This window comes from Planctomonas sp. JC2975, assembly GCF_012985205.1.
In the GTDB taxonomy this organism is placed as follows: Bacteria; Actinomycetota; Actinomycetes; order Actinomycetales; family Microbacteriaceae; genus Humibacter.
Map to the genome: position 1 here is coordinate 574,583 of NZ_JABEKS010000001.1, position 56,753 is coordinate 631,335.

Consider the following 56,753-nt stretch of genomic DNA (forward strand, 5'->3'; position numbering starts at 1 on the left):
GCGGAGCTTCGTGAGCGTCCCGTTCAGTGACGTCGACGTGACGGTCGAGGTCGATGGCAGCACCCACACGGTCCGTCCGGATCGCGGCGGCGTGGTGGACACGGTGATCCCCGTGACACTGGAGCCCGGCACGCACTGGGTGTCCCTGCGCGCCGGACATTCCGGCCAGGTGGCCACCGCGCCCGTGCAGGTGGTCGCGAGCGACGCATCCTTCGGCGTCATCTCGGATGTCGATGACACCGTCATGGTCACGGCACTCCCCCGCCCGCTCCTGGCCGCCTGGAACACGTTCGTGGTCGACGAGCACGCTCGCGTGCCCACGCCCGGCATGTCCGTTCTGCTGGAGCGTCTGGCCTCATCGCACCCCGGCGCCCCGATGGTCTACCTCTCCACCGGAGCGTGGAACGTGGCGCCAGCTGTCACGCGGTTCCTGTCGCGCAACCTCTTCCCGCCCGGCGCCCTGCTGCTCACGGACTGGGGCCCGACCCACGACAGGTGGTTCCGCAGCGGCCGAGAGCACAAGGAGCGCAGTCTGCGGCGCCTGGTGCGTGAGTTCCCAGGCGTGAAATGGCTGCTCGTCGGCGACGACGGCCAGCACGACGAAGCCATCTATGCGGAGTTCGCGCGGGAGCATCCTGAGAACGTGACGGCCGTCGCCATCCGGCAGCTCTCGAACACGGAGTCCGTGCTCGCGGGTGGCGGCCCCAAAGCGGAGAAGCACACGCAGACCAGCGGGGTCCCCTGGGTGTACGGTGCCGACGGAGCCGACCTGCTCGCTCAGCTCGTGGCGCTCGGCATCCGCGTCTGACGGTGGCAACTGCGACGATCGTCAAGGCACGAACGACGCCGAGCCGAACGGTCGCTCACCCGAGTCACCGGCCGAGACGGAGGACAGATGGCGGAGCGCGCCACGAGACGAGACGCAGCATGGCGATAGGTGAACCGTGGCTCTGACGAACGCGTGGCTGCGCGCCGAGCGTCTGCGCTCGCAGCTCCTCGACGGCCGGCGACGGGCTCCTCTCGACGTGGTCACGAGGCTCGGCGCCGTACAGGCGCAGAACGCCACGGCGTCTCGCTGGGCGATCGGCGTTCGCGCGTCGGGCGCGACCTCGGCCGATGTGGAGCATCTCTTCGAGTCGGGCGTCGCGGTCCGCTCGTGGACGATGCGCGGCACGCTGCATGTCGTGCGCGCCGACGACCTGCACTGGATGCTGTCGCTCACCTCCGGCAGGCAGCGCGCCTCAGCAGCGCGGGAGGCCGTGCAGCGGGGCATCTCGGAGGCCGACTTCGATCGCGCTGCATCGTCCATTGCGGAGCACGTCGCCGAGCACGGACCCGCCACGCGCATCGAAGCCCTCGAAGCGCTCGAACGCGCAGGGATCGACGTCGGGAACGAGCGCGGATACCGCTTCCTCCGCGACGCCGCCTTCCGCGGATTCGTCGCGTGGGGGCCGAATCGGGGCAAGCAGCCGCAACTCGTGGCACTGCGAACGGATCCCGGCATCGACCGCGACGAAGCCCTCGGACGATTCATCACCCGTTACGTCATCGGTCACGGCCCGGCGACTGTGCGGGACTTCGCGTGGTGGTCGGGCCTGACACTCACGGACGCACGGCGGGCGCGCGAGGTCGCTGCCGCCGACGTCGAGGGAGTCGACCTCGACGGCGCAGAGTACCTGGTTGCGCCGGGACGCGCCGAGGCGGACATCCGCTCGCGTGCCTCCGGCGTGCACCTCGCACCGGCGTGGGACGAGTACGTGCTGGGATACGGCGATCGTGCGCCGGTACTTCCACCGGTGCACGCACTCAAGGTCTCGCCGACCGGGAACGGGGTGTTCCTGCCGGTGATCGTCGCGAATGGACGGGTCGCGGGAACCTGGCGGCACGTCGTCGAACGGGGAGTCCTCACCGCGGCGACCGAGCCGTTCGAGGCACTCACCGCCTCTCAGCTGCGCGGGTTCGAGAAGGCAACCGTCGGGTTCGGGCGCTTTCTGGGCACGACAGCCTCATAGCGCGCACCCGCTGGACTCGTGCGCGACCCGGCACGAGTCCAGCGGGCGCAGTTCTTGATCCCCGTCAGCCCTTGACGGCGCCTCCGAGCCCACCGCCACGCAGGAACGTGCGCTGGAAGATGAGGAAGATCACGACCGGGATAAGCGACGCGATCGTGAGCGCCGCGAGATAGACCCCGAGATCGGTCGAGCCTTGGATCTGCGGTAATCGCACGGAGAGCGGCTGGATGCCGATGTCGGTGAGCACGAGGTTCGGCCAGAGGAAGTCGGCCCAGGCGGCGTTGATCGCGAACACCGAGACGACACCGAGGATCGGCTTCGACATGGGCAGAACGATCGACCAGAACAACCTGAAGGTACCCGCACCGTCGGTCTTCGCGGCTTCGAACACCTCGCGCGGCAGGCTGTCGAAGAATCGCATCACCAGCAGCACGTTGAACGCGCTCGCGCCGGCGGGGAGCCAGACCGCCCAGAACGTGTTGATCAGCGAGTGGCCGATCAGCGGCGGATGCAAGATCGTCAGATACAGCGGAACGAGCAGCACGACAGCCGGAACGAAGAGCGTCGCCAGCACCAGAGCGCTGATGATCTTGCCGTAGCGCGGCTTCAGCACGGACAGCGCGAATCCGCCCGTGGTCGCCACGAGAAGCTGCACCGCCCACTCGCCTGCTGCCATCCAGATGGTGTTGAAGAAGTAGTTGCCGACCTGCACGTCGTTCCACGCCCTCGTGACGTTGGACCACGCGAAGCCGTTCGGGAACAGGGCCATCGGATGCGCCAGCGTGTCCGCCGTCGGAGTGACGGCCGACTTCAACAGCCAGAGCAGCGGCAGGAGCCCCACGACGACGAGCGAGACGCCGAGAATCACGTTGAGGATGGTGCCGACGACTCGCACGTGCGGCCGTCGCCGGTCTGCGGTCGAGAGGATGCCGCGGTCCGCGTCGGACTCGGCCGCTGCGCGCGTCCTCTTGCCTCGTGCCTTGGCCTCGATGGGCTCCTGAAGCGGCAATTCAGCGGGAACTGTGGTGGTCAATTGTCACTCCATTTCGCCGTGACACGGAAGTAGACGACGGAGAGGACGGCCAGGAAGACGGCCAGCATGAGACTGAGCGCCGTCGCCTGTCCGTATGCGCCGCCGAGGCTGTTGGTGAACGCGTACTGATAGATGAGCAGCAGGATGGTCGTGGTCGAGTTGACGGGCCCGCCGCCGGTGAAGAGGAACGGCTGAAGGAACACCTGCGCCGTTGCGATGATCTGCAGGATCAGCGTGATGAAGAGGATCCCCCGCAGCTGCGGCAGCGTGACGTGCCAGACCTTGCCCCAGATGGATGCGCCGTCGACCTCGGCCGCATCGTAGAGGTCAGGGGAGACCGAGGTCAGCGCTGCGAGGTAGATGATAATGGTCGCGCCTGCGCCCGCCCACGTGGCTTCGAGCACGAGCGACGGCATGGCAGTCGTCGCATCCTGGATCCACGGCTGCGGCGGGATGCCGACCCATCCCAGGATCGTGTTGAACACCCCGTTCGGACCCGCGTCGTAGAAGATTTTCCACAGCAGGACGGACACGACGGGCGGGATGATCACCGGCAGGTACGCCAGAACGCTGTAGAAGCCCTTCATGCGCTTCACCTCGCTCATCAGCACGGCGGCGACGAGCGGGATCGGATATCCGAAGAGGAGCGCAAGGGCGGCGAAGTATGCGGTGTTGCGCACCGCGATCCAGAACGTCGGATCCCTGAACACGGCGGCGAAGTTGTCCCACCCCACGAAGACTGCGGGCGTGACGAGGTTGGTCTTCTGGAAGCTCATGACGACGGCTTCCACGATCGGCGTCCAGGAGAACACGCCGAAGATGATGAGCAGGGGCAGAAGGAAGAGGAGTGTGGTCAGCCCGCCGCGCCTCACCCAGGTGATCGGATTGCGGCGGCGCGGCGGCCGAGGCGGTCGGACGACGGTGTCCGAGCCTGCTGTGGTCTGGGCTGTCATGGAGATGGGCTCTCGTGTCGGTGGTCGGCGGCGACGGTCGACCGGTGTCGATCGGTGCCATGCCATTGGGCCGCCGATGCGAACCGGCGACCCGAGGCGGTGTGGATATCGGCCGGGAGCCGGCCGTTCGAACGATGCGATTTCGAACGGCCGGACCCTGACACCGTGGTTCGACGATGACTACTTGCTGTCCGCGTCGATCAGGGCTTGCACCTTCGTGTTGACACCCTTCAGCAGGGAATCGACGTCGGCGTTCTTGTCCGTGAGCACGGCCTGGACGACGGAGTCGAGGGCCTGATAGAGGTCCTGGGTGTGCGACGGCGGTTCGGGGACGATCTTCTGATTCCAGATCCCGTCGGTGAACGGCTTCACGTTCGAGGCAGGCACGTTCACGTAAGGCTTGATCCACTCCTGGTTCTGCTCCCACGTGGCCTTGTCGAAGACCGGAAGAGTCGGAGCGCCCACGGCCTGCTTGCCGGCTGCAAGGGTCTTGGCGTTGTTGACCGCTGCCGTCTTGTCCACGTTGGGCTGCGTGCGGTAGAAGTCGATCCACTTCACGGCTGCCGCGATCTGCTTCGCGTTGTCCTTCACGTTGACGACGTCGACGTTTCCGCCGGAGAGGATGCCGGCGCTCGAGCCGGACGCGATCGGGAACGTCGTCACGCCGTACTTGTTCTGGTCGAATCCGTTGGCCTGCATGAGCGAGCCGATGACATCCGAACCGCTCATGTACATGGCGATCTGGTCCGACGCGAACGCCTGGTTGGTGGTGTCCCACTTGAGCAGGAAGTTGTTGCCGAGCGAGTTGTCGGTCCACCGCATCTTCTGCAGCCATTCCAGGCCCTGCTTGGTCTGCGCGTTGTCCGCGGTGACCGTCACCTTGCCGTCCGATGCGACCTTCTCGAGGCGTCCGCCCAGCGACTGGGTGAGCGTCGCGAGTTCCCAACCGCCCGTCGCGTCGGTGGTCATCTGCATGTAGCCGGCGACTCCCGGGACCTTCTGGGAGATGATCTTGGCGTCAGCCGCGATCTCATCGAGCGTTGTCGGCGGCTTGTCGGGGTCGAGGCCTGCCTGCTTGAAGATGTCTCGGTTGTACGACAGCGCCATGGCATACGGACCCCACGGGATCCCGTAGACGTGGCCGTTGCTGCCGGTCGCGACGTCGAGCACGTTCTTGTTCCACTTGTCCGCCGTCGACGTCTTCTTGAAGTCCGTCGTGATGTCGGCCAGCTGGCCGTTGTTCGCCAGCGTCTTGGAGTCCGTGAACGGAACGTTGAACACGTCGGGGAGCGTCCCACCCGCGAGCTCCGCGGCGAACGTGGAGGCGGTCCACTGGTATTCGATCGCCTTGACGTTGATGTCGGGGTTCGCCTTCTCGAATTCCTGAACACGCTTGTGCAACGCGCTCAGAGCATCCGCCGTGGCGCCGGGCAGCACCGGGGCGACGACGAGGTTCACCTTGCCGCCGTCGTCGCTGCCGCTGTTCGACGAGCATCCGCTGAGAATGCCGACGCCGACCAGGGCCGCGGCCGTCAGGACCGCGATCTTTCCTGGTGACTTCATTGTCTGTGTCCTTTCAAGGTGGCTGTTGCCTGTTGTTTCATGTCGTCTCCGCGCCTGGGACGTCAGGCGCGGATCTCCGGCGGCTCGTGCTGTGTTCGTAGCCATGCCGTGGAGTCTGGGGGCAGCTTTCCGCCCTGGAGCGGGCTGCTGGAGAGGAGGATGCCGCCGTTGTCGGGCAGCTCGATGCTGCGATCCGAGAGGTTGGTCACCGAGAGGAACTCCGTGCCGCGGTCGAACGCGAGCACGTCGTCGCCGAGCGATCGCCAGGAGACTTCGTCCTCGGCCGTCGTGTTCAGCACGCGACGCATCCGCAGCGCCTGCCGATACAGCCAGAGCATCGACGACGGGTCGGCCTGCTGCGCCTGCACGGTGAGTGCAGCCCAGGTAGAAGGCTGCGGCAGCCACGGCGACGCGGATGCTTCCGCCGGGCTGAACCCGAACGGCGGCTCCGCCCCGCTCCAGGGCAGCGGGACACGGCATCCGTCGCGCCCTGGATCCACCCCGCCGGATCGGAAGTGCATGGGATCCTCGAGCAGCTCCTCCGGGATGTCCTCCACCTCGGGAAGCCCGAGCTCGTCGCCCTGGTAGATGTACAGTGCACCGGGCAGTGCCGCTGTCAGGAGGGCCGCGGCCCGTGCCCGCCGGGTGCCGCGGACGAGGTCGGTGGGCGTACCCGTGCGCTTCTTGAGGAAGGCGAACGAGCTGTCCTCGCGCCCGTATCGGGTAACGGGGCGGGTCACATCGTGGTTCGACAGCACCCACGTCGACGGAGCGCCGACCGGTGCGTGCGCCGCAAGCGTCGCATCGATGGACTCGCGGAGCTCGCTCGCACTCCACGGCCGCGCGAGGAAGTCGAAATTGAAGGCCGTGTGCAGTTCGTCGTCGCGCAAGTACTTGGCGAACCGGTCGATGTCCGGCAGCCAGATCTCGCCCACCAGTACGCGGGTGCCCGGGTAGGAGTCGGCGATGGCACGCCAGCTGCGGTAGATGTCGTGCAGCTCGTCGCGGTCCTGGTTCGGGTGCGCGCCCGGCCCTGGATTCTCTGGCACCTCCGGCAGCGTGTCGTCCTTGACGAGAAGGGCCGCTGAGTCGATGCGCACGCCGCCGACACCGCGGTCGAACCAGAACTTCAACACGTCCTCGTGCATGCGGCGCACGTCGGGATGGTTCCAGTTGAGGTCCGGCTGCTGCGGGGTGAACAGGTGCAAGTACCACTCCCCCGGCGTTCCGTCCGCGTTCGTCGTTCGCGTCCAGGTCTCCCCGGAGAAGTTCGACTCCCAGTGCGTGGGCATCTCCGACCCATCGGCACCCTTGCCCGGCCGGAACCAGAAGCGTTCGCGCTCCGGTGATCCGGGTTCCGCTGCCAGAGCCGCCTGGAACCAGGGATGCTGATCCGAGATGTGGTTCGGAACGACATCGATGATCGTGCGGATGCCCAGGGCCAGCGCGTCCTGGATCAGTGCCTCGGCCTCGTCGAGCGTCCCGAATCGCGGATCGATCGACGTGTAGTCGGCGACGTCGTATCCGCCGTCGGCCAGTGGGGATGCGTACCACGGCGTGAACCAGATCGCGTCGATCCCGAGGTCCTTGAGGTATCCGAGGTGACGCCGCACTCCCGCCAGATCGCCGATTCCGTCCCCGTTGCCGTCCGCGAAGCTGCGCGGGTAGATCTGGTAGATCGCCGCGCTGCGCCACCACAGCGGGTCTGACGACGAAGGCGCACGACGGGCGTGCGCGGATGCTGGGCTGACGGTGTCGGCGGGGCCGGCGTGGAGCGTGTCGGCGACGGAGGACAGGTCCACTGATGGAGCCTTTCTGGGCGGCGGCAGCCACCCAGAAAGGCGGCGGTGCCGAGGACTCGTTGCAGGTCGTGGCCGGTCGGTTCGGGTTCCGACCGGCGTTGGATCACAACGTAATCAACTCGACAGAATGATGCAAGAACTAAACAAACAGCAATCTGCTTGCGCGAAATTGCGTCCTCTTGCGCCAGCGGTCGCGCGTTTTCTGCCTACCGTGGGCGACGGATCCGGCGCGAGAGAGCCATCGCCGCACGCCGCGCGATCAGCGCGGGGCCGGTCCGGTCGATGCCCGCACGACGAGTTCCGGCTCGAAGAGGAACTCGTCGATCGACGGGCGCTCGCCCGTGATCTGCGCGGTCAGAAGTTCCATCACCATGCGTCCCATAGGCTCTATCGGCTGGCGCACGGTGGTCAGCGGCGGCTCGACGCAGCCCATGAGGGCCGAGTCATCGTAGCCGACGACGGAGACGTCCTCCGGCACGCGCAGTCCGGCACGCCTGACGGCACGGATGACGCCGAGAGCGAGTGGATCGCTGGCGCAGACGATCGCAGTGACCCCGGCGGAGAGCAGTTTGACGGCCGCAGCCTGACCGGCTTCGAGGGAGTACAGCGACCGCACGACGAGGTCGTCGTCGAATGGGATGTCAGCCCTCTGCATCTCAGCCTCAGCCGACTCGTACTTGCGCCTCGACGGCACGTGATCGCGCGGCCCGAGCACGTATCCGATGCGCGTGTGCCCCAGTTGCACCAGATGGCGCACCGCGAGCTGGGTCGCGACCCGGTCGTCGCAGGACACCGTCGGGAACCCGATGCCGTCGATCGGCGCGTTCACGAGCACCGTCGGAAGATTGACGTCGCGCAGCTTCTCGTAGTGCTCGTGCGAGCCGGCCTCCTGCGTGTAGAGCCCACCTGCGAAGACCACGCCGGACACGTGCTGCTCGAGGAGCAGGTCGACGTAGTCCGCCTCTGAGATCCCGCCTGCCGTCTGCGTGCAGAGCACCGGCGTATAGCCGTTCTGCGCGAGGGCGCCGCCTACCACCTCGGCGAAGGCGGGGAAGATCGGATTGGAGAGCTCGGGCAGCACGAGGCCGACGAGACGCGCCCGCTCGCCCCTGAGCTTGGTCGGACGCTCGTAGCCGAGCACGTCGAGCGCGGTGAGCACGGCCTGGCGCGTCGCCTCGCTGACACCGGGTTTCTCGTTCAGCACGCGACTGACGGTGGCTTCGCTGACACCCACCTTGCGGGCGACCTCGGCTAGTCGTTTGGCCATGCCCTGATTCTACGCAAACTCTTGCAACCTAACGCAAGAACTATTGTGCAGGGACTTCAGCCGCACATGCGGGGTCCCCTATCGCGCCGTCGATGGTCGGACTGGAGCCGGAGGAGTGGGGCAATCGTGTCGCGTTCGACCGGCTGCTGACAGCACACAGCGTGCCGAGTGCCGTGCCGGTCACGAACCGTCCGGCACGCCCTAACATGTCCCCATGCCGAAAGCGGTGCGGGCACTGACGCTGGCGAGCCATCCCGGCCCAGCACTCGTGGTCACCGTGGTCGCCGCGGTCCTCGCGATCGCTGTTGCCTACCCGGCCTGGCGCGTTGTGCTGTTGACCGCTGCGATGCTGGCGGATCAGTTGTCCGTCGGCTGGTCCAACGACTGGATCGACGCCGCCCGCGACAGCGCCGTCGCGCGAGCGGACAAGCCGATCGCCGCGCACGCGATCACACGGCGCACCGTGGGGATCGCGGCATTCGTCGCGCTCGGACTCGCGCTGGTGCTGACGGTCCCTTTTGGACCGGTCGCCCTCGTCGCGCACGTCGTAGCGCTCGGCAGCGCGTGGAGCTACAACGCGGGACTGAAACGCACCCTCTTCTCCGTCGTCCCCTACCTCGTCAGCTTCGGAACGCTGCCGGCCATCGTCACACTGGGCGCTCCGACGCCGCAGTGGCCGGCGTGGTGGGTCGTGGCAGCCGGATCCCTGCTCGGCGCGGCCGCGCACGTCACGAACGTCCTCCCCGACCTCGAGCAGGATCGCATCACGGGCGTCCGCGGCTTCGGGCACCTTCTCGGACCGCGGATCGGCGGCCTCGTCTCGTTCGGCCTCCTTGCCGTCGTCGGCGTCCTGATCGCGGTGGGCGCGGTGGCGCTGGCGGGCCTCAGTGGATGGCCGTCCGTGCTCGTCATCGTCGGATCGGTGATCACGGTGGCGATCGCCTGCCTCGGCGTCGTCCTCACTCTGCGCGGCGTGCACTCCAGGTGGCTGATGCGCTTGATCATGACAGCCGCCCTGGTCGACGTCATCGCGTTGGTGGCAGCGGGCCCTGTGCTGTCGGTATAGCCGCCTGCGTGGCAGCCTGCGGACGCCTTCTCTTGTTGGTGATGCCGATCGCCGACACCACGCCCCCGAGCACGAGCAGTACCACGCACACAGCCAGCACCCGTCTCATTCCCCCCTGATCGAGAGGGCCGGCCACGATCAGCCCTGCGCAGGCGACGGCGACCAGACCCGCAATGCGTGCGACGGCGTTGTTGATCGCGGAGCCGATGCCTGCATGCTCCGGCGGCACAGCGCCGAGGATCGCGGCCGTCAAAGGGGCGACCGTGATCGAGAGGCCGAGGCCGAAGACGAGCATGCCGGGAAGTACTTCGAGCCAGTAGTTCACGTCCGTGCCCATGGTGAGCAGCAGGGCGTATCCGCCGGCGGCGACCAGCGGACCTACTGCCATGAAGAGTCGCGGCCCCCATTTGCCGGAGAGTGCACCGAACCGGCCGGACAGCAGAAGCGAGACCACCGTCGCCGGGACGAGCGCGAGCCCGGCCAGCGTCGCTTTGTATCCGGCGACCTCCTGCAGGTAGATGCCCACGATCAGCGTTCCGAGGGACAACGCCGCGTAGATAGCGAGAGTGGCGACGTTGCCGACTCCGAAGTTGCGGATGCGGAACAGGGCGAACGGCAGCATGGGCTGTTTCGTCCGCATCTCCACGACGACGAACGCGACGAGGCACAGACATCCGATCGCACCGACGCCCCACACGAGCGGATCGCCCCAGCCGACCTGGCCCTGCTCGATCAGCGCGAACACCACTCCGCCGAGCCCGACAGCGCCGAGCACGGCGCCCAGGTAGTCGATGTGACCGTGGGCGTGCTCGTGGTCGAGCTGGATTCGCCACAGGATCACGATGGTCACAGCGATCGGGATCGGGTTGATGGCGAACACGAGCCGCCACGACAGGGTGTCGACGAAGAGCCCGCCGAGCAGCGGCCCGACGAGCATGGCCGCCGAGGTCCAGGCCGTCCAGCGCCCGATGGCCTTCGGCTGGTCGTCCTCGCTGAACACCTGGATGATGATCGCGAGCGAACTCGGCACCAGCAGCGCGCCCGCGATGCCCTGGATGGCCCTGAACACGACGAGCGACACACCGTCGGGGGCCACGGCGCACGCGATCGACGCGATCCCGAAGCCGAAGAGGCCGATCATCAGGATTCGCTTGCGCCCGAACGCGTCCGAAAGCGACCCCGCGAGGAGGATGAGCGCGCCGAGCGTGATGAGGTACGCATCCACCACCCACTGCTGCAGCACGAGGCCCCCGCCCAGCTCTCGTTCGATGGCCGGAAGGGCGACATTGACGACGGATCCGTCGAGGAATGCCACGAGGGATGCCAGGATCGCGACGGTCAGCACCGCACGCTGCAAAGTGGTCACCGGGTCAGTCAAGCACCGACGGCCGACGCCTGGACGCCGATTTCGGGCGGCATCCCGCATTCGCCGACGTTCGCGTCGCCGGGCGTTTCGCGTTGACCTTGCCGAATGCCTGCCTATGGTGGAAGACGTGGCCGTGCGCAGAACCCGATCCGCGAACGCAGACAGGAGGCCGGGGGGCCGCCTTCGATTGGTCGTCTTCGGCGTCGCCGCGGCGATGGCGATTCCGTTGCTGACTGCGGTACCGGCGCACGCCGACGACTATCCCAGTTGGGATCAGGTGCAGGCCGCGAAGGCCAACGCCGCTGCGGCACAGGCGGAGTACGACAAGATCCAAGCGCTCATCGGTCAGCTTCAGCAAGCCGCCCAGGCTGCGGCGGCGGACGAACTCAAGAAGGAGTTCGAGTACACGACAGCGAAGAACGCCCTCGACGCGCAGACCACGAAGCTCGACGCGATCAACAACCAGGTCGGCACCGCGCAGAAGGATGCGTCGCAGGCGAAGACCCAATACGGCAAGCTGACGAGCCAGCTGTACATGTCGGGCGGCGGCGACCTCACCGCAAAGCTGTTGTTGAGCAATGGGCACGCGAGCGACCTGCTCGATCAGCTCGGAGCCGTCAGCCAGCTGACTGGACACGTTGCGCAGCTGCAGACGTACGCCAAGCAGAAGCAGAACGTGGTTTCGGTGCTGCAGGCGCAGGCGAAGCAGGCCGAGGACATCCGCGTCGGTCTCGAGCAAGACGCGGACACGAAGTACCAGGCGGCTCAGGCTGCGAAGGCCGCCGCAGATTCAGCGCTGGCGACCCAGCAGACGCAAGGGGCCGTCCTTCAGGCCCAAGCCGCGAGCCTCGAGTCACAAGCGGCGGACATCGAGGCGCAGTACTGGGTCGGATACGACGCTCGCCAGAAGGCTGCAGAGGCGGCCAACGCCATCAGCGGCAGCGACTCGACCATCGATTTCTCGGCACCATGCACCGGCGGGTGCAGCGCCAGTGACGCTCAGTCCTTCGCCCAGGGACGCATGGGTGCTTACGGCTGGGACGGCAGCCAGTTCTCCTGCCTGATCCAGCTGTGGAATCAGGAGTCGGGCTGGCAGTGGAACGCGTACAACTCGTCGAGCGGTGCGTACGGCATTCCGCAGTCCCTCCCCGCCGACAAGCTCGCGTCGGCGGGCGCCGATTGGCAGACGAACGGCGATACGCAGATCAATTGGGGCCTTGCCTACATCTCGACCGTTTACGGCACACCGTGCGGCGCATGGAACCACGAGATCTCCGAGAACCCGCACTGGTACTGATGCCGGATCCGGTTCACCGGGAATACCTGTGCACCGCTCGAGGCTGACACTGCAGTGAAGCGCATCGGTTTCCTGTCCTTCGGGCACTGGTCGCCTGTTCAAGGCTCTGTCGTGCGAAGTGCAGCCGACGCACTGCAGCAGACGATCGAAATCGCGCAGGCTGCAGAAGATGTCGGAGCGGACGGCGCGTTCGTGCGCGTGCACCACTTCGCTCCGCAGCTCGCCTCTCCGTTCCCGTTGCTGGCGGCGATCGGATCCCGCACCTCGCGCATCGAGATCGGCACGGCCGTGATCGACATGCGTTACGAGAATCCGTTGTACGCCGCCGAATCGGCGGCTGCCGCCGACCTCATCGCGGGCGGTCGACTCCAGCTCGGCATCAGCCGCGGCTCACCGGAAACCGCGGACAAGGGATACGAGGCATTCGGATTCCTGCCGGGCGAGGACGAATCCGACGCCGATATGGCCAGGAACCACACCGAGCTGTTCCGTGCGGCGATTGCGGGCGCAGGGCTGGTGTACTCGAATCCGGAGATGACCGGGCAACGCGTGCCGCTCGCGATCGAACCGCGCTCCGAAACGCTTCCCGAGCGCATCTGGTGGGGTGCCGGCAGCCGCGGAACGGCCGTGTGGGCAGCCGAGCAAGGCATGAACCTGATGAGCTCCACGCTTCTCACCGAGGACACTGGAGTTCCGCTGGCGGAGCTGCAGGCCGAGCAGTTGCGGCTCTACCGCGAAGCGTGGACCAAGGCCGGCCACGAACGCGAGCCGCGGGTGTCGGTGAGCCGGAGCATCCTCCCCATCATCGACGACGACACCAGACGCTACTTCGGTCTGCGTGCCCAGGCGGACGCCCACGACCAGGTCGGCTACATCGGCGACGAGCTGGCGCGGTTCGGCCGCAGCTACATCGGCGAGCCCGACGTGATCGCGGAGGAGCTCGCGCGCGATGCTGCAGTGCAGAACGCCGACACCATTCTGGTGGCCGTGCCCAACCAGCTCGGCGTCGACTTCAACGCACGCGTGCTCGAGTCGATCGTGCGGGACATCAAGCCGGCACTCGGCTAGCAGCCCGTCGAGGGTGCGCGCAGCGCGCGTGAAGTGCGTCTGAGAATCCTCGTTCGGTATTGACTCTCACACGGTGTCAGGCGGCATTCTCGTAAGGATCATGCTGACCATCGGAGAGTTCGCGTCGATCGGCCGGGTATCCGTACGGATGCTTCGCCACTACGACCAGATAGGCCTGCTTCGACCCGCGCGGGTGGATCCGCTCACGGGATATCGCGCGTACGCGCCGACTCAGCTCACCGCGCTCACCCGTATCATCGAGCTCAAGGGCCTCGGCCTCACACTCGAACAGGTATCGCGCGTGATCTGGGGAGACGCCGACGACGGCGAGGTCGAGCGGATGCTCACCTCAGCCCATCGCGAGCTGCAAGCTGCCATCGCCGACGCGCAGGCTCGGCTGCGGCGCGTCGATGCGAGCCTCCGACGAATCCAAGGAGAAACCGTCATGCCCACCTCGCAGACCATCACCGCCGACATCCGTTCGATCGAACCGCAGCTCGTCGCGACCCTCACCCGCAAGGCGCCAGGCTTCGGCCCGGTCAACATCTCCCCCGTCGTCGGACCCATGTTCCCGGAATCGGCCGGTCTGCTCGCCGCAGCCGGGGTCGACGACTTCGGGCCTGCGATAGCCCTTTACGAGGCCGACGAATCCGGCGATGGAACCGGCGCGATCGTCACGGCCGGATTCGTCGTGCCTTCGGACACGGCACCAGTCGATGGACTGGATGTCCACACGCTGTCCGGTATCGCCCAGGCGGCGGTGACCGTCCACAGAGGCGAGGTCGCCCTCATCGGCGAGTCGTGGGACGCGCTCATCACCTGGGCTCGTGACAACGGATACGAGCTCGACGGCGTCTGCCGGGAGGTCTATTGGACTCCGGGCGACCGCCCGCAGTCCGAATGGGTCACCGACCTCGTTCAGCCGGTGCGGTCCGCGCAGGCGTGATCACGCGCCGCACGGGACTGCGCTCGCCCGCACTGCTCGAGCACGGAATGAGCCTGCGTGCGGACGTCGAGCCGGCACTCGAGATCAGACCGTCCTGATCATGACCGACCTCACCTCGAGATGTCCGTCGAGGTGATGCACGCGGGACTCGCATCCGTATCCGCACATCCGGTAGCCGCCGAACGGCACCGCCGGATCCAAGAGGCCGTAGCAACTGACCCACGCCATGCAGGTGCGGAACGCCTTCGCGACGCTGTGCGCTTTGCCGACATCCCGCGTCCATATGCCGCGGCCGAGCCTGAACTCGTCGGCTTTCGCGCTGCGCCCGAGATCGTCCATACCGTCGAACGGGATCGCCGACATGGCCGGTCCGACTATCGCCTCGCGTGCGATCCGCACGTCGTCCTCGACGTTCGACGCCGCCGCAGAGAAACGAAAGGGCCCCGCCTCAGCGGGACCCTTTCGTTTCTCTCGTTTGGTGGATCTGAGGGGACTCGAACCCCTGACCCCCTGCATGCCATGCAGGTGCGCTACCAGCTGCGCCACAGACCCTTGCTCGCTGCTCCGTCGTGCGGAGCAACCTCACTAGAGTACTACATCCGACTGCCGGGAGACGAATCGGAAGCCGGCCTCACGCCTCGTTGACGACCGGCAGTTCGAACGGCACAGTCGGGCAATCCCGCCACAGGCGCTCGAGTGCGTAGTAGGCCCGATCCTCCTGGTGGAAGACGTGCACGACGAGGTCGCCGAAGTCCAGCAGGATCCAGCGCCCCTCGGATCGCCCCTCACGTCGCAAGGTCTTCGCGCCGGCCTCGTTCAGGCGGTCCTCCACCTCTGCGGCGATCGCCATCACGTTGCGTTCCGAGTTGCCCGTCGCCAGGAGGAAGACGTCGACCAGCGGCAGTGGGCCCGACACATCGAGTGCGATCAAGTCGGTTGCGGTCTTCGAATCTGCGGCCTCGGCGGCCAGCTGGAGCAGTTCGCGCACACGCGCTGACGCGGTCATACGGTAGTCACCTCGTGTGATCTGAGTTGTGAGGATCCGGATCGGACATGCCCCGCAGAGAACGAGGACTCGACGTCGATCGGGTCAGAATGCATGGAAGACGTAGCCCGCCACCAGAAGCGCCGTCACGCCCAGCGCCATGAATCCCGCCGTGACCGCCAGCACCACCGGCAGTCGGTTGCCGCGTTTACTGGGCGGGGTGATCATGCCGCGTGTTGACGTGTGGGTCGCGACCGCCTTGCTTGCGCGAACCGGGGCGACGCTCGAGTTCGGCACGGCATCCGACTCCTCGAACAGCCGGTCGATGTCCGACGAATCGAAGTGATCCGGATGCTGTCCCGTCGATCCGAGCGATCGCGGGAGCTCGATGGAACCTGTGACGATCACCTCGCCGGTGCTCGTCAGCGGCGCCGTCGCGAGTCCTGCCGACGGAACCGACGGCAGGATCAGCGCATTCGCGGTCGTCACGCTGCCCGTCGACACCGCCGACCTCGGCGATCCGGCATCGTCGTCGTTCATGGTGGACCAGTGGCCCGCTGCGCGGGCAGCGAGCTGCGGATCCGTCGCCGGACCGTTCTGGCCGCCAGAGGCGCGCGCTCCGATGCCCGCCTGCGGAATCTCCGCCGCCGCGGCAGCGGACGCCCCCTGCTGCGATGTCCGAGACGGCGTCACGCTGATCGGCACCTGGGGTGCTGCCTGCTCGTGAGGGGCTGCCGCCGGCGGGATGACCCGATGCGTCGCAGGAGGCTGAGGGGGAACCTCGGCGCCACCGTTGAGCAGCGCAGCGAAGGCTGAATCCTGCCCGGGCTGAGCTGGCGCCCCTTGCGGAGTGCCTGCCGCCGTGAAGGGCATCGCGGGAGCCTGCTGCGGCGCGCTGACGCCGGGCTGCTGCTGCGAAGGAGCCGGAACCTGAGGACCGGGGTACGGGGTCGTCCCCGTCTGCTGCGCCGCCTGCGATGCTGCCGTCTGCGGCGCGTTGTACTGGCCACCGTTGAACTGGCCGCCGGCGAACTGACCGCTACCCGACTGTGCACCGTTGAGCTGCTGGCCGCTGAACTGCTGGCCGTTGAACTGTTGGCCGTTGGGCTGCGCCGCGGCCTGCTGCGGCGCGTACTGCTGAGCTGGGCCGGGCTGGGCCGCGTTGGCCGCAACCCCGCCGACCCGCTGCGCGCCAGGGGCCTGTTGAGCGTCGGCCTCGGTCTGTGTCGACTCGCCTGCCGTCTGAGCCTGCATCATGGCGCGGAGTTCGCGCCTGGTCAGGGGATGCCCGTCGACGGCCTGCGGAACGGCGCCGGTCTGCGTCGGCGAGTACGTCGCACCGCCGCGTGGTTCGGGTGCCGACGGAGCCTGCTGGCCCATGGGTGAATTCCACGGTGCACTGGTCGGCGCCGGAGCCTGCTGCGGCGAACCCTGCGGTGCTGCGGTCGGCTGCTGCGTGTATGCACCGGGCTGCGCCGAGTATGCGGACTGCCCGTACGGCACCTCGGCCGACGGCGCTGGACGTGAAGGGGCCGCCTGCGGACGGACGGCCGGCTGCTGTCCGCCGGGCGCGTAAACCACGGATGCCGGGGCACGATCCTCAGCGGGGGCGGCGTTGGCCGGTCCCCCGGCGTGCGAGGCCGCGAGGAGACTGTCGAAGGAGAGTTCCTCGTACCGAGGGGCTCGGGGCCGCATCGGCGGCGCCTCAACGGGCGCAGCCGGACCCTGAGGCGCTGGATCGCGCTGGGTCGAAGCGAACGAGTACGGCGTGGCGACCTGAGGAACGTCGCCCCCTTGAATGGGCGCGACAGTTGCTGCGCGGCGTGAAACAGGAGGCTGCTCGCCCTCGGCGGGCCCGAGTTCGCGCTCAGCGGCGCGCTGATTCTCTCTTGCCTGGCGCCGAGTCTGTGGCGGCTGGTCTTGCCACGACGTCATGCCACACTCCGGTAAAGGTGATGCTTGGAGATGTACTGGACAACTCCATCGGGTACGAGATACCAGACAGGGAAACCCCGGCTGACACGGTCCCTACAGTCGGTGGAGGAGATCGCCAATGCCGGAACCTCCAACAAGCTTACGTCGCCGTTGGGGAGACCCGTCACCTCGAGGAGATGTCCCGGTCGACTCACAGCGACGAAGTGAGCCAATTTCCAGAGTTCCTCGACGTCGCGCCAGCTGAGGATCTGGGCGATCGCATCCGCTCCCGTGATGAAGAAGAGGTCGGCATCCGGACGCGCTTCCTGCAGATCGCGCAGCGTGTCGATCGTGTACGTGGGACCCAGCCGGTCGATGTCCACCCGGCTCACGGTGAAGCGTGGATTGGACGCCGTGGCGATCACGGTCATCAGGTAGCGATGCTCCGCCTCGGTGACATTGCCCTTCTGCCAGGGCTGTCCGGTCGGAACGAAGATGACCTCATCGAGGTCGAACGACTGCGCCACCTCACTCGCGGCGACCAGGTGGCCGTGGTGGATGGGGTCGAAGGTTCCACCCATCACACCGACGCGTTGGCGACGCTGTCCGGACGGTCCCGTGGACGCAGTCGGCTGCATGGAACCCGAGGGTCAGTGATCCTGCGTAGACGGGTGACCGGCGCCGTGGTGAAACGCACCGGGAGCACCTGCGTGCTGGGCGGCATCCGCCTCTGCCTTGTGGCTGTGGCGGTTCGCCACGTCACGATAGGTCCACACGACGAAGGCGAGAGCGGCGAACACGCAGAGCACGACGACGCCGAGCGCCCAGGGCTGCACTGTGACAGCACCGGAGGTTTCCTCGGCTGCGATGGCTGCGGCGACGAACGTCATGCGACTCTTCCTTTCGTGGCGGATGCCAGGCTGCCAGTCTACTCATGAACGCGGGCACCCAGCCGCGCGCCCGCGTCGTGTCACGTCTGGAGTCAGGCCCGCATCTGACCGCTCCCGCGCACCAGCCACTTCGTGCTCGTCAGCTCCGGCAGCCCCATCGGACCCCGTGCGTGAAGCTTCTGCGTTGAGATGCCGACCTCGGCTCCGAAGCCGAACTCGCCTCCGTCGGTGAACCGGGTGGACGCGTTCACCATCACCACCGCCGAGTCGACCTCGGCGAGGAAGCGCTCCGCGTTCCGGAGGTCGTCGGTGATGATCGACTCGGTGTGCTGCGTCGAGTAGCGGCGGATGTGGGCGATCGCCTCATCCAGCGAATCGACGACACCGACGGAGACATCGAGACTCATGTGTTCGGTCGACCAGTCCTCCTCGACCACCGGAACAGCGTCGGGAAAGATCGCAAGAGCCCGCTCATCCGCGTGCACCGTCACACCCTCCTCGCGGAGCGCGCCCAGCACAGCGGGCAGGAGGCGGGGCGCGGCAGCACTGTGCACGAGTACGGTCTCGACGGCGTTGCAGACGCTGGGACGCTGCACCTTCGCGTTTCGCACGATGTCGACGGCCCACTTCTCGTCCGCGCTCTCGTCGAGCACGATGTGCACGACTCCGGCGCCCGTCTCGATGACCGGCACCTTGGCCGATTCGACGACGGTGCGGATGAGATCCGCGCTGCCCCTGGGGATCAGCACGTCCACCAGGCCTCTCGCCTGCATCAGCATGGTGCCGCCGGCCCGACCGAACTCGTCGACGGTCTGGACGGCATCCGAGGGAAGGCCGGTTCGCGCGACCGCTTCCTGAATCAGCGCGACGAGCACGCGGTTGCTGGACTCTGCGGCTCTGCCGCCGCGCAGCACCGCGGCGTTGCCGCTCTTCAGCGCGAGAGCAGCGATATCGACCGTCACGTTGGGACGCGCCTCGTAGATCGCTCCGACGACGCCGAACGGAACCCGCACCTGCTGGATGCTGACGCCGTTGGGCAGTCGACTGCCACGCACCGAGGTGCCGACGGGATCCGGCAGGGTCGCGATGTCGCGCACGGCTTGCGCGAGGCTTGCGATCCGCTTCTCATCGAGCGTGAGACGGTCGAGCAAGCCTGCCGACAACCCGCTCTCGCGCCCTCGATCGAGGTCTGCAGCATTGGCTTCGATGATGCGATCGGCCGACGCCATCAGCGACAGCGCGATCTGCTCGAGGGCATCGTTCTTCTGCGCCGTCGTCGCCGTGGCCAACGGCAGCGACGCGGCCTTCGCGGCCTCGAGTTTGCGGGCGAAAGCGGCATCCGTCGACGCGGAATCCAGGGACGACGAAGCCGACTCGAGAACGGTGGGGACCATCGAGCCAGTCTAGAGCGCGCACCCGGCCGCTCCCCGGCTCGACGCTAGGCGCTCAGCGGTGGTGCGACGGCCGGCTCGTCCTGCTGTCGAGGGGCGAACCACGTGCCGACCGGCTCGCCGTCCAGAGCGGCACGCACGAGCCGGGTGGAAGTGAGCAGCACGGCGCTGCCCGCCTCGACCGCATGGCGGGCGGCGGAGACCTTGGTCACAGCACCCCCGGTGCCGACCCCGGCGAGACCCGTCGAGCCGATCTCGACTCCGTCGAGTGCGTCATCCGCTGCCACGTAGTCGATGCGCTCGGCGCCCGGCTCGTGCGGAGGCCTCGTGTAGAGGGCGTCCACGTCGGAGAGCAGCACGAGCAGGTCTGCTCGGATGAGAGTCGCGACCAGCGCCGCGAGGCGGTCGTTGTCGCCGAACCGGATCTCGTGGGTCGCCACCGTGTCGTTCTCATTCACGATCGGCAGGATGCGCAGGTCGAGCAGCCGCTCCATCGCACGACGCGCGTTCGAGCGATGCGTCGGATTCTCGAGGTCGCCGGCCGTCAGGAGCACCTGGCCCGCGACGATGTCGTAGCGGTCGAGGCTGTCCTGGTAGCGGTAGATGAGCACGTTCTGGCCGACGGCAGCGGCCGCCTGCTGCGTGGCGAGATCGTTCGGGCGCTCAGAGAGCGCGAGGTACGGAATGCCGGTGGCGATCGCTCCGGACGACACGAGCACCACCTGGGTTCCACGGCCGTGCGCTTCGGCCAGCGCGTCCACCAACGGACCGATCTGGTGGGCGTTCTCACCGCTGATCGACGACGAGCCCACCTTGACCACGATGCGGCGGGCAGCGGGCACCAGCGAACGGTCGGTGATCACCATCGGGTCACTCGTCCTCGTCGTGCCACAGGCCGGCATCGCGTTCGCGTACGAGTTCGGCGCGGGCCTCAGCCTTGGCATCCATGCGCTCGTGGTACTCCTCGCGACGCTGGCCGCGCGTGGGGCGATTGCTCTGGTCGATGCGCGCATCCGTTCCGCGTGGCGAGGTGACCAGCTCCGCCGTGGACGTCAGCGTCGGCTCCCAGTCGAACACCACCCCGTTTGCCGCCCCAATCACCACCGTCGAACCGGCGATGGCACCCGCCTTCACGAGCTCGTCCTCGACGCCCAGCTTCGCGAGCCGGTCCGCGAGGAAGCCGACGGCCTCGTCGTTGGCGAAGTCCGTCTGCGCCACCCAGCGTTCCGGCTTCGCACCGAGAATGCGGTAGATCGTTCCGTCGGAGCCGCCTTCGGCCTTGACGGTGAAGCCCGCCTCGTCGACCGCGCGCGGACGGATGACGATGCGCGGCTTGATCTCGGCCGCCGCGGCCTCACGGGCGCGCGCTTCCTCGACCAGTCCGGCCAGTGCGAACGACAACTCGCGGAGCCCGTGGTGGCTGACCGTCGAGATCTCGAAGACGCGGTATCCGCGCGCCTCCAGGTCGGGGCGTACGAACTCGGCGAGTTCGGCGGCCTCGGGCACGTCCGTCTTGTTGAGCGCGATGAGCTGCGGGCGCTCCAACAGGGGAACCTGGCCATCCGGCACGGGGTAGGCGGCGAGTTCGCCGAGGATGACGTCGAGATCGGTGATCGGGTCGCGGCCGGGCTCAAGCGTGGCGCAATCCAAAACGTGCAGCAGCGCGCTGCAGCGCTCCACGTGACGGAGGAACTCGAGCCCGAGTCCCTTGCCCTCGCTGGCGCCCTCGATGAGTCCAGGAACGTCCGCGATCGTGTACCGCACGTCGCCCGCCTGCACCACACCGAGATTCGGGTGGAGCGTGGTGAACGGATAGTCCGCGATCTTCGGCTTCGCTGCCGAAAGCGCCGCGACGAGGCTGGACTTGCCAGCGGACGGGAAGCCCACCAGAGCCACGTCCGCCACCGTCTTCAGCTCGAGGACGAGGTCGCCCTCCCAGCCCGGCGTGCCGAGCAGAGCGAATCCCGGCGCCTTGCGCTTGGTGGTGGCCAGCGCTGCGTTGCCGAGGCCGCCTTGGCCGCCCGGTGCGATGACGAACCGCATGCCCGGCTGATCGAGGTCTGCGAGCGGGAAGCCGTCGGCATCCTTCACGACCGTTCCGATCGGCACCGGCAGCTCGAGATCGTCGCCGGATGCGCCGCTGCGGTTGTCGCCCATGCCGAAGCCGCCGTTCGCCGACGAACGGTGCGGATGACGGTGGTACGCCAGAAGTGTCGTCACGCCGGGATCGGTCACAAGCGCGATGTCACCGCCGTGCCCGCCGTTGCCGCCGTCCGGACCGGCGAGCGGCTTGAACTTCTCGCGTCGCACGGACACGCAACCGTTGCCGCCGTGACCGGCACGGAGGTGCAACGTCACGGTGTCGACGAACGTCGCCATGATGCTCTCCCTTCGCCGCCAGGCGGCGCTTCTACGCTATCGGGGTGGCCGCGGATGGCTCCGCGCGCCTGGTCCTTTCGAAAACACGGATGGGCGGGCACGAGGCCCGCCCATCGGCTGTGTTCCGCACAGGACGTGTCAGTCGACCGCCACGATGTTGACGACCTTGCGGCCGCCCTTGTGGCCGAACTCGACCGCGCCCGCCTCGAGGGCGAACAGCGTGTCGTCGCCACCACGGCCGACGTTCGCGCCCGGGTGGAAGTGCGTGCCGCGCTGACGGACGATGATCTCGCCCGCGTTCACGACCTGGCCGCCGAACCGCTTGACGCCGAGGCGCTGCGCGTTCGAGTCGCGGCCGTTGCGAGTGGAGCTCGCTCCCTTTTTGTGTGCCATGAGTGTCTCTCCTCGCCGCTGCTTACTTGATGCCGGTGACCTTGACGCGCGTGAGCTCCTGACGGTGGCCCTGGCGCTTCTTGTAACCGGTCTTGTTCTTGAACTTCTGGATCACGATCTTCGGGCCGCGGAGGTCGCCGAGGACCTCGGCCGTGACCTTCACCTTGGCCAGCGCCTTCGCGTCGCTGGTGACCTTGTCACCGTCGACGAGGAGCACCGCGGGGAGCTCGATGGTGCCGTTCTCTCCGGCCTTCACGCGGTCCATCGTCACGATGGTGCCGACCTCGACCTTCTCCTGCCGACCGCCGGCGCGCACAACTGCGTAAACCACTACTCGTACCTATCTGAAGGAGGGACTGATCCAGTCCCAGACTGACGTTGAATGTCGCCGGTCACGCCCCCAGTGGGAGAAGGGTTCGTGCCAGAAAACGAAAGGGCGTTAGCCGTGATAAGTCGGCGCACACCAAGGGTTAATCGTACCGGACCACACCAACACGGTCAAACCGGGCACCGGCCCGCGAGTCGGGCGGGACCGAGCGACCGTCGCGGACTCCGTCCTGCGAAGCCTGTACGTACGCTGCTCGTAGACTCGCCGGCATGGCGATCCTGATCGACACACCCATGTGGCCGAACCATGGCACGTTGTGGTCGCACCTGGTCAGTGACGCCTCTCTCGACGAACTGCACGCGTTCGCACTCGGGAACGGCGTACCCGAGCGGGCCTTCGATCTCGATCACTACGACGTGCCGGCTCGACTGCACGACGACCTCGTTGCCGCCGGCGCGCATCCGGTCACGAACAGGGAACTTGTGGTTCGACTCCGAGACAGCGGCCTCCGAATCACGGCCGCAGAGCGGCATCCGCACTAGTCACGTTCCGCGTGGGCACGGTCGGCACCGCCGCCGGAAGTGTGAGCGACGGCGAAGCGCGCCGTCGCCCACACTCACTCAGCTCGCCTGGGAGTCGTCGTGCTCCGCGATCACACCACCGGTCAGCCCTGCCGTCGTGACTCGCCGCCGCGCACGTCCCTGACCGGGTTGTTTCGGCTCGGGCAGTGCGTCGAGGACGGATCCGAGGAGCTCCTGCGCCTGCGCCCGATCGATCGGTGCTTTCGGCTCGTTGTGAGCCTCAACGGGGATGTCGAGGATGGACAGGTGCGCAGCGTCGTCGCTCGCCACCGCGCCGTCCGCCGAAGTGGCCTCTGCCGCCTCGATGACCACGGGCTCACGCTCGGCCGCCGCGGGCTCCGGCTCGGTCCGGGGAGCCGGCCGTTCGTTCGAAGCCTTCTCGGCGCCGTCCACCGCCGTGTCATCGGTGCGGGAGACATCCGCTCCGGTCGCACGGCGTGCGCCGCCACGTCCGCGGCTGCCGCGCCGTGTGCGCGGCGCGTCCTGCTTGTCGCCCGACGGGTCGGATGCCGACGCCGCGAGGTGCCTCGGAGCTGCGGGCGCGGCATCCGCCGTTCCCTGCGCGCCGTCGACGGACGCCTGCTCGGCCCCCACCGTCTCGTCGTGGTGCGCGTGCAACGTGCTCGCCGCGATCTGCGCGAGCGCGCTCTTTGCGTCGTCGGTGATGGCGTGGGTTCCCGCGTGGTTCGAGTTCGCACCATTTCCGTTCCCGCCGTTCGACGGCGCGGGAGTCTGACCCGTCTTGCCCCCACGGCGACGCTCGGGCGGCTGCGGTGCACGGTGCCTGCTGACCGGATCGTGATGGACGATCACGCCGCGGCCCGCGCACACCTCGCACGCTTCGCTGAACGTCTCGAGCAGTCCGAGCCCGAGCTTCTTGCGCGTCATCTGGACGAGGCCCAGCGACGTCACCTCCGCCACCTGGTGCTTCGTGCGGTCGCGGCTCAGGCACTCCACGAGGCGGCGCAGCACGAGGTCGCGGTTGGACTCGAGGACCATGTCGATGAAGTCGACGACGATGATGCCGCCGATGTCGCGCAGCCGCAGCTGACGGACGATCTCCTCGGCGGCCTCGAGGTTGTTCTTGGTGACGGTCTCCTCGAGGTTGCCGCCAGAGCCCACGAACTTGCCGGTGTTCACGTCGATGACGGTCATCGCCTCTGTGCGGTCGATGACGAGCGAGCCACCGGAGGGCAGCCACACCTTGCGGTCGAGGGCCTTCTCGATCTGCTCGGTGATGCGGAATTCATCGAACGCGTCACGGTTGCCCTGGAACGGCTCGACGCGCTCCAACAGATCCGGTGCAACCTGGCGGAGGTAGCTCTCGATGGTCTGCCTGGCGTCATCGCCGGCGATGACCATCTTCTGGAAGTCCTCGTTGAAGACATCCCGAACGATCTTGATCAGCAGGTCGGGCTCGCTGTGCAGGAGCGCAGGCGCCTGCACGGTATCGGCCTGCTTCGAGATGTCCGCCCACTGTGCCGTGAGCCGGTTGACGTCGACGGTGAGCTGCTCTTGAGTCGCGCCCTCGGCCGCCGTGCGCACGATGACGCCGGTGTTCTCCGGAAGCACCTCCTTCAGGATCTTCTTCAGGCGCGCCCGCTCCGTGTCGGGCAGCTTGCGACTGATTCCGTTCATCGAGCCGTTCGGCACGTACACGAGGTAACGGCCGGGAAGACTGACCTGGCTCGTGAGTCGAGCACCCTTGTGTCCGACAGGATCCTTCGTCACCTGCACGAGCACGCGGTCGCCGGGCTTCAGCGCCAGCTCGATGCGGCGGGGCTGGTTGCCGGTCTCTGCGGCGTCCCAGTCGACCTCACCGGAGTAGAGCACGGCGTTGCGGCCGCGTCCGATGTCGACGAATGCGGCCTCCATGCTCGGCAGCACGTTCTGCACGCGGCCGAGGTAGACGTTGCCGATGAGCGACGCCTCCTGCGACCTGGCGACGTAGTGCTCAACGAGCACGCCGTCCTCGAGAACCCCGATCTGGATGCGGCCACCCTTCGAGCGGACGATCATCTGGCGATCGACGGCCTCGCGGCGGGCGAGGAACTCGGCCTCGGTGATCACCGGACGACGACGACCGGCATCACGCCCGTCGCGGCGGCGCTGCTTCTTGGCCTCGAGCCTGGTCGAGCCCTTCACCTTCTGCGGTTCAGTGATGAGCTCCGGTTCGCGCTGCCGCTTCGGCTCCTCCTCGCGCGGAGCATCCGCTGCACCTCGACGACGCGTGCGGCGGCGGGAGGAAGTGGCCTCCTCGCGCTCCTGGGTCTCCTCGCGTGCTGCGACAGGGGCCGGCGGGAGCACGGGGGGAGCCTGGAACAGCAGTGCCGTGCTGGGCAGACCGGGCGCCTGCGCCGAGTGGGCTGCGGCGTATGCGGCCGCAGCGGCATCCGCGGCCTCGGCCTCGGGCTCGGTCGCCTGACGACTCACCTGCTGCGCATCGTCCGCGGTCTCCGCGGGCTCCGTGCCGGACACGCTGGAAGTCGAGGTCGTCGCAGACGATTCCGCGCGGGGCGTCACACCCGACGACGCTTGCTCGGGAGCTGCAGGAGCGGATGCGCCACCCGTCACCGACCCTGCGAGCGGTGCGCTCGCGCTCGAGTCGTTCTGAGCAGTGGATGCGCTACTGCTGTCGGCCCTGCGATTCGCCCGCCGACCGCCGAAGAGCCGACCACGCTTACGCGGTGACGCCCCTTCGTTGCCTCGTGCTCCTGCTTCGTCCCATGAATTCTGATCGTTCTCCACCATCGCTGGTGCACTCCTCGACCGTACGATGCACGCGCGCACCCGGTACGGCTGTACTCATGCGGGCGGCGCGCAGGGCGCTCGTCCGCCAATCCTCGGTTCGGCGTTCGAAAGGGTGCGCAACGGACTTCGCGCTTCGTGGCGCTGCCGTCGCTGCTCTCGCTTTCGTTCGCCCGTCCCCTGTCTCTTTTCGTGAACTGTCTCACGTGGTCATCAACGTCTTCTCGCCCGATCGCGCGCGACCAAGCGGCCAGACATCCACGCGTGCGCGGTGCCTGGAAAAGCTTCTTCGCCGCCGCTCGCACGGTGTGCGAACGACTGTCTTCCATTATCGCACGACTGCCTGCCCCGCCCTCTCAGGCGCCAGCGGAACCCGTGTGCCGCTCTGCCATAATGCGATGGTGTCGCTCGACTCCCCCACCGAAACGAAGCAGCCGATCGGGCTTGCGATCTTCCTCATCATCGCCGGCGTCATCGGTTGGTTGGCGGCATTCGCGCTGACCCTCGACAAGTTCACGGTGCTGGAGCATCCGGCTGCGAATCTGACGTGCAACATCAACCCGCTCATCGGCTGCTCGAAGAATCTGGCCTCCTGGCAGGGGTCGGTCCTCGGATTCCCGAACCCGCTGATCGGCATCGCCTGCTGGGTCGCGCCGATCGCCGTCGGCGTGGCGATCCTCGCCGGGGCGCGGTTCAAGCGCTGGTTCTGGATGCTGTTCAACCTGGGCGTTCTCGGCGCGCTCGTGCTCGTGATCTTCCTGATCGTCTCGAGCCTCTACGACCTGTACGTGCTGTGCCCGTACTGCATGATCACGTGGGTGGTCACGATCCCGACGTTCTGGACAGTGACCTTCTACAACCTCAAAGAGGGCAACATCCCGACGAACGAGCGGGTTCGCTCCTTCTTCGCTGCCGCGTACTCCTGGATTCCGCTGATCACCCTCATCTGCTACGTGATCGTCGCGGTCTTCGCGCAGATCCAGGTGCAATGGATTCCGAACGCGTTCCGGTAGACCGGCCCCGTTCCAGTTGCGGAGCGACCTGACATCCGTCGAGTCGGGAACTCACGGCAGCTGCACCGACCTGACATAGAGATCAGAGCTCGCGAGCTACGCGCTGGAGCTGAAAGCGGAGGCCCGGTGGGCCTCCGCCGCGACGCCAGCGCCGAGTCAGCTGCGCTGACTCGGTCTCAGAACCACAGGGCGAGCTCGCGAGCTGCCGACTCCGGCGAATCCGACCCGTGAACCAGGTTCTGCTGCACCGCAAGGCCCCAGTCGCGGGCGAGGTCGCCGCGGATCGTGCCAGGGGCGGCGGCGGTCGGATCCGTTGCGCCCGCGAGCGAGCGGAATCCCTCGATGACGCGGTTGCCTGCGAGACGGATCGCCACGATCGGCCCCGACTCCATGAACTCCACCAGCGGCTCGTAGAACGGCTTGCCCTGGTGCTCCGCGTAGTGCTGCGCGAGCAGTTCCCGGTCGGCCTCGACGAGTTTGATGTCGACGAGCGCATAGCCCTTCGCCTCGACGCGGCGCAGGATCTCGCCGGTCAGTCCACGGGCGACGCCGTCTGGCTTGACGAGCACGAGGGTCTCTTCGATGGTGGTCATTCGTTCTCCTTGTGGGTCGGTTCGGAATCTTCGACGGATTCGGACGGGTGGTCCGCGGCCTGACCGGATGCTCGGATCTCGGCGTTGCGGCGATCAAGTCGCGCGCCAGCGATCATGGCGTAGGCCCAGATCGCGGTGAAGATCGCGCCGACGATGAAGAGCATGCCGACGAGGAATCCTGCAGCGACGACGACGAGCTGCACGAACCAGCCCAGCCAATACCCGACGCGGAAACGCAGCAGCGGGATCGCCACGATCATGAGCACGATGAGCACTGCTCCCCCGCCGAGTGCCGCCGCCGGAGGAAGCGCGTGCAGGCCGAACACCACGAGGCTGCCGAGGAAGACGACGACGAGCTCGAACCCGAGCACTATCGCGCCGAGGCTCTCCTGCGCGCCGCGCGCCCTGCGCTGACGCGGTGCCCGAGCTGATGCCCGATCGCTCATCGCTTCACGCTCCGAGGCGCGGGTGCGAAACCGCCCATCACTCGGCCGCCGCCTTCCACTCGCGCTCCTGGGCGAGGGCGAGCGTCTCGCCGATGAGGGCGATGGATCCGGTCACGACGACAGCACGGCGCGCATCCTCCACCGCCCACGCCCGGGCCGCCTCGACGGCGTCGCCGAGGTCCTCATATGCGTCGGCGTGCTCGTGGGTCCATTCCTCGACGCTGTCGGCAAGCTCGCCGGATGAGGTCGAGCGCTCCGAGTGCGACTGGGTCACGAAGATCCGCGCCGCAAGCGGCGCCAGCGCGTCGACGATGCCGTGGGCATCCTTGTCGCGAAGGATCCCGATGACGAAGGCGATCTCGTCGAAGTCGAAGAACTCCGGCAGTGCACGAGCCAGAGTGAGGGCGCCTGCCGGATTGTGGGCGGCATCCACGAGCACTGTCGGCTCGATGCCGATCAGCTGCAGGCGACCCGGTGACGTCACGGTCGCGAAAGCCTCTTCGAGCAGCGGCTGGCGCAACGCCTCGTCACGGCCGCCGAGGAACGCTTCGACGGCCGCCACGGCGACCGCCGCATTCTGCGCCTGGTGTGCGCCGTAGAGCGGAAGGAACAGGTCGCCGTACGTGCCGGCCTGTCCGCGGATCGTGACGAGCTGGCCACCGACCGCGACGGCGTCGTTCTCGACATCGAAGTCGACGGGTTGGAACGCGATGGATGCCTCGCGCAGCTCGGCCGCGCGCCGCAGCTCCTGCACTGCTTCGGGAACCTGAGCGGAGCTGACGACCGTCGCCGACGGCTTGATGATGCCGCTCTTGGTGCGCGCGATCTCCGCGATGGTCGATCCGAGGCGTTCGGTGTGGTCGAGCGAGATGGGCGTGAAGACGGCGACCTGGCCGTCCCCCACGTTCGTGGAATCCCATTCGCCGCCCATGCCGACCTCGATGACCGCAACGTCGACGGGCGCGTCGGCGAAGCAGGCGAAGGCGAGCACGGAGATCGCCTCGAAGAAGGTGAGCCGCTGTTCCCCCTGAGCTTCGAGCTCCGCGTCGACCATCTGCACGTATGGCGCGATGTCGTCCCAGTTGCGGGCGAGCGCCTCGTCGCTGATCGGTACGCCGTCGATCATGAACCGCTCGTTGAACCGCAGCAGGTGAGGGCTGGTGAACAGTCCGACGCGGAGGCCGTAGGCCCGCAGGATGCTCTCGATGACGCGGCTCGTCGACGTCTTGCCGTTGGTGCCCGTGATGTGGATGATCGGGTACGCCCGCTGCGGATCGCCGAGCAGCTCGACGGCCTTGCGAGTCGGCCCGAGACGGTGCTGAGGACTTCCCTCGCCGAGGCGGGTCAGGAGCGTGTCGTAGACGGCATCTGCCGCCTCACGGAACTCGTCGTCGTCGGTCACGTCGGTCACAGTGCTCTCTCCAGACTCACCAGCAGCGCCGAACCTGCTCCAACGGCTGAGGACTCGGCGGAATCCGCCACGGCGTCGTCGACGTCGACGTCGAGCTCGACGGCCAGCGTCTCCGCCCCGACCAGGTCGGAGTGGACGCGCACGGCATCCGCTCCCCCACGATCGAGCACGAGACGCAGCCTGATGCGGTCGCTCACATCGAGACCCGCGTTCTTGCGGCTCTCCTGCACCACCCGGATGACGTCGCGGGCGAGGCCCTCGTCTTCCAGATCCTGCGTCGTCGTCGTGTCGAGCAGCACGAAGCCGGCCCCTGGCAGCAGCGCGAGTGCACGACCGGTCTCCTCGGCATCCGCCGTCTCGAGCACGAGCTCGTACTCGCCCTGCTGCAGCGCGATCCCGCCGGCCACGATGACGCCGTCCACCTCGCTCCAGTCGCCATCGCGGGCGGCCCGGATCGCGGCCTGCACGTTCTTGCCGAGCCGTGGCCCGGCCGACCGCGCGTTCACCGTCAGTCGCTTGCTCACGCCGTACTCGGCGGGGCTGTCCTCGGTGAGCTCGACCAGGCGAACGGCCTTCACGTTGAGCTCGTCGCGCAGGATGCTCTCGAACGTCTCGAGCGCGGTGGCATCCTCCGTCACCACCGTGAGCTCGGCAAGCGGCAGACGCACGCGAAGGCCGGCGGCCTTGCGCAGCGCAAGAGCGGAGGAGCTCACCTGACGTATCCGATCCATCGCGGTCACGAGCGCCTCGTCCGACGGGAACTCGGATGCCTGCGGCCAGTCCGTCAGATGCACGCTGCGCCCGCCGGTGAGGTCCTTCCAGATGCGCTCGGTCACCAGCGGCAACAGCGGAGCGGCTACCCGGGTCAGCGTCTCCAGCACCGTGTACAGCGTGTCGAACGCCTCGGTGTTGCCGCCGTCAGGTGTCACGCCCTCCCAGAACCTGTCGCGCGAACGTCGCACGTACCAATTGGTGAGAACGTCGGCGAAGTCGCGGACCTTCGCCGCGGCGAGCGTCGAGTCGAGGTTGTCCAGGTCGAGTGTGACGGCGTCGATGAGCTCGCGCGTCTTGGCGAGCAGATAACGGTCGAGCACGTCCGTCGAGTCCGTGCGACGCTGCGCTTCGTATCCGGAGGCGTTGGCGTACAGCGAGAAGAAGTACCAAGTGCTCCACAGCGGAAGCAACGCCTCGCGCACGCCCTGCCTGATGCCCTCCTCTGTGACGACGAGGTTGCCACCGCGCAGGACGGAAGACGACATGAGGAACCAGCGCATGGCATCCGAGCCGTCGCGGTCGAACACCTCGGCGACGTCCGGATAGTTGCGCAGCGACTTCGACATCTTCTGGCCGTCGCTGCCCAGAACGATGCCGTGGCTGATCACCCGCTTGAACGCAGGACGATCGAACAGCGCCGTGCCCAGAACGTGCATCAGGTAGAACCATCCACGCGTCTGCCCGATGTACTCCACGATGAAGTCCGCCGGATTGTGCTGGGGCATCGAGGCGTCGCCTGCGACTCCGTCGAACCACTCGCGGTTCTCGAACGGATAGTGCACCTGCGCGTACGGCATGGATCCGGAGTCGAACCACACGTCGAGCACGTCGGGGATGCGGCGCATGGTCGCCCGACCGCTCGGGTCGTCCGGATTCGGACGCGTGAGATCGTCGATGAACGGGCGGTGCAGATCCGGCTCGCCGCTCTCGTTCAGCGGCAGGCGGCCGAAGTCGCGCTCCAGCTCGGCGAGCGAGCCGTAGACATCCGTGCGCGGGTGCGCCGGGTCGTCACTCACCCACACGGGGATCGGCGAGCCGAAGTACCTGTTGCGGCTGATCGACCAGTCGCGCGCGCCGGCCAGCCACTTGCCGAACTGGCCGTCCTTGACGTTCTCCGGGACCCAGTCGATCTGCTGGTTCAGCTCCACCATGCGGTCGCGGAACTCGGGCACGCGCACGAACCAGCTCGACACGGCCTTGTAGATGAGAGGGTTGCGGCACCGCCAGCAGTGCGGGTAGCTGTGCTCGTAGGATGCCTGGCGCAGCAGCCTGCCCATCGACTTGAGCGCCTGCGTGAGCGGCTTGTTGGCGTCGAAGACCTGAAGGCCGGCGACGTCCGTCACGTCGGACAGGAAGCGTCCGCCGTCGTCCACCGAGATGACGACGGGGATGCCCGCGGCGGCGCACACGCGCTGGTCGTCCTCGCCGTAGGCGGGCGCCTGGTGCACGATGCCGGTGCCCTCCTCGGTGGAGACGTAGTCGTCCACGAGGATCTGCCAGGCGTTCTGCGTTCCGTACTTCTCGGCATCCGCGTAGTAGTCCCAGAGGCGGTCGTAACGCACTCCGGCCAGGTCGGATCCGGTGACCGTGCGGGAGACGGCAGCGCGTGCGTCGTCCGCGGCGTCGTAGCCGAGGTCCTTCGCGTAGGACCCGACAAGGTCGAGGGCGAGCAGGTACTCGCCGCTCAGCACCTCGGATGCGTCACCGCCTTCGCGACGCACCTCGGCATCCGCAGTCCCGCTCGGTCCGGCCGGCACGACCGCGTACTGGATGTCGGGGCCGACCGCGAGTGCCGCGTTGGTCGGAAGCGTCCACGGGGTCGTCGTCCAGGCCAGTGCGCGCACCGCGGTGAGACCGAGCGCTTCGGCCTTCTCTCCCACGAGCGGGAAGGTGACGGTGACGGTCTGGTCCTGCCGCATCTTGTAGACGTCGTCGTCCATGCGCAGCTCGTGATTGGACAGCGGGGTCTGGTCGCGCCAGCAGTACGGGAGGACGCGGTAGCCCTGATAGGCGAGCCCCTTGTCGTACAGCTGTTTGAACGCCCAGATCACGGACTCCATGTACGTGACGTCGAGCGTCTTGTAGTCGTTGTCGAAGTCGACCCAGCGGGCCTGGCGGGTGACGTACTCCCGCCACTCCTGCGTGTACTTCAGCACCGAGGACTTCGCTGCCGCGTTGAAGGCGGCGATGCCCATCTCGTCGATCTGGCTCTTGTCGGTGATGCCGAGCTGCCGCTCCGCCTCCAGCTCAGCTGGCAGTCCGTGCGTGTCCCAGCCGAAACGGCGGTGCACCTGCATGCCCCGCATCGTCTGGTAACGGGGGAAGACGTCCTTCGCATATCCGGTCAGCAGGTGACCGTAGTGCGGCAGCCCGTTGGCGAACGGCGGCCCGTCGTAGAACACCCACTCGGGTGCGCCCTCCCGCTGGTCGACGGAGGCACGGAAGGTGTCATCGCCCTTCCAGAACGCGAGGATGTCCTCTTCGATCCGGGGGAAGCGGGGAGACGGCGTGATGCGCTGCGCGTCCTGTCCGTCGTTGGCGGCGGAATAGGACGAATCGTCGGACTTGGGGTACGGCATGCTTCTCCTGGCAGGCGAGTGCTTCTGCGCGAGGACGCCGCCAGACCCATTCGATCCTGGTGACGCGGTACCACCCCGTTTGCCGAGCTCCGGCATCCGTCGACGGAGAACGACCACTCGTTCAAGGCTGTGACGGGCCGGCCCGTCCGGTTCTATTGGACTCGTCGTCGCCACGTGATGGGACGCTTCGCCGTTCTTCCGGAGACTCCCCGGTGATGGCCGGATCGCAGTCGTTGCCGACAAGTCTACAGTCGCGCCGCGAGTGGTGGACACGGCGTCGGGCAGGTCGGATGCCGAGACGCAGCGCGTCCGGAGCCTGGGGCTCACCGGCATCCGTAGGGATAACCCCCGTCCGTATTCGGGGAGCGTCCGGATGGGCCGTGCGCCGGCCGTCGACGACGCTGAAGTGGTTCCTGTCGAAGCCCGGGCAGCATCCGGGAAACCCCGCCTCCGCTTCTGAAGGATTCCATGGAAGGAAATGCATCATGACTGATTCGACCCTCGAGGGTGGCGGCGCCTCTGCGACGACCGCGATCGGCGAGAATGACGGTGTGGTCACCACGAGCGCATCACCGGGCGCGTCCGCAGCACAGGAGGGGACGGGATTCTGGCGCTCATACGGTCGCCGATGGGCGCGTGTGCCTGCCGAATCCGGCGTGCTCTTCGTCGCCTTCCCGCTGGCGGTGATCGCCACGAGCGTGCTCTGGCCGCTGTTCTCGACCGGCATCGGGCTTCTCGTGCTCGTCGTGGGGTTCTTCCTGGTGCTGGCGTCGCTGTACATCGCGCGCGGATACGGCACGATGACGTTGGCGATGCTCGAGGGGGCAGGCCGGCCGCGCATCCCTCGCCCGGTCTGGCGTGGCAGAGTCGGCACGGGCTTCATCGGACGGGTTCTGAGCCCGCTCGCCGACGGCCACTACTGGATCTACCTGCTCGACGCGATCGTGGTGCAGATCGCCGTCACCACCCTCACGTGGAGCATCTTCATCACCTGGGTCTCGACGGCGCTCGGCGGTACGACGTTCTGGATCTGGGGCGGATTCCTCCCCACCACTGGTCGCACGGTGTGGCTCTCCAGCGTCATCTGGGAGTGGGTGACGCGCACTCCGGCGACGTTCGACCCCGTGACCGCCGACACGGTCCTGTATGCCGTCGTGGGACTCGTCTTCCTCTTCACCTTGCCGTACATCACACGCGCACTCATCACCCTGCACTGGAGTGTTGCCCGTGGCCTCCTCGGAGCGTGGCCGTCCGACCGGCTGCGCCGAGAGGTGACCGAGCTCTCCGCCTCCAGGGCGGCCGCCGTCGCCGCGGAGGATCGCGAACTGCGTCGCCTCGAGCGCGACATCCACGATGGACCGCAGCAGCAGCTCATCCGTCTACGCATGGACATCGCTGCCGCACAACGACGTCTGGCCGACGACCCGGACGCCACCTCCCGGCTCCTCGACGAGGCGGGCGTACGCGCCCAGGACGCCCTCGACGAGCTTCGCGCACTCTCCCGCGGATTCGCCCCGCCCATCCTGCAGGATCGCGGACTCGCCGCGGCGATCGACTCCCTCGCGGCTCGGAGCACGATCCCGGTGACCGTCACGAACGACGTGTCGACGGACGTCGCACTGCCGCAGGAGGTCGAACGCAACCTGTACTTCGTTGCGGCAGAGCTGCTCACGAATGTCGCGAAGCACTCCCGTTCCGACAGGGCGCGGCTCACGCTTGCTCTCGCGGGAAACGCTCTGACGCTCAGCGTGTCGGACGACGGAGTCGGCGGCGCAGGCGAGAACCCCCGGCACGGCCTGTCCGGCATCCGCGAGCGGGTCACGGCAATGCGCGGAACGACCAGCATCACCTCGGGCCCGACGGGGACGACGGTCTCGGTGAGCGTGCCGATATCGTGAACGGGTGACCGATGCCCTTCGCGTGCTCCTGGCGGACGATTCCGTACTGCTGCGCGAAGGGCTCGCCCGCGTGCTCGACGAGGCCGGCTTCCTGACCGTCGGCGCGTTCGGTGATGCCGACGCCCTGCTCGACGCGGCGCAGACAGTCCCGTTCGACGTCGCCGTGCTCGACGTGCGGATGCCGCCGACGTTCCGCGACGAAGGCGTCCGTGCGGCGCTCGAACTGCACAGACGCCATCCGAAAGCCGGCGTGCTGCTGCTCAGCCAGTATGTCGAGACGACCTACGCCCGAGAGCTGCTCGGCGCGGGCGCCGGCGGCATGGGCTACCTGCTGAAGGACCGGGTGGCATCCCTCGACGAATTGGCGGATGCCGTCACCCGCGTCGCGGCCGGAGGCACAGTGCTCGACCCCGAAGTCGTCGCCCAGCTCGTCGGGCGTCGCGCCGACCCGCTGTCAGCGCTCACGCCGCGCGAACGCGAGACGCTTCAGCTCATGGCGGAAGGACGCACCAACGCCGCGATCGCCGCACGGTTGCACGTCGGTGTCGGCGCCGTCGAGAAGAACGTGTCGTCCATCTTCATCAAGCTCGGGCTCGAGGATTCCGGCGCGGACCATCGTCGCGTGCTCGCCGTGCTGACCTGGCTCGACGCCTCCCTCTGATGACTCCCCGCTCGCCCGCACGGCGATCATCGGACGTCGCGATCGCCGGGCGCGATTGGGACCACACCACAATCGACGACGCGTAACGCTGGAGGAAACATGCGCCACGCTGCGGCGAACTCCCGGCACACTTAGAGCCCGTGACCGATTCCACAGCCATCGCTGCACGCAACGCCGACCGCAACGCCTGGCGGGTAACCCTCGCCTCCGTCGTCGGCACGTCCCTGGAGTCCTACGACTTCTACGTCTTCAGCTACTTCAGTGCGCTGTTCAGCGCCGCCGTCTTCTTCCCCACCCAGGACAAGGTCGCCGGCACTCTTCTCGCGTTCCTCACCCTTGCGACCTCCTACTTCGTGCGCCCGATCGGCGCGATCATCTTCGGGCACCTCGGTGACCGCATCGGCCGGCGCGCGACTCTGATCTGGACCATCGGCATCATGGGCGTCGCGACTGCTCTGATCGGTGTTCTCCCCGGCTACGCGACCATCGGCATCGCGGCGCCGATCCTGCTCGTCACACTGCGCGTCGTGCAGGGGATCTCGCTCGGCGGCGAGTGGGGCGGATCGATCCTCGTCGGCGTCGAGCACTCGACGGCGAAGCGGCGCGGCTTCTACGCCGCGCTTCCCCAGCTGGGCTCCCCCATCGGCACGATCGTGACGGCCGTGCTGTTCCTGGTGATGAGCCTGAATCTGTCGCCCGACGCCATGCTCGCGTGGGGCTGGCGCGTACCGTTCCTTCTCGCCCTCCCGCTCCTCGCCGTCTCCCTCTACCTGCGACTCTCGATCGACGAGACGCCGGTCTTCTCGCACCTGGTCGCCGAGAAGAAGCGCACGCGGATGCCCGTCGCCGACGTCTTCGCGAAGCAGCCGGTCGCGCTCCTGGTCGCCGTCGGCGCGGCGATGCTCGGCATCGGCTCGTACTCGCTGATGAACACGTACACGATCAGCTACGGTGTCACCACCCTGCACTTCGACTACACGCAGCTGTTCATCGCGACGACGATCGGCAGCCTTCTGCAGCTCATCACCATCCCGCTGTTCGGCCTGCTCGCGACCCGCATCGGCTCAGCACGAGTGGTGTGGATCGGCGCGCTCACCACGCTGGTCATCGCCTTCCCGATGTACTTCCTGCTGCAGCAGGCGACGTTCGCGATCCTCGTCGGCACGATGATCGTCGGCGGCATCTTCCCGACACTCAGCTGGGCCGGTCTCGGCGGCCTCATGGCCGACATCTTCGGTCAGTCCATCCGGTACAGCGCGTTGTCGATCGCCTATGCGATCGCAGCGGCCCTGTCCGGACTGATCCCGCTGGTGACGGAGGCGTTCGGAAACGCGACGCATGAGGCTTGGTGGCACCCCGGCGTCGTTCTCGCCGTGCTGTCGGCCATCACGCTCATCGCGGCCCTGGCCGCCGCATCCATCGCCCGCAAGCGCCATGAGGACACCGCCGACGCCGCCGACGTGCTTCACGACGAGGAGTTCGCGGAGGCCACCCCGGTCTGACTCAGCGACGGCTCGGCTCGATGCTGAATGGCAGCCAGTTCGCGTGATCCCAGCCGGCCGATCGGGCCGCGATCACTTGCGCTGGCTGCCATTCCGTTCGTGGCCGCGCACTCGGGAAGCTCGGGCGGGGTTCGGCGGCTCTCCCAGGGAGCGGAACCTGCGCACGATAGACTTGCGGGCATCCCACACTCAGGCACCAGTTGACACGGTGCCGTACATACCGCAATGGAGATCCGCCATGACCGATGCCCAGTCCTCCGACGCAGCCACGACCGACGCCTTCGGGCGGATCCCCGACAAGCCGGCGCTCGAGGACCTCGAGCAGGTGTGGGATGAGCGGTGGCGCCGCGATCGCACCTTCCACTTCGACCGCGAGAGCGCCCTGGCCGCGGGTCGTGCCGGCATCTACTCGGTGGACACCCCGCCGCCCACCGCTTCGGGATCACTCCACATCGGGCACGTCTTCAGCTACACGCACACCGACATCGCCGCCCGTTTCCAGCGCATGAGCGGCAAGAACGTGTTCTATCCGATGGGCTGGGACGACAACGGCCTGCCGACCGAGCGTCGCGTGCAGAACTACTACGGCGTGCGCTGCGATCCGTCGCTGCCGTACGAGGCGGACTTCGTTCCGCCCTATGAAGGCGGCGACAACAAGAGCTCGCGCGCGGCCGACCAGAAGCCCATCTCGCGCCGCAACTTCATCGAGCTCTGCGCCAAACTCACCGTCGAGGACGAGAAGCAGTTCGAGGCGCTCTGGCGCAAGCTCGGCCTGTCGGTCGACTGGCAGCAGTCGTACCGCACCATCGGCGACGAATCGCTCTTCGTGTCGCAGCTCGCGTTCCTGCGCAACGTCGAGCGCGGCGAGGCGTACCAGGCCATGGCGCCGACGCTGTGGGACATCACCTTCCGCAGCGCCGTCGCCCAGGCCGAGCTCGAGGACCGCGACCAGCCCGGTGCCTTCCACACCATCTCCTTCCACGGCGACACCGACCCGGTCGTGATCGCGACCACTCGCCCCGAGCTCATCGCCGCTTGCGTCGCGCTCGTGGCGCACCCGAGCGACGAGAGGTACAAGCCGCTCTTCGGCAAGACCGTGCGCACTCCGGTGTTCGGCGTCGAGGTGCCCGTCCTCGCCCACCACCTCGCCGAGCCCGACAAGGGCACCGGCATCGCCATGGTCTGCACCTTCGGCGACATCACGGATGTCACGTGGTGGCGCGAACTCGACCTTCCCACCCGTCCGATCATCGGCTTCGACGGTCGCATCCTGCCCGAGCCGCCGGAGGCGCTGGCGACTCAGGAGGCGAAGGATGCCTACGCCCAGCTCGCCGGCAAGACAGTGTTCTCCGCGAAGCAGGCCATGGTGGAGCTGCTGAAGGAGTCCGGCGACCTGCTGGAAGATCCGAAGCCCATCACCCACCCGGTCAAGTTCTACGAGAAGGGTGACCGCCCGCTCGAGATCGTGTCCACGCGCCAGTGGTACATCACCAACGGCGCCCGCGACCAGAAGCTCGCCGGCAGGCTCATCGAGCTCGGCAAGGGCATCGACTGGCATCCGGACTTCATGCGCGTGCGCTACGAGAACTGGGTCGGAGGCCTCTCCGGCGACTGGCTGGTCTCCCGCCAGCGCTTCTTCGGTGTGCCGATCCCCGTCTGGTATCCGGTGAACGCGGAGGGCGAGACGGTCTTCGACGCACCGATCCTGCCCACCCGAGAGCAGCTGCCCATCGACCCGACCACCGACACGGCGCCCGGCTACGAGGAGTCCCAGCGAGGACTCCCAGGCGGGTTCGTCGGCGAGGTGGACATCCTCGACACGTGGGCGACATCGTCGCTGACGCCGCAGATCGCCGGCGGCTGGGAGCGGGACCCGGAGCTGTTCGAGGCCGTCTTCCCCTACGACCTGCGGCCCCAGGGACAGGACATCATCCGCACGTGGCTGTTCTCCACGCTGCTACGCGCGCAGCTCGAGGACGACGTCGCCCCGTGGGCGCACGCCGCCATCTCGGGGTTCATCGTCGACCCGGATCGCAAGAAGATGTCCAAGTCCAAGGGCAACGTGGTGACGCCCGCCGACATTCTCGAGCAGCACGGATCGGACGCCGTCCGCTACTGGGCGGCTTCCAGCCGGCTCGGCACCGACGCCGCATTCGACCCGCAGAACCCCACGCAGATCAAGATCGGTCGACGACTCGCCATCAAGGTGCTCAACGCGGCGAAATTCATCCTCGGATTCCCGTCCGCCGATGGCGCCATCACCGAGGCCATCGATCGCAGCATGCTCGCGCGGCTGGCACAGGTCGTCGGCGACGCGACGAAGGCACTCGAGAACTACGACCACGCCCGCGCGCTCGAGATGACGGAGTCCTTCTTCTGGACGTTCTGCGACGACTACCTCGAACTCGTGAAGGAGCGCGCCTACAGCGAGGGTCCTGGCGCGGCATCCGCAGCCGCGGCACTGCGACTTGCGCTGTCCACCCTGCTGAGGCTGTTCGCGCCGTTCATCCCGTTCGCCACCGAGGAGTCGTGGTCGTGGTTCCAGCACGGTTCCGTGCACCGCGCGGCGTGGCCGTCCGCCGACCAGGTTGGCGAGGCCGCCGGTGAGGCGACGCCGCTCGTGCTCTCCGCAACCTCGGGGGTGCTGATCGGCATCCGTCGTGCCAAGACCGCCGCGAAGGCGTCGCAGAAGGCTCCGATCTCCCGTGCGGTCGTCACCGCGCCCGAGGAGGAGCTGTGGGCGATCGAGCAGGCCGCCGCGGACATCCGCGCCGTCGGACGCATCACGACGCTCGAGTTCGCGCCGGGCGATGAGCTGTCCGTCAAGGTCGAGCTCGCCGATGATGAGCACACGGCATAGCTCTGCTGCCCTTTCGGCAACTAGGTTTTACATCACGGTGTTCAGTCCAACGACGGAATGCACGCCGCCATCAGGAGGTACGGAGGGGGATTGATGGGTATCACGATTCGCGAACCCGCGGAGGGCGACTTCTTCTCGTGGCTCGCCCTCTACGAGGACTACGCAACGTATTACGAGCGAGCCCTGACCGACCAGGGAGCGCTGCTCGTCTGGAGCTGGCTGACGGATGCCGCCCGTGCCGAACGCGGTCTCGTCGCCGTCGACGACGATGGCGCGCTCATCGGCCTCGTGCACTACCACGAGGTTCCGCGCCCGCTGGACGGCGACCACGCCCTGCACATCGATGACCTCTTCGTCTTGGAGGAGCACCGGGAGCAGGGCTTCGGGCGCGCCCTGATCGAGGCTGTCGCGACGGTCGGCGCCGAGTTCGGCACACCGCTCGTCCAGTGGCTGGCGAAGCAGGACGACCCGGACGCCAGAAGCTTCTACGACGAGATCGCGGACGCGTCGACCGTTGTCGTGTACCGGCTGCGATCCGCTCAGCAGGCCCCGGCCAGTCCGGCTTCCGCCGATGCACCGTCCGTCGAGCCCGTCCAGACCGGCGACGAAGCCGTCGAGGCGACCGACGACGGCGCCACCCCCGATGACTCCCCGGCCGACGACGCCTCCGCCGATGCGCCGGCGACCGATGCGCCGGATGCCGATGCATCGGCATCCGATGCCTCTGGGGACAACCCGGAAGACAACCCGGTAGACAGCTCTGCCGGCAGTCCGGCCGCCGAGTCCTCGACGACGGAGGCCTGAGCAATGCAACTCGGCACGCGCTGGCCCGTCGGAGGGGCTGCTCCCGACCGGCTCCCCTCCGTTGTCGTCTCTGCCGTGCGCTCCGTCGAGGACGAGCTCGAGGCACTCGACGTCGATGCCTCGACGTGGCGCTGGACGCTGACCTGGCTCGAGGGCAAGCCGGTGGTCGAGCTGGACGACGGCACCGTCATCCGGTATCACCCCGAGGAAGACTCCGCGACGGTGTCGCAGCCCGACGAGGAAGCACTCGAGGCCGACTGACGCACGTGTGCCCGGCGGCCGATGCGGCCCGCCGAGCACACGGTGGAGCGGATGCGATGGTCGACGGTCAGGGCATCATCCGTCCCCAGACCTGGGTCCGGCGCGCGCTGTCCTCGTCGTAGCGGGCCTGGATGCGCGCAACGTGCTCCGCGCGATCCTCACGCCGTTGGGCACTTGCGTTTCCCCACTCGACCATCAGCGCGCCGAGCCTCACGGCCGTGCGCTCGGCGAAGGACGGTTCCCGGTAGTGCAGCGTTGCGGTGCTCATGAGCTGGTCCCCTTCGGATCGGTGAGCGGGTAGATGTTGAACTGGATCTGCACGCGGCGCGTGCCGTCAGCCTCCTGGCCGCGATAGCGGTCGCCGAGACGCAGGAAGAGAGCGTCGAGCTCCGTCTTGAGCTCCTCGAGCTGTTCGATCGTGAGCGGGAGCGAGGTGTGACTGATCGTGCTGGCCTCGACCCATCGCCTCGGGATCGTGTTGTCGGCCTGGTCGATGAACTGCATCGTCTGCTCGAACCAGCGGTGATGCCATGTCTTCGCGATGAGATCGGCGGCCGCGTTCTCCGACTCGCTCTGGTCGTCCGACGACCTCAGCGATACGGCACCAGGCGTGCGCTCCCACCAGCGCTCACGAGCTGTCCCCTTGCCCTCGACCTCCCGCACGAAGCCGTGCTTGGCGAGCTCGCGCAGGTGATAGCTCATGGACCCGCTCGACTCCCCAAGGCGTTCGCCGAGCCCGGTCGCTGTGAGCGGCCCGAACTGCACGAGCTCCTCGAAGATCTGCATGCGGAGCGGATGCGCGAGCGCCTTCAAGGCGGACGCGTCGAGTCGCCGGAACCTCGGGTTCTCTGCCGGTGCCTGCTCGTCGTCCGTGCTCATGGGACGAGACTACGCGTGCAAACAATTCTTTGCAAGCATTTCTTTGCAATTGGATCTTTGCAACAGATCCTTTGCCTACGCCCCTCACCAGCGCGGTGATCCGCCGGTCACCCTCTGGCGACGATCTCCCCGTGCGTCAGCGAGAACCACCCGTCCTTCGCCGCGACCCATTCGCGCCAGGCGGCGGCCACCGCCCGCAGATCGGTCACCGTCGCGTGCCCGCCTTCGATTGCCCGAGCCGCGAACTCGGACTCCGTCGCCCGTTCTGCCCAGGACGAACCCCACCACTCGCGATCCGCATCCGAGGCGAACGACCACACCGACGCCGATGCCGTCACCTCCTCGAACCCGGCTCGCTGCGCCCACGCCTTCAGACGCCGCCCGGCAAGAGGCTCTCCCCCACTGGTGTGCGCGGCGTCCACGTAGATCCGCAGCCATTCGGCGATGCCGGGAAGCAGCGGATACCAAGCTGGCGTTCCGTAATCCGCATCGCGCGCCGCCACGATGCCACCTGGCTTGAGCACCCGCCGGAACTCGCGGAGGGCGGCCACCGGGTCGGCGAGGTGCTGCAGCACCTGGTGCGCGTGCACGACGTCGAACGTGGCATCCGCAAACTCGAGCGCGTAGGCGTCACCCGTGCGGAACTCCACGTTGTGGAGGTCGTTGTCGAATGCCAGACCGTTGGCATTGGCGACGACGTCCTCCGAGGCGTCGATTCCGACGACCCTTCCCGGCGACACCAGGCGGGCGAGATCGAGGGTGATGGTTCCCGGTCCGCTGCCGACGTCCAGCACGTTCAAGCCCGGCGACAGGTGCGGAATCAGGTAAGCGGCCGAATTCTCTGCGGTGCGCCAGGAATGAGAGCGGAGCACGCTGGCGTGGTGACCGTGCAGATAGCGCTCGTTGTCGTGGGATGCCATGGGCCCAGCCTAGGAAATCGGCCCGCCTAGGCTGGTGATTATGACGACCAATCCCCTTCTGGCCCCCAGTGGGCTGCCGCAAGGACTTCCGCCGTTCACCGAGATCCGGGATGAGCACTACGCACCTGCCTTCGAACAGGGCATGGCCGAGCAGCGCGAAGAGGTGGAGGCCATCGCATCCCAGACCGCCGAGCCCACGTTCGAGAACGTCTTCCTCCCGCTCGAGCGATCCGGACAGCTGTTGCGACGCGTGGCCGAGGTGTTCTACAACAAGAGCTCCGCCGACTCGAACGACGACGTCAGCGCGATCGAGGAGGAATTCGCACCCAAGCTCGCCGCGCACGAGGACGCGATTCGCCTGGATCCGCGCCTCTACTCCCGCATCGAGGCGATCCATTCCGGGTTGGACGAGCTCGGGCTCGACGCGGAGTCCCGCTATCTCGTCGAGCGATACCACGAGGAGTTCACGCTCGCCGGAGCCGCACTCGCCGAGCCCGAAAAGGTCCGGCTCAAGGAGCTCAACGCGGAGCTCTCGACGCTGTCCACCCGGTTCGAGAAGAACCTGCTCGCAGACACCAACGACCTGGCGGTGCACATCACCGACGTCGCCGAGCTCGACGGCCTGAGCGCCGCAGAGGTCTCCGCCGCCGGTGCCGCGGCATCCGATCGCGGGCTCGACGGATACCTGATCACGCTCGTGCTCCCGACCGGACATCCCTACCTGGACCGGCTCACGCGGCGTGACGTGCGCGAGCGCGTGATGCAGGCGTCCCGCTCCCGCGGAGTGCACGGCGGCGATCACGACACCCGCGAGTTGGTGCAGCGCATCACCGCACTGCGCGCCGAGCGCGCACGCCTCCTCGGCTTCGAGAACCACGCTGCATTTGTCACCGCTTCCCAGACCGCGAAGACCCCGGATGCCGTCGCCGGGATGCTCGAACGCCTCGCCCCCGCGGCCGCGCGAAACGCCAGGGCCGAGAAGTCAGACCTCCGAGAGTCCGCGGGATTCGACATCGAGTCATGGGACTGGTCCTTCTTCTCCGAGAAGGTCCGCGCGGCGAAGTACGACGTGGACACCGCTGCGATGCGTCCCTACTTCGAGGCGGAGCGGGTTCTGCACGACGGCGTGTTCTTCGCGGCCAACCGGCTGTACGGCATCCGCTTCGACGAACGCCCAGACCTCACCGGATACCACCCCGACGTGCGCGTCTTCGAGGTCTTCGATACCGACGACTCAACGCTCGGACTCTTCCTCTACGACCTCTACACGCGTGACTCCAAGCGCGGCGGAGCGTGGATGAACGACCTCGGCCAGCGCACGGGGCTGCTCGGCGGCGACACGGTGGTCGTCAACAACCACAACGTGCCGAAGCCCGCTGCGGGCGAGCCGACCCTGCTCACGTTCGATGAGGTGGGCACGCTGTTCCACGAGTTCGGCCACGCGCTGCATGGGCTCTTCGGCCGCACCACGTATCCGAAGTTCGCCGGGACGAACGTCTTCCGCGACTTCGTCGAGTTCCCCAGCCAGGTGAACGAGATGTGGATGCTCTGGCCGGAAGTCCTCGACAACTACGCGCGGCACTTCGAGACCGGTGACCGGATGCCGGAGGAACTCGTCGAGCGGATCCACGCCTCAGAGGCCTTCAACCAGGGCTACGCTACGGGCACCTACCTTGCTGCGGCCATGCTCGACCAGGCCTGGCACCGCATCGACGCGGACACCATCGTCGAATCAGTCGAGGACTTCGAGGCTGCCGCGCTCGACGAGGCGGGCCTGCATGACGCTGCCGTGCCGCCGCGGTACTCGAGCACGTACTTCGCCCACACTTTCTCCGGCGGATACGACGCCGGCTATTACTCGTACATCTGGAGCGAGGTGCTCGACGCCGACACAGTCGAATGGTTCAAGGAGAACGGCGGACTCTCCAGGGACGGCGGCGAACGCTTCCGCCGACGGCTGCTGGGCGTCGGCGGTTCGAAGGATCCTCTGGAGGCGTACCGCGACTTCCGCGGGCGCGACGCGGTGATCGATCCGCTGCTGCGACGGCGCGGTCTCGACTGATCCGATCCCTTCGAGTCGGCCCGGTGGACACGACGTCCGCCGGGCCGATTGTTGCGGAGCGTGACGAACGGACGTGCGCCTGTGCGCATCTTTTCATACTGTGATCAGGTCGTCAGGTGGATCATCCGCCGCGACTTCCCATCCGCAGGCCAGACGAACAGCGCAGGAAGAAGCCATGTCACAGCTCCCCGAACTCGACTACACCGCAGCGTGCGCGTGCGAGTCCGGGCTGATGTGCGCCGACATCCGACCTGGACACGGTCTGCACGCCCTGCAGCTCCGCCTGGCGGCCGCGACGCCGTCGCGCTGGCAGGACGCGATCATCGTCGGCGAGCGTGACGGCTGGATCGATGTCGCCACCCTCGACGGATCCGTCGTGTCCCTCTGGAATCACGGAGACCTGACGGAGTCGGTTACCGCGGGCGAGCCCGTGGCTCTGCACACGATGTACAACGTGCTGGCCGCGGGACCCCGCCGGTTCAACGTTCTGGCCTCCGCCGCCTGAGCCACCGCGGCGGGTGGCGTCGGTCGGACGTCCTCGCTCAGATCGTCTCGGCTCAGACCGTCTCCGCGTCGCGCATCATGTCGAGCATGGCCTGGCAGGCGTTCATGCACTCCGTGCAGGCCATCGCGCACATGCGGCAGGTCTCGCTCATCTCGGCGTGATTTCCGCACTCGTCGGCGCACGCCGAGCACATGGCCATGCATGCCCGCAGCATGGCCTGCATCGCCGTCATGTCGAATCCGCTCGGACGCATCAGCATGCGCATCATCGTGTTGGAGACGTCCGCGCAGTCCATGCACATCGACGCGCACTTGATCATGCCGTCGGCCATGTCGTTGTCCGCGCACATCGTGCACGCCTGCTCGCACGCCGAACACGCCTCGATGCAGGCCTGCATCGTCATCGCGTCCATCGCAGGCATACCGATCGCGTCCATCGACATGTTCTGCATCATTTCGGCCGTCATATTCGTGTTCATCGGGTCCCCCGTGTCTGAAGCGAATCGAGATGTCACCGGCGATGCTACGCCGGGCTCTGAGTCGCCCACCACGGTCCGGCTCACAAAACTGCGGCTTCGAGCAGCCGAAATCGTCCTGTGCCGGGGTCGAGTTCGGCGCGCACGCCGTTCGGCACGACGAACTGAGGATCGGTGTGGCCGATGTCGACGCCGGCGAGTACCGGGATCTCCCCGATCCCCCATTCATCCAGGCGCTCGAGGACGATCCGATCCAGCTCGCGCACCTGCGCGGCGTCGTAACCGTTCGGCCGACCGATCACGAGACCCGCGATCCGCTGGAGGATTCCCTGCGCACCGTAGTTGCGCAGCCAATAGCCGACCTGCGCCGCCGATGGCCGGTCTTCCGACGTCTCCAGGTACAGGATGACGTCGTCGAAGAACTCCGGCCCTGGCCAGAACGGGGTTCCGACCATCATGTCCAGCACGTCGATGCATCCGCCGAACAGTCGACCGCTTCGCGGTGCGGATCCGCGGAGCCACCGCCATCCGCTGTTCCGGCGCAGCCTGTTCACCCGGGTGCCGTCCTGCTGCGACCAATCCGGATATCCGGCGGACCACTGGGTGAAGGGGCGGTACTCGTACGCGTCTGCAGGCGTGAAGAGGATGTCCCGCACGTGATCGATCATTCCCGGGAGGTTCGCCGCCTGAGCGAATCCGGCCATCACCGAGGGACCGTTGAACGTCACGAGGCCATGCTGCGCAAGCCAGACGAGCTGGGTCGTCGTGTCGGAGTAGCCGAGCATGATCTTCGGATGCTCGGCGATGGCATCCATGTCGAGATACGGCAGGATGCGAACCGAGTCGTCGCCCCCGATGACGCTCAGCACGGCGGCGATCTGCGGATCCGCGAACGCCTCGTTCACGTCGGCGGCTCGCGCCTGCGGGCTCCGCCACGCCTCGTCCGGCGTCAGGCGGGTGGAGGGGAACTCGACGGGTACGAGCCCGAGCCGGTCTTCGAGAGTAGCGAGGCCGGCGCGATACACGTGCGGGAACACAGTCGACCCCGGCCACGATGTTGCGACGATCGCCACCCGGTCGCCCGGATGCAGCCGCCGCGGCTTGAGGCTCAGGCCGACTTCTCTTCGCGACGCGTGCGACGATGCGGAACGATCGTCGGTGCCGCGTTGTCGAGGACCGCTTCACGGGTGACCACGACGCGCGCCACCTCTTCGCTGGAGGGCACCTCGAACATGATCGGTCCGAGCACCTCCTCCAGGATCGCCCGCAGACCACGAGCGCCGGTCTGGCGCAGCACGGCGAGGTCGGCAATGGCGTCCAGAGCCGGCTGGTCGAAGTCCAATTCGACGCCATCGAGCTCGAACATGCGCTGATACTGCTTGACGAGCGCGTTCTTCGGCTCGGTGAGAATCTGGATGAGCGCCTCGCGATCGAGCTGCGTGACGGTTGTCACGACCGGAAGACGCCCGATGAACTCCGGGATCAGGCCGAACTTGTGCAGGTCTTCGGGGAGCACCTCACTGAAGAGGTTGATGTCGTCGCCCTTGCTGTGCAGGGGGGCGCCGAAGCCGATGCCCTTCTTGCCTGCGCGCGACGAGATGATGTCCTCGAGACCGGCGAATGCGCCGGCGACGATGAACAACACGTTGGTGGTGTCGATCTGGATGAACTCCTGGTGCGGATGCTTACGACCGCCCTGCGGCGGCACCGACGCCACGGTCCCCTCCAGGATCTTCAGCAGTGCCTGCTGCACGCCCTCACCCGACACATCGCGCGTGATCGACGGGTTCTCGGCCTTGCGGGCGATCTTGTCGACCTCGTCGATGTAGATGATCCCGGTCTCCGCGCGCTTGACGTCGTAGTCGGCGGCCTGAATGAGCTTCAGCAGGATGTTCTCGACATCCTCTCCGACGTAGCCCGCCTCGGTGAGCGCCGTGGCGTCCGCGAAGGCGAAAGGCACATTGAGACGCTTAGCCAGTGTCTGCGCCAGATAGGTCTTGCCGCAACCGGTCGGACCGATGAGCAGGATGTTCGACTTGGCGATCTCGACGTCTTCGCCCACCTGATCGGCCGGGCCGAGCGTGGTGCGCGCCCGTACCCGCTTGTAGTGGTTGTAGACGGCGACGGAGAGCGCCTTCTTCGCGGCCTCCTGGCCGATGACGTACTCCTCGAGGAAGGCGAAGATCTCTTTCGGCTTGGGCAGGTCGAACTGGCCGGTGTTCTCTTCACCGGACTCGGCCATCCGCTCTTCGATGATCTCGTTGCACAACTCGACGCATTCGTCGCAGATGTACACGCCAGGGCCCGCGATGAGCTGCTGTACCTGCTTCTGGCTCTTTCCGCAGAACGAGCACTTGAGCAGGTCGGCGCTTTCTCCGATGCGAGCCATGGAACCTCCCGGGTGGGCTGCTTCTTACGAGCCTAACCTGTGGTGCGGACAATGATGGGTAGCTCTCCACACCGGTGTGGCACGGCGCGGCGAGGACGAGAAACGGCGGAGGACGAGTCGTCCTCCGCCGTCATCCACGGGTGGTGCTGCTACTTCGCGGTCAGAGCCGGCAGGCTCTTGCGACTGGTCAGAACCTGGTCGATGAGTCCGTATTCGCGGGCTTCCTCTGCCGACAGGATCTTGTCGCGATCGATGTCCTTGTTCACCTGTGAGACATCCTTGCCGGTGTGCGCCGCCAGGGTCTCCTCGAGCCAGGTGCGCATGCGCATGATCTCGTTCGCCTGGATCTCGATGTCGGACGCCTGTCCCTGACCGGCCTCGCCGACGGCGGGCTGGTGGATGAGGATGCGCGCGTTCGGCAGGGCGAGACGCTTGCCAGGCGTGCCGGCAGCGGTCAGTACGGCCGCGGCTGACGCCGCCTGGCCCAGCACGACGGTCATGATCTGCGGACGGATGTACTGCATCGTGTCGTAGATCGCCGTCATGGCCGTGAACGAGCCACCCGGCGAGTTGATGTACATGACGATGTCGCGGTCGGGGTCCTGGCTCTCCAGCACGAGCAGCTGGGCCATGATGTCGTCGGCTGACGCATCGTCCACCTGCACGCCGAGGAAGATGATGCGGTCCTCGAAGAGCTTCGCGTAGGGGTCCTGGCGCTTGTAGCCGTAGGCCGTGCGCTCCTCGAAGCTGGGCAGGATGTAGCGGGAACTCGGCATGGCGACGCGCGAAGCGCCGGCCAGAGACGAGAAGTTCGGGGTTTCCATCTGTGTCGTGTCCTTCGTTTCTCTCGCTACTCGGTTCCGCCGCCGCCGATGACGTCGGTGGCCGACTCGCGGATGTGGTCGACGAATCCGTAATCGAGCGCTTCCTGGGCGGTGAACCAGCGGTCGCGGTCACCGTCGGAGTTGATCTGCTCGACCGTCTTCCCGGTCTGGGATGCCGTGATCTCGGCCAGGCGCTTCTTCATGTCGAGGATCAACTGCGCCTGCGTCTGGATGTCGCTCGCGGTGCCACCGAATCCACCGTGCGGCTGGTGCAGCAGCACACGCGCGTTCGGCGTGATGTACCGCTTTCCCTTCGTGCCGGCGGTGAGCAGCAGCTGCCCCATGGAGGCCGCCATGCCGATGCCGACCGTCACGATGTCGTTCGGCACGAACTGCATGGTGTCGTAGATGGCCATGCCAGCGGTGATCGAACCACCGGGAGAGTTGATGTACAGGTAGATGTCGCGCTTCGGGTCCTCCGCCGCCAGCAGCAGAAGCTTCGCGGCGATCTCATTGGCGTTGTCGTCACGCACCTCCGAGCCGAGCCAGATGATGCGGTCCTTCAGCAGTCGGTCAAAAACACTGGGTTGCAGTGTCGGTTCGGCCATGAACGTGCTCCTTCTTCGTACGTGTTCTCGAATCTATCGAAGGGGTCGCGGGCACACGGCGTTGTTCGCCGTCGGCAGAGCCGCCGGCGAACCCGAGTCGGCGCGCGCACCGGCACGGCCCTGGGTTACGACGACAGCGGCAGATGCCGCTCGAGAGCGAGCTGAGCGAGCTCGGCCAGTCGGTGGTCCCGCGGCTCCTCGTGTGCGGTGATCGTGACCACCGCGTCGCGAGCCTGATCGACGATCACGTATTGCCCGTAGCGGCCATCGAGCCGCCACGACGGTCCTGGTCCGTCCCAGACGGCGACGCCGTAACGCTCGAAGGGAGCGGGTGCCCCTGTCGGCAGCCAGTCCTCGTGCAATCGGTCGATCCATGCGGGATCGACGAGCTGCCGGTCGCGCCATCGCCCCCGGTCGCGCAGCACTCGGCCCATGCGAGCGAGTTCTCGGGTGCTGAGCTCCAGTCCGGATCCGGCCGTGATCCAGCCCAGCGGGCATCTGAGCCATTGCGGATTGTGGATGCCCAGCGGTTCGAAGAGCCGCGGAAGGAGCCAGTCGCGCACATCGCCGACTGCCGCGCCGAGCATCCGCATGGCCACATACGTGCTCGCGTCCGAGTACTGGAACACCGCCCCGGAACCTCGAGTCGGGCGGCCGAGCATCTCCTAGGCGAGATCGGGCCAGGGAACCGGTTCGTCCGCGAACCACTCGAAATCGATGCTGCTTCGCATGGTGAGCAACTGGAGCAGCGTGACGGTTTCGGCGCGCGCACCGAAACGCATCCTGGGGAGCGCCTCAGCGACGGTCGAGTCGAGGCTCAGGACGCCCTCGTCGACCGCCATGCCCGCGGCAAGGGCGCACGCCCCCTTCGACGCCGAGTAGATGTTCTCCCGGTCGTCGCTGCGCCAGCGATGCTGCGCTTCGTCGTCGCCAATGAGCAGGTGAACGCCGTACGCGCCTAGGCGCTCGCGGTCCACTCCGGCGACGATCTCGGCCAGCACGTGCGACGCGATGGTCATTCGACCGTGTCCTCCGTCGGCGTTCGTCAATAGGCGATCTCGCGTGCGTAGTCCGAAACGGAACGCGTATAGAGAGGAAGGTGCGGCGCGAGCGCCGTCAGCGCGACGGAGGTAGCCCGTCGCGACTCCCCCGCCGAAGCCAGAGCCAGGGCGTAGAACGCGGCGACCGCGTCGCGGTACGGCGAGTCGGCGTGCTTCGTGTACTCGTCGCCGAGCATCCAGACCGCCTCGTGCACCCGTCCCAGGTTGCGCAGCGTGCTCGCCAGCTGGACGATCGCCCGCACCCTGTGGTCGTCGTCGAGTCCGATCAGAAGAGCCCTCCGGTACAGGGGTTCTGCCTCGGATTCACGGCCTGCGGCATCCCTCGCCCCCGCCCTGTGGAACAGCGCTATCGCGTTATCGCCCCACACCCCGGCGAGGCGGTCGATGCGCTCGATGCGCTCCGCGTCGCTCAGTTCCTCGTCCGCCCAGACCGCGTCGAACTGACTGTCCCAGTCGGTCACCGTCGCACCTCTCCGCACTCGTCTCGCACCATCGCCGCATGCGCACCCGACAGCGTGCCGCTGGGACCGTCGACGGATGCGAAAAGGGGGCGGATGCCGAGCATCCACCCCCTTCACGACTCTATCGCGGCTACGCCTTCGCGCTCTTCGCTGCCTTCTTCTTCGGCTTCTCGGCGGCCTCCGCCTCGTCTGCGACGGGCTCAGCGTCGTCCGCAGCGGCCTCGGTGTCAGCGGACTCGTCATGCGCCGGCTCCTCGACGGGCTCGTTCACCGCGGCGAACTCTGCCAGGTCGACCGGCTGGCCGTTGCTGTCCTTGACCACGGCACGGCCGAGCAGCACGGCGATGGTCTTGTTGCGGGCGACCTCGCCGAAGATCTGCGCGAGCTGGCCGTTCTCGCCGAGCACCTGAATGAACTCGTTCGGGTCCATGCCGTACTGGGCAGCCGCCTGCACGAGGTAGTTGTTGAGCTCATCCTGGCTGACCTGGATGTTCTCCTTCTGCGCGATCTCATCGAAGAGAACCTGGGTGCGGAAGGCCTTCTCGCTGGCCTCCTTCACCTCGGCGCGGTGCACGTCGTCCTCGAGACGCTCCTCGGACTCGAGGTGACGGTGCACCTCGTCCTCGACGAGCCCCTCGGGAACCGGGATCTCGGTCAGCTCGAGCAGGCGGTCGACGATGAGGTTGCGCGCCTCGTTGCCCTGGTTGAACGTCTTGCCACGGGCTGCCTCGCCTCGGAGCGAGTCGCGCAGCTCGGCGATGGTGTCGAACTCGCTGGAGATCTGAGCGAAGTCGTCGTCGGCTTCCGGAAGCTCGCGCTCCTTGACGGCGTTCAGCGTGACCGTGATCTCGGCGTCCTCGCCCTCGTGGTCGCCACCGAGCAGCTTCGAGGTGAACGTCGTCGTCTCGCCGGCGGACAGCGCATCGAGCGCCTCGTCGATGCCGTCGACCAGCTCACCGGAGCCGACCTCGTAGGAGACGTTGCTGGCCGTGTCGACCTGCTCGTCACCGATCGCTGCGACGAGGTCGAGCTGGGCGAAGTCGCCCTTCTTGGCCGGGCGGTCGACGGTGATCAGCGTGCCGAAGCGACTGCGCAGTCGCTCGAGCTCCGCCTCGACGTCCTCGTCGGTCACCTCTGCCGCCTCGACCGTGAGTTCGAGACCGTCGTACTCGGGAAGGGTGATCTCGGGACGCACGTCGACCTCGATCGCGACGATCAGGTCGCCGGAGAAGTCCTTGTCGCTGGGCCACTCGGTGATGTCCGCCTCGGGACGGCCGACGGGACGCACGTCGTTCTCCTCGACCGCAGTGCGGTAGAAGCCCTCGAGTCCCTCGTTGACCGCGTGCTCGAGAACGGCGGCCTTGCCGACTCGCTGGTCGATGATGGGCGGCGGCACCTTGCCCTTGCGGAAGCCGGGGATGCTCACCTCTTCTGCGATGTGCTCGTAGGCGTGCTTGATGCTGGGCTGCAGCTCCTCCGGGGTCACTGCGATGGTGAGCTTCGAGCGAGTCGGGCTCAGCTGTTCGACCGTGGTCTTCACGTGGGAGATCTCCTGTTATTGAAAGTGGTTCGGTCAGTCGACGTTGTCGGGGCGACAGGATTTGAACCTGCGGCCTCCCGCTCCCAAAGCGGGCGCTCTACCAAGCTGAGCTACGCCCCGGATCGTGGTGGACCCGCGAGGTCTGACCAGCCAGGCACGCGCCAGGCGTTCAGCAAGCCGAAATGACCTCGAACAGTCTAGCGAATGATATGAGACGCCCGGTGCGGTGCAGATCCCGCCGATTCCGAACCCTCAGCCGCCATGCACTATGCTTGCCAGCGCGGTCATCGACCGCTCCCAGGATCCATGCACTGGATCTCTCGGGGATGTAGCTCAATGGTAGAGCCTCAGTCTTCCAAACTGATGGTGCGGGTTCGATTCCCGTCATCCCCTCCAATGGTCCTGACGCCGCTCCAGCGGTGGCAGGGCCATTCGTGTGCGTGGAGTGAATCGAACCCTTGGGTGGGCCCACGCCGCCGGAGGCTCCGGGCGCCGCGCAGCGGCGGCTGGAGGGGCGGTAGGGACGATTCCCGTCATCCCCTCCAACGGCCCCGCGACTGCCCGATCGGGCAGGATCGGAGCCTTTCGCACTCGCCCGTCGGTCCGCGATACCCGGCGGAGCGTGAGCATCCGTCACGGAACTGTGCCCTGGACAGGGGGACGCATCCATCTGCCAGGATGGGCGGATGCCGACGCGCACCACTGCACTATCCCGCGCCGTGTCCGCCATCATCATGGGCGTTCTCGCTCTGGGCCTGACCGCTTGTACGGCTGCTGCACCTCCGATCGACGCCACGACCCACCTCTCAACGGGAGGCAGGCACACCTGCTCGCCTGGCGCATCCATCGAGTTGGATGGGCAGTCGCGCACATTCCTCCTGTCGGGAGAATGCGCCTCGGTTGCCGTGCACGGGGACGGCATCACGGTGCGCATCGAGCGGGCCGTGTCGCTCGACATCCAGGGCGAGTCCGACTCGATCACCGTCGCCGACCGCGTCGGATCCGCCATCATCAAGGGCAACGGCATCTCCCTCACGGCGGACTCGGTCGGATCCGTGCAGGTCACCGGGCAGAACAATTCGATCTCGGTGCCGGCACTCGGCTCCGTGATGGTGCAGGGCGACCACAACGTCGTGACCACCCACGCCAAGCCGAGCGACTATCGGGTGACGGGCCAGAACGACACCCTGCAGATCCGCTGACCGGACTGCATTCGCTGACACAGCACTCCGTTTGCGAGAATCGTCAATGAGGCGCGCAGAGTTGCGCCACGAGCCCGCAGTACGGCAAGGCCGCCGTTCTCACACGATGAAAGTCCACCATGACTCCTGACGAAGCAGCAGCCATCCTCGAGGTCGCGAAGGATGCCAGCGCCTCCGACATCCTCGCCGCCTACTCCAAGAAGGCGCAGGCTGCCGGCGGGTCGGGTGACCTCGCCGCAGAGAAGGCCGAGGTGCAGATTCTGCAGGATGCTCGGGTCACCCTGATGACGAACCGGCAGAAGCTGCAGGGCACGCAGCAGCGCACCGAGGTCGCCGCGCGGGCAGCCGGCAAGACCCCTCAGCCATCCGGCAAGCCGGAGTACGGCGAGCGGACTGCTGCTCCCGTCGAATCCGGATGGCCGGACGACGCGCCCAAGGGGAAGTCGCGCACCGCAGATGAGGAGCTCGTGCGCAAGCAGCGGTCGTTCATCATCGCTGCGATCGGACTCGTACTGTCCCTCACAGCGTGGTTCTGGTGGCTGCTGGAGCCGCTCTCGCTCTTCGGCATCGGCCTCAGCATCTGGGCGCTGATCCGTGTGCGCGGTTACGGCAGTGGCATGTACACCGGAACCCGGATCGTGTCGTGGATCTCGATCGTGCTCGGTGTTCTGGCGATGGTCGGCAACATCCTGCTCGTCGTGAACGGAGTCACAGCGGGCAAGTAGCGCTGTTCGACGGCGGCAGGCAGCGACTTAGCCCAGCCTGTGCTTGGTTGCGGAATGCGCAACGCTGCGTAGCGTTGTCCGTGTCATCACGAGCGAAGGGACCACTGCATCCATGAGCACCACCGACACGACACCCAAGGCCACCACCAACCCCGACGTCGCGGCCGGCACCGCACAGTTCCTCACGCCCGTCGTCATCGAACTCGAGGCGCTCGTCGTCAACGGCAAGCAAGCGCACTGGAACCTGCGCGGCGCGAACTTCATCGGTGTGCACGAATTGCTCGACACGCTCGTCGAGCATGCCCAGGACTGGGCCGACACGGCGGCTGAGCGGATCGTCGCGCTCGGCCTTCCCATCGACGCCAGGATCGCGACCGTCGCGGCTGCCACCAAGGCACCGGCGCTCAGCGACGGATTCGTGCAGTCCGACAAGTCCATCGCCGAGGTCATCCGTCAGATCGATGTCGCACTCGAGGCCGTCAACACGGCCGTGCACGAGCTGGACGAGCTCGACCAGACCAGCCAGGATGTCGCGATCGAGATCGCGCGCGGCCTGGACAAGGACCGCTGGCTGCTCTTCGCGCACATCGCACAGAACTGATTCGTGCGCCCGGCCCCGCCGGGCGCACCGCAGTCGGCTTGTCGAGTCGATGCGTCCGGCGGCGTGCACGCCGCCGCCTCGAGAGCGTGTTGCGTTGAGCATCTCCGCTGCGCAGCCAAGCAGGGTTCAGCAACTCGACGCCTTCGGCTGAGGTCTCTTTCGAGTCACGCCTGGCAGTACGGACACCAGTAGAGCTTGCGAGCGGCCATCACTTCCATCGCGATGTGCGTGCCGCACACCCTGCATGGAAGTCCCTCGCGCTTGTAGACCCAATGACGGTCCTCGCGGCTGGCCATCGCCTTCGCCCAGTCGTCGGGCGTGAGGTCGTCCATGGTCATCATCTGGCCGGTTCGCACGCCGATGTCGAGCAGGTGCGCCCAGTCCCGCCACAGTGCGCGGGCCGTCTTCAGCGGCACCTTGTTGCCAGGGGTGTGCGGGTTCAGGCGAGCCCGGTACAGGAGCTCGGCTCGGTAGACATTGCCGATCCCGCTGACGATGGACTGATCCATCAGGAGCAGTCCGATCGGAGTCTTCTTCGACGTGAGCGCCCGCGCGACCGCCTCCTCGACCTCGGGGCCGTCGTCCACCTCCGGATCCGGTCCCAGCCCGGCGATGACCGATGCGGCGGTCTCGCTGTCGATCACCTGGCACGCCGTCGGACCCCGCAGGTCCGCGACCGCGGTGTCGGTGAGCAGCCTCGCACGCACCGCACCCACCGGCTCTGGAGGGAAGACGAACGCACTGTCGTCCTCCTTCTCGGACTCGGACATCCACAGTCGCGCACGTCGCGGAGCGCCCATGCTCGCGATCGAATCCTCGCCTCGGGAGTCGAGCACGGTTCCGCGTTGGTTCGTCTGGCCCATCCGGCCACCGGATGACCGGATCGTGTCGTCAACGGTGATCTCACCCGCGAAGTCCCAGGCGCCGTAGATGCCGAGGTGAACGCGCAACCACAGACCGTTGTCGAACTCGAGGAACATCTGCTTGCCGACGGCGCGGGCATCCGCCATGGTGCGGCCATCGATCAGTGCGGCTTCCGCCGCGAAACGCCCCTGCGGCGAGGTCACCGCGACGCGCTTGCCGACGAAGTTGCCGCGGAACTGGAGCGCGATGCGATGAACGGAGTGACCCTCTGGCATCGCTAGTGGTCGACGTTCTTGCCCGCGATGTCGCCCGTGGTCTCGAACTCGGCGAGCTGGGCGATGCGGCGCACGTGGCGCTCCTCGAAGGAGAACGGTTCCGCGATGAACGTGTCGATGTAGTCGATGGCCTCGTCGACGGTGTGCTGCCTCGCGCCGATCGCGATGACGTTGGCGTCGTTGTGCTGGCGCGCAAGGAGAGCCGTGCTCTCGTTCCACACCAGGGCGGCGCGGATGCCGCGCACCTTGTTCGCTGCGATCTGTTCGCCGTTGCCCGACCCGCCGAAGACGACGCCGAGGGCCTGCACACCCGCCTGCTGGTCGGCGACGACGCCCTTCGCCGCGTTGATGCAGAACGCCGGATAGTCGTCGAGCGGGTCGAAGTCCTGCGGTCCGTGGTCGATCACCTCGTGACCGGCATCGCGAAGATGCTCCTGCAGAGTCTGGGAGAACTCGAGGCCGGCGTGATCGGTACCGATGTGGATGCGCATGGGCACCAGTCTAGGGAGACGGCGATGGCCCCGGATCGAGCCGCCCGTACTCTCCCGATCAGTCGAAGATCGGCTCGCGGGTGCGGC

The 56,753-nt window shown here is 67.2% G+C and carries 54 protein-coding genes, 3 tRNA genes and 1 pseudogene (2 of these 58 running past the window's edge); 21 read left to right on the forward strand and 37 right to left on the reverse strand.

The window, feature by feature from the left end; genetic code table 11:
* Together HII28_RS02735 and HII28_RS02740 are read left to right on the forward strand one after the other, a co-directional pair.
* Positions 1-808 carry the 3' portion of a phosphatase domain-containing protein gene (locus HII28_RS02735; RefSeq protein ID WP_240977211.1) on the forward strand. Its footprint begins 245 nt before the window's first position, so 808 of the gene's 1,053 nt are visible here — the last part of the coding sequence; its start codon lies beyond the left edge, outside the window; its stop codon occupies positions 806-808.
* 136 nt (positions 809-944) lie between these two features.
* Positions 945-2,012 carry a winged helix DNA-binding domain-containing protein gene (locus HII28_RS02740; protein WP_170024011.1) on the forward strand — a complete coding sequence of 356 codons (1,068 nt, stop codon included), beginning with the start codon at positions 945-947 and terminating at the stop codon, positions 2,010-2,012.
* 64 nt (positions 2,013-2,076) lie between these two features.
* Here the strand turns inward: HII28_RS02740 and HII28_RS02745 are convergent, their stop codons facing one another.
* From HII28_RS02745 to HII28_RS02765, 5 genes are all read right to left on the reverse strand, one after another.
* On the reverse strand, positions 2,077-3,003 hold the full coding sequence (locus HII28_RS02745; RefSeq protein ID WP_346769314.1) for a carbohydrate ABC transporter permease: 927 nt from the start codon (positions 3,001-3,003) through the stop codon (positions 2,077-2,079).
* A 38-nt stretch (positions 3,004-3,041) separates the two neighbouring features.
* Positions 3,042-3,998 carry a sugar ABC transporter permease gene (locus HII28_RS02750; protein ID WP_170024012.1) on the reverse strand — a complete coding sequence of 319 codons (957 nt, stop codon included), beginning with the start codon at positions 3,996-3,998 and terminating at the stop codon, positions 3,042-3,044.
* A 180-nt stretch (positions 3,999-4,178) separates the two neighbouring features.
* Positions 4,179-5,561 carry an extracellular solute-binding protein gene (locus HII28_RS02755; protein WP_170024013.1) on the reverse strand — a complete coding sequence of 461 codons (1,383 nt, stop codon included), beginning with the start codon at positions 5,559-5,561 and terminating at the stop codon, positions 4,179-4,181.
* Between the two features lie 62 nt (positions 5,562-5,623).
* Positions 5,624-7,261, reverse strand: coding sequence for a glycoside hydrolase family 13 protein (locus HII28_RS02760; RefSeq protein ID WP_240977458.1), 1,638 nt, complete (start codon positions 7,259-7,261; stop codon positions 5,624-5,626).
* 361 nt (positions 7,262-7,622) lie between these two features.
* Positions 7,623-8,630, reverse strand: a complete 1,008-nt coding sequence (locus HII28_RS02765) for a LacI family DNA-binding transcriptional regulator (protein ID WP_170024014.1) — start codon at positions 8,628-8,630, stop codon at positions 7,623-7,625.
* A gap of 214 nt (positions 8,631-8,844) precedes the next feature.
* Between HII28_RS02765 and HII28_RS02770 the strand changes: the two genes are divergently transcribed.
* Positions 8,845-9,696 carry a UbiA family prenyltransferase gene (locus HII28_RS02770; protein WP_170024015.1) on the forward strand — a complete coding sequence of 284 codons (852 nt, stop codon included), beginning with the start codon at positions 8,845-8,847 and terminating at the stop codon, positions 9,694-9,696.
* Here HII28_RS02770 and HII28_RS02775 read toward each other — a convergent pair.
* Complete coding sequence (locus HII28_RS02775; protein ID WP_346769156.1) at positions 9,656-11,062, reverse strand: DHA2 family efflux MFS transporter permease subunit; 1,407 nt, start codon at positions 11,060-11,062, stop codon at positions 9,656-9,658. The genes HII28_RS02770 and HII28_RS02775 overlap by 41 nt on opposite strands.
* A 127-nt stretch (positions 11,063-11,189) precedes the next feature.
* On the opposite strand from HII28_RS02775, the gene HII28_RS02780 reads away from it, so the two are divergent.
* The 3 genes from HII28_RS02780 to HII28_RS02790 all read left to right on the forward strand — a co-directional run bounded on the left by HII28_RS02780 (position 11,190) and on the right by HII28_RS02790 (position 14,373).
* Positions 11,190-12,359: a hypothetical protein gene (locus HII28_RS02780; RefSeq protein ID WP_346769157.1), complete on the forward strand. Its 1,170-nt coding sequence runs from the start codon at positions 11,190-11,192 to the stop codon at positions 12,357-12,359.
* Between the two features lie 54 nt (positions 12,360-12,413).
* Positions 12,414-13,427, forward strand: a complete 1,014-nt coding sequence (locus tag HII28_RS02785) for an LLM class flavin-dependent oxidoreductase (RefSeq protein WP_170024017.1) — start codon at positions 12,414-12,416, stop codon at positions 13,425-13,427.
* A 100-nt stretch (positions 13,428-13,527) separates the two neighbouring features.
* Positions 13,528-14,373: a MerR family transcriptional regulator gene (locus HII28_RS02790; RefSeq protein ID WP_170024018.1), complete on the forward strand. Its 846-nt coding sequence runs from the start codon at positions 13,528-13,530 to the stop codon at positions 14,371-14,373.
* Between the two features lie 84 nt (positions 14,374-14,457).
* Here HII28_RS02790 and HII28_RS20430 read toward each other — a convergent pair whose 3' ends face one another.
* From HII28_RS20430 to rplU, 11 genes are all read right to left on the reverse strand, one after another.
* Positions 14,458-14,889: an aldehyde dehydrogenase family protein gene (locus HII28_RS20430; protein WP_277348420.1), complete on the reverse strand. Its 432-nt coding sequence runs from the start codon at positions 14,887-14,889 to the stop codon at positions 14,458-14,460.
* Positions 14,850-14,925: transfer RNA gene (locus HII28_RS02800), tRNA-Ala, on the reverse strand. Before HII28_RS02800 ends, HII28_RS20430 begins: the two co-directional genes overlap by 40 nt.
* Positions 14,926-15,004: 79 nt before the next feature.
* Positions 15,005-15,379: a ribosome silencing factor gene (rsfS, locus tag HII28_RS02805; RefSeq protein WP_170024020.1), complete on the reverse strand. Its 375-nt coding sequence runs from the start codon at positions 15,377-15,379 to the stop codon at positions 15,005-15,007.
* Positions 15,380-15,463: 84 nt separating this feature from the next.
* Positions 15,464-17,053, reverse strand: coding sequence for a hypothetical protein (locus HII28_RS02810; RefSeq protein ID WP_170024021.1), 1,590 nt, complete (start codon positions 17,051-17,053; stop codon positions 15,464-15,466).
* 236 nt (positions 17,054-17,289) lie between these two features.
* Positions 17,290-17,910 carry a nicotinate-nucleotide adenylyltransferase gene (gene nadD / locus HII28_RS02815; protein ID WP_170024022.1) on the reverse strand — a complete coding sequence of 207 codons (621 nt, stop codon included), beginning with the start codon at positions 17,908-17,910 and terminating at the stop codon, positions 17,290-17,292.
* Between the two features lie 12 nt (positions 17,911-17,922).
* Complete coding sequence (locus HII28_RS02820) at positions 17,923-18,162, reverse strand: hypothetical protein (protein ID WP_170024023.1); 240 nt, start codon at positions 18,160-18,162, stop codon at positions 17,923-17,925.
* A 92-nt stretch (positions 18,163-18,254) separates the two neighbouring features.
* The gene (locus HII28_RS02825; RefSeq protein ID WP_170024024.1) at positions 18,255-19,556 is read right to left on the reverse strand and encodes a glutamate-5-semialdehyde dehydrogenase; all 1,302 of its coding nucleotides are present in this window, start codon (positions 19,554-19,556) and stop codon (positions 18,255-18,257) included.
* A 44-nt stretch (positions 19,557-19,600) separates the two neighbouring features.
* Positions 19,601-20,419, reverse strand: a complete 819-nt coding sequence (gene proB / locus HII28_RS02830; protein WP_170024025.1) for a glutamate 5-kinase — start codon at positions 20,417-20,419, stop codon at positions 19,601-19,603.
* A gap of 4 nt (positions 20,420-20,423) precedes the next feature.
* Positions 20,424-21,932 carry a GTPase ObgE gene (obgE, locus tag HII28_RS02835; protein WP_170024026.1) on the reverse strand — a complete coding sequence of 503 codons (1,509 nt, stop codon included), beginning with the start codon at positions 21,930-21,932 and terminating at the stop codon, positions 20,424-20,426.
* Between the two features lie 138 nt (positions 21,933-22,070).
* Positions 22,071-22,325, reverse strand: coding sequence for a 50S ribosomal protein L27 (rpmA, locus tag HII28_RS02840; RefSeq protein ID WP_170024027.1), 255 nt, complete (start codon positions 22,323-22,325; stop codon positions 22,071-22,073).
* A 22-nt stretch (positions 22,326-22,347) separates the two neighbouring features.
* Positions 22,348-22,656, reverse strand: coding sequence for a 50S ribosomal protein L21 (rplU, locus tag HII28_RS02845; protein ID WP_170024028.1), 309 nt, complete (start codon positions 22,654-22,656; stop codon positions 22,348-22,350).
* Between the two features lie 266 nt (positions 22,657-22,922).
* Here rplU and HII28_RS02850 point away from each other — a divergent pair, with 266 nt between their 5' ends.
* Positions 22,923-23,195, forward strand: a complete 273-nt coding sequence (locus tag HII28_RS02850; RefSeq protein WP_170024029.1) for a DUF4031 domain-containing protein — start codon at positions 22,923-22,925, stop codon at positions 23,193-23,195.
* Between the two features lie 78 nt (positions 23,196-23,273).
* Here the strand turns inward: HII28_RS02850 and HII28_RS02855 are convergent, their stop codons facing one another.
* Positions 23,274-25,757, reverse strand: coding sequence for an Rne/Rng family ribonuclease (locus HII28_RS02855; protein WP_346769315.1), 2,484 nt, complete (start codon positions 25,755-25,757; stop codon positions 23,274-23,276).
* On the opposite strand from HII28_RS02855, the gene HII28_RS20605 reads away from it, so the two are divergent.
* A complete protein-coding gene (locus tag HII28_RS20605; protein ID WP_346769333.1) occupies positions 25,702-25,848 on the forward strand; it encodes a hypothetical protein in 147 nt (48 codons plus the stop codon). The two genes, HII28_RS02855 and HII28_RS20605, sit on opposite strands and share 56 nt — an antisense overlap.
* Positions 25,849-26,380: 532 nt before the next feature.
* A complete protein-coding gene (locus tag HII28_RS02860) occupies positions 26,381-26,995 on the forward strand; it encodes a vitamin K epoxide reductase family protein (protein WP_170024031.1) in 615 nt (204 codons plus the stop codon).
* A 176-nt stretch (positions 26,996-27,171) separates the two neighbouring features.
* Here HII28_RS02860 and ndk read toward each other — a convergent pair whose 3' ends face one another.
* From ndk to ileS, 4 genes are read right to left on the reverse strand one after another with little or no spacing between them, the layout of a single operon-like run.
* Positions 27,172-27,588 (reverse strand): nucleoside-diphosphate kinase, encoded by a 417-nt coding sequence (gene ndk, locus HII28_RS02865; protein WP_170024032.1) that lies wholly within the window; start codon positions 27,586-27,588, stop codon positions 27,172-27,174.
* Positions 27,585-28,034 (reverse strand): DUF4233 domain-containing protein, encoded by a 450-nt coding sequence (locus HII28_RS02870; protein WP_170024033.1) that lies wholly within the window; start codon positions 28,032-28,034, stop codon positions 27,585-27,587. The genes ndk and HII28_RS02870 overlap by 4 nt, the downstream gene beginning before the upstream one ends.
* Before the next feature lie 37 nt (positions 28,035-28,071).
* A complete protein-coding gene (locus HII28_RS02875; RefSeq protein WP_170025923.1) occupies positions 28,072-29,436 on the reverse strand; it encodes a folylpolyglutamate synthase/dihydrofolate synthase family protein in 1,365 nt (454 codons plus the stop codon).
* 5 nt (positions 29,437-29,441) lie between these two features.
* Positions 29,442-32,798, reverse strand: a complete 3,357-nt coding sequence (ileS, locus tag HII28_RS02880) for an isoleucine--tRNA ligase (protein WP_170024034.1) — start codon at positions 32,796-32,798, stop codon at positions 29,442-29,444.
* Positions 32,799-33,283: 485 nt separating this feature from the next.
* Between ileS and HII28_RS02885 the strand changes: the two genes are divergently transcribed.
* The 6 genes from HII28_RS02885 to HII28_RS02910 all read left to right on the forward strand — a co-directional run bounded on the left by HII28_RS02885 (position 33,284) and on the right by HII28_RS02910 (position 40,784).
* Complete coding sequence (locus tag HII28_RS02885; protein WP_170024035.1) at positions 33,284-34,696, forward strand: sensor histidine kinase; 1,413 nt, start codon at positions 33,284-33,286, stop codon at positions 34,694-34,696.
* 4 nt (positions 34,697-34,700) lie between these two features.
* The gene (locus tag HII28_RS02890; RefSeq protein WP_170024036.1) at positions 34,701-35,357 is read left to right on the forward strand and encodes a response regulator transcription factor; all 657 of its coding nucleotides are present in this window, start codon (positions 34,701-34,703) and stop codon (positions 35,355-35,357) included.
* Positions 35,358-35,497: 140 nt separating this feature from the next.
* Positions 35,498-36,859, forward strand: coding sequence for an MFS transporter (locus HII28_RS02895; RefSeq protein WP_170024037.1), 1,362 nt, complete (start codon positions 35,498-35,500; stop codon positions 36,857-36,859).
* A gap of 238 nt (positions 36,860-37,097) precedes the next feature.
* Positions 37,098-39,719 (forward strand): valine--tRNA ligase, encoded by a 2,622-nt coding sequence (gene valS, locus HII28_RS02900; protein ID WP_170024038.1) that lies wholly within the window; start codon positions 37,098-37,100, stop codon positions 39,717-39,719.
* A gap of 93 nt (positions 39,720-39,812) precedes the next feature.
* Positions 39,813-40,523 carry a GNAT family N-acetyltransferase gene (locus HII28_RS02905; RefSeq protein WP_170024039.1) on the forward strand — a complete coding sequence of 237 codons (711 nt, stop codon included), beginning with the start codon at positions 39,813-39,815 and terminating at the stop codon, positions 40,521-40,523.
* A gap of 3 nt (positions 40,524-40,526) precedes the next feature.
* Positions 40,527-40,784 carry a hypothetical protein gene (locus HII28_RS02910; protein ID WP_170024040.1) on the forward strand — a complete coding sequence of 86 codons (258 nt, stop codon included), beginning with the start codon at positions 40,527-40,529 and terminating at the stop codon, positions 40,782-40,784.
* A 67-nt stretch (positions 40,785-40,851) separates the two neighbouring features.
* Here the strand turns inward: HII28_RS02910 and HII28_RS02915 are convergent, their stop codons facing one another.
* The 3 genes from HII28_RS02915 to HII28_RS02925 form a co-directional block, all read right to left on the reverse strand.
* On the reverse strand, positions 40,852-41,052 hold the full coding sequence (locus HII28_RS02915; RefSeq protein WP_170024041.1) for a hypothetical protein: 201 nt from the start codon (positions 41,050-41,052) through the stop codon (positions 40,852-40,854).
* On the reverse strand, positions 41,049-41,663 hold the full coding sequence (locus tag HII28_RS02920) for a helix-turn-helix domain-containing protein (RefSeq protein ID WP_170024042.1): 615 nt from the start codon (positions 41,661-41,663) through the stop codon (positions 41,049-41,051). The genes HII28_RS02915 and HII28_RS02920 overlap by 4 nt, the downstream gene beginning before the upstream one ends.
* 107 nt (positions 41,664-41,770) lie before the next feature.
* Positions 41,771-42,583, reverse strand: a complete 813-nt coding sequence (locus tag HII28_RS02925; RefSeq protein ID WP_170024043.1) for a methyltransferase domain-containing protein — start codon at positions 42,581-42,583, stop codon at positions 41,771-41,773.
* A gap of 40 nt (positions 42,584-42,623) precedes the next feature.
* On the opposite strand from HII28_RS02925, the gene HII28_RS02930 reads away from it, so the two are divergent.
* Both HII28_RS02930 and HII28_RS02935 read left to right on the forward strand, forming a co-directional pair.
* A complete protein-coding gene (locus HII28_RS02930; RefSeq protein WP_170024044.1) occupies positions 42,624-44,645 on the forward strand; it encodes a M3 family metallopeptidase in 2,022 nt (673 codons plus the stop codon).
* Between the two features lie 175 nt (positions 44,646-44,820).
* Positions 44,821-45,150 (forward strand): hypothetical protein, encoded by a 330-nt coding sequence (locus HII28_RS02935; protein ID WP_240977213.1) that lies wholly within the window; start codon positions 44,821-44,823, stop codon positions 45,148-45,150.
* A 52-nt stretch (positions 45,151-45,202) separates the two neighbouring features.
* Here HII28_RS02935 and HII28_RS02940 read toward each other — a convergent pair whose 3' ends face one another.
* The 9 genes and pseudogenes from HII28_RS02940 to HII28_RS02980 all read right to left on the reverse strand — a co-directional run bounded on the left by HII28_RS02940 (position 45,203) and on the right by HII28_RS02980 (position 52,628).
* The gene (locus HII28_RS02940) at positions 45,203-45,712 is read right to left on the reverse strand and encodes a hypothetical protein (protein ID WP_346769158.1); all 510 of its coding nucleotides are present in this window, start codon (positions 45,710-45,712) and stop codon (positions 45,203-45,205) included.
* Positions 45,709-46,698, reverse strand: a complete 990-nt coding sequence (locus HII28_RS02945; RefSeq protein ID WP_170024045.1) for a S66 peptidase family protein — start codon at positions 46,696-46,698, stop codon at positions 45,709-45,711. The genes HII28_RS02940 and HII28_RS02945 overlap by 4 nt, the downstream gene beginning before the upstream one ends.
* Before the next feature lie 35 nt (positions 46,699-46,733).
* Complete coding sequence (gene clpX, locus HII28_RS02950) at positions 46,734-48,014, reverse strand: ATP-dependent Clp protease ATP-binding subunit ClpX (RefSeq protein WP_170024046.1); 1,281 nt, start codon at positions 48,012-48,014, stop codon at positions 46,734-46,736.
* A 149-nt stretch (positions 48,015-48,163) separates the two neighbouring features.
* Positions 48,164-48,838, reverse strand: coding sequence for an ATP-dependent Clp protease proteolytic subunit (locus tag HII28_RS02955; protein WP_277348394.1), 675 nt, complete (start codon positions 48,836-48,838; stop codon positions 48,164-48,166).
* Positions 48,839-48,864: 26 nt separating this feature from the next.
* Entirely contained in the window at positions 48,865-49,446 is a 582-nt protein-coding gene (locus HII28_RS02960; RefSeq protein WP_170024047.1) for an ATP-dependent Clp protease proteolytic subunit, read from the reverse strand.
* Positions 49,447-49,571: 125 nt separating this feature from the next.
* A pseudogene (locus HII28_RS02965) lies at positions 49,572-50,465 on the reverse strand (serine hydrolase).
* A gap of 26 nt (positions 50,466-50,491) precedes the next feature.
* Positions 50,492-50,968 (reverse strand): tetratricopeptide repeat protein, encoded by a 477-nt coding sequence (locus HII28_RS20030; RefSeq protein WP_170024048.1) that lies wholly within the window; start codon positions 50,966-50,968, stop codon positions 50,492-50,494.
* A gap of 130 nt (positions 50,969-51,098) precedes the next feature.
* Positions 51,099-52,508 carry a trigger factor gene (tig, locus tag HII28_RS02975; RefSeq protein WP_170024049.1) on the reverse strand — a complete coding sequence of 470 codons (1,410 nt, stop codon included), beginning with the start codon at positions 52,506-52,508 and terminating at the stop codon, positions 51,099-51,101.
* Between the two features lie 46 nt (positions 52,509-52,554).
* A tRNA-Pro gene (locus tag HII28_RS02980) sits at positions 52,555-52,628 on the reverse strand.
* A gap of 202 nt (positions 52,629-52,830) precedes the next feature.
* Here HII28_RS02980 and HII28_RS02985 point away from each other — a divergent pair.
* The 4 genes from HII28_RS02985 to HII28_RS03000 all read left to right on the forward strand — a co-directional run bounded on the left by HII28_RS02985 (position 52,831) and on the right by HII28_RS03000 (position 55,036).
* Positions 52,831-52,904 (forward strand) — tRNA-Gly (locus HII28_RS02985).
* 290 nt (positions 52,905-53,194) lie between these two features.
* The gene (locus tag HII28_RS02990; protein WP_170024050.1) at positions 53,195-53,710 is read left to right on the forward strand and encodes a DUF3060 domain-containing protein; all 516 of its coding nucleotides are present in this window, start codon (positions 53,195-53,197) and stop codon (positions 53,708-53,710) included.
* A 119-nt stretch (positions 53,711-53,829) separates the two neighbouring features.
* Positions 53,830-54,435 carry a tetraspanin family protein gene (locus HII28_RS02995; protein ID WP_170024051.1) on the forward strand — a complete coding sequence of 202 codons (606 nt, stop codon included), beginning with the start codon at positions 53,830-53,832 and terminating at the stop codon, positions 54,433-54,435.
* A gap of 112 nt (positions 54,436-54,547) precedes the next feature.
* Positions 54,548-55,036 carry a DNA starvation/stationary phase protection protein gene (locus HII28_RS03000; RefSeq protein ID WP_170024052.1) on the forward strand — a complete coding sequence of 163 codons (489 nt, stop codon included), beginning with the start codon at positions 54,548-54,550 and terminating at the stop codon, positions 55,034-55,036.
* A gap of 164 nt (positions 55,037-55,200) precedes the next feature.
* Here the strand turns inward: HII28_RS03000 and HII28_RS03005 are convergent, their stop codons facing one another.
* The 3 genes in view from HII28_RS03005 to HII28_RS03015 are tightly spaced (at most 58 nt apart) and all read right to left on the reverse strand, a layout consistent with a single transcriptional unit that may run on beyond the window.
* Positions 55,201-56,175 carry a DNA glycosylase gene (locus HII28_RS03005; protein WP_170024053.1) on the reverse strand — a complete coding sequence of 325 codons (975 nt, stop codon included), beginning with the start codon at positions 56,173-56,175 and terminating at the stop codon, positions 55,201-55,203.
* Positions 56,176-56,177: 2 nt separating this feature from the next.
* A complete protein-coding gene (locus HII28_RS03010) occupies positions 56,178-56,666 on the reverse strand; it encodes a ribose-5-phosphate isomerase (RefSeq protein WP_170024054.1) in 489 nt (162 codons plus the stop codon).
* 58 nt (positions 56,667-56,724) lie between these two features.
* Positions 56,725-56,753, reverse strand: the end of a protein-coding gene (locus tag HII28_RS03015; RefSeq protein ID WP_170024055.1) for a DsbA family protein. Its footprint extends 571 nt past the window's final position; only the last 29 of its 600 coding nucleotides appear in the window; its start codon lies beyond the right edge, outside the window; it ends in the stop codon at positions 56,725-56,727.

Bases quoted from the DNA above. Each gene is read 5' to 3' on its own strand.
- HII28_RS02955 (WP_277348394.1), bottom strand. From the start codon at position 48,838: ATGGAAACCCCGAACTTCTCGTCTCTGGCCGGCGCTTCGCGCGTCGCC.
- HII28_RS02820 (WP_170024023.1), bottom strand. From the start codon at position 18,162: ATGACGTTCGTCGCCGCAGCCATCGCAGCCGAGGAAACCTCCGGTGCT.
- HII28_RS02850 (WP_170024029.1), top strand. From the start codon at position 22,923: ATGGCGATCCTGATCGACACACCCATGTGGCCGAACCATGGCACGTTG.
- clpX (WP_170024046.1), bottom strand. From the start codon at position 48,014: ATGGCTCGCATCGGAGAAAGCGCCGACCTGCTCAAGTGCTCGTTCTGC.
- ileS (WP_170024034.1), bottom strand. From the start codon at position 32,798: ATGCCGTACCCCAAGTCCGACGATTCGTCCTATTCCGCCGCCAACGAC.
- HII28_RS02990 (WP_170024050.1), top strand. From the start codon at position 53,195: ATGCCGACGCGCACCACTGCACTATCCCGCGCCGTGTCCGCCATCATC.
- rpmA (WP_170024027.1), bottom strand. From the start codon at position 22,325: ATGGCACACAAAAAGGGAGCGAGCTCCACTCGCAACGGCCGCGACTCG.
- HII28_RS02885 (WP_170024035.1), top strand. From the start codon at position 33,284: ATGACTGATTCGACCCTCGAGGGTGGCGGCGCCTCTGCGACGACCGCG.
- HII28_RS02810 (WP_170024021.1), bottom strand. From the start codon at position 17,053: ATGCGGCCCCGAGCCCCTCGGTACGAGGAACTCTCCTTCGACAGTCTC.
- HII28_RS02905 (WP_170024039.1), top strand. From the start codon at position 39,813: ATGGGTATCACGATTCGCGAACCCGCGGAGGGCGACTTCTTCTCGTGG.
- ndk (WP_170024032.1), bottom strand. From the start codon at position 27,588: ATGACCACCATCGAAGAGACCCTCGTGCTCGTCAAGCCAGACGGCGTC.
- obgE (WP_170024026.1), bottom strand. From the start codon at position 21,932: ATGGCGACGTTCGTCGACACCGTGACGTTGCACCTCCGTGCCGGTCAC.
- HII28_RS03005 (WP_170024053.1), bottom strand. From the start codon at position 56,175: ATGCCAGAGGGTCACTCCGTTCATCGCATCGCGCTCCAGTTCCGCGGC.
- HII28_RS02930 (WP_170024044.1), top strand. From the start codon at position 42,624: ATGACGACCAATCCCCTTCTGGCCCCCAGTGGGCTGCCGCAAGGACTT.
- HII28_RS02960 (WP_170024047.1), bottom strand. From the start codon at position 49,446: ATGGCCGAACCGACACTGCAACCCAGTGTTTTTGACCGACTGCTGAAG.
- HII28_RS03010 (WP_170024054.1), bottom strand. From the start codon at position 56,666: ATGCGCATCCACATCGGTACCGATCACGCCGGCCTCGAGTTCTCCCAG.
- rsfS (WP_170024020.1), bottom strand. From the start codon at position 15,379: ATGACCGCGTCAGCGCGTGTGCGCGAACTGCTCCAGCTGGCCGCCGAG.
- HII28_RS02750 (WP_170024012.1), bottom strand. From the start codon at position 3,998: ATGACAGCCCAGACCACAGCAGGCTCGGACACCGTCGTCCGACCGCCT.
- HII28_RS02755 (WP_170024013.1), bottom strand. From the start codon at position 5,561: ATGAAGTCACCAGGAAAGATCGCGGTCCTGACGGCCGCGGCCCTGGTC.
- proB (WP_170024025.1), bottom strand. From the start codon at position 20,419: ATGGTGATCACCGACCGTTCGCTGGTGCCCGCTGCCCGCCGCATCGTG.
- HII28_RS02765 (WP_170024014.1), bottom strand. From the start codon at position 8,630: ATGGCCAAACGACTAGCCGAGGTCGCCCGCAAGGTGGGTGTCAGCGAA.
- HII28_RS03000 (WP_170024052.1), top strand. From the start codon at position 54,548: ATGAGCACCACCGACACGACACCCAAGGCCACCACCAACCCCGACGTC.
- nadD (WP_170024022.1), bottom strand. From the start codon at position 17,910: ATGCAGCCGACTGCGTCCACGGGACCGTCCGGACAGCGTCGCCAACGC.
- HII28_RS02925 (WP_170024043.1), bottom strand. From the start codon at position 42,583: ATGGCATCCCACGACAACGAGCGCTATCTGCACGGTCACCACGCCAGC.
- HII28_RS20430 (WP_277348420.1), bottom strand. From the start codon at position 14,889: ATGCAGGGGGTCAGGGGTTCGAGTCCCCTCAGATCCACCAAACGAGAG.
- HII28_RS02910 (WP_170024040.1), top strand. From the start codon at position 40,527: ATGCAACTCGGCACGCGCTGGCCCGTCGGAGGGGCTGCTCCCGACCGG.
- HII28_RS02915 (WP_170024041.1), bottom strand. From the start codon at position 41,052: ATGAGCACCGCAACGCTGCACTACCGGGAACCGTCCTTCGCCGAGCGC.
- HII28_RS02995 (WP_170024051.1), top strand. From the start codon at position 53,830: ATGACTCCTGACGAAGCAGCAGCCATCCTCGAGGTCGCGAAGGATGCC.
- HII28_RS02770 (WP_170024015.1), top strand. From the start codon at position 8,845: ATGCCGAAAGCGGTGCGGGCACTGACGCTGGCGAGCCATCCCGGCCCA.
- HII28_RS02825 (WP_170024024.1), bottom strand. From the start codon at position 19,556: ATGGTCCCCACCGTTCTCGAGTCGGCTTCGTCGTCCCTGGATTCCGCG.
- HII28_RS02870 (WP_170024033.1), bottom strand. From the start codon at position 28,034: ATGAGCGATCGGGCATCAGCTCGGGCACCGCGTCAGCGCAGGGCGCGC.
- HII28_RS02790 (WP_170024018.1), top strand. From the start codon at position 13,528: ATGCTGACCATCGGAGAGTTCGCGTCGATCGGCCGGGTATCCGTACGG.
- HII28_RS02935 (WP_240977213.1), top strand. From the start codon at position 44,821: ATGTCACAGCTCCCCGAACTCGACTACACCGCAGCGTGCGCGTGCGAG.
- HII28_RS02860 (WP_170024031.1), top strand. From the start codon at position 26,381: ATGGTGTCGCTCGACTCCCCCACCGAAACGAAGCAGCCGATCGGGCTT.
- HII28_RS02920 (WP_170024042.1), bottom strand. From the start codon at position 41,663: ATGAGCACGGACGACGAGCAGGCACCGGCAGAGAACCCGAGGTTCCGG.
- valS (WP_170024038.1), top strand. From the start codon at position 37,098: ATGACCGATGCCCAGTCCTCCGACGCAGCCACGACCGACGCCTTCGGG.